Source organism: Eubacterium sp. OM08-24, from assembly GCF_003438075.1.
GTDB lineage: Bacteria > Bacillota > Clostridia > Oscillospirales > Acutalibacteraceae > Ruminococcoides.
In genome coordinates, this window is the sequence record NZ_QSTA01000001.1 from 922,043 (window position 1) to 979,713 (window position 57,671).

A 57,671-nucleotide genomic window follows, 5' to 3' on the forward strand; every position below is an offset into this window, starting at 1 on the left:
AGTTCCTTGTTGGCAGGAGGAGAGAAATTTTACAAAATGGCTTGCTGATAATATAGATTGCGTAGGAAATATTATTGGAAGAAACATTGTAAGTGCGTGTACTGAAGTGAAAGAATCTAGTGAATATGGCAAAGGAAAATACCCAGTTGATATTCTTGCAATTGACGAAAATGATGAAAAAATTGTTGTTGAGAATCAATATTTTTTAAGTAATCATATTCATTTAGGTGAAATACTTACCTATTCAGCTTGGAATTCAGTTTCAACAATTGTATGGATTACAGAAGATATAGACGAGGAACACTTTCGTGCGGTAGAATACATAAAAGAATTAGCTCAATCTTCAGATAGAAAGCTTGAATTTTGGATACTGTTAATGTCTCCAGATGAAAATTCAGATTTACTTAATGACCCAAATGTGATTTTAAAAGTGGCGACAAAGGATGATTGTATAAAAAGAGATTCAAATGTTAAGCCACCAATAAATGCAGAATTAAATATTGAATTTTGGAACAGGTTTGAAAGTGTAGTTTTGAAATATGGATTTTCCCTTTCACGACAAGGACGTACAGATTGTATTAATTTACGATGGGGAAAATCCTATGAAATGAATGTTCCATTTAGAAAAAATAACATAAATATTGAAGTGAATTTTAAGAAGTTTGGAACTATTTTCTATGATGCAATTGATGCAGATTTTGATTCTATTGTTGAGGAACTTTGTTTAGGAAAATATGATGAGATTAGTTTGAATCAATATAGTAAATATTCCCAGATTAGAGTTAAAATACCAGCACAGGTTGAAAATATAGATAAATGGGATGAATATATCGAAAGAATGATAGGCATTATTCTAAAATTAAGAGAAATCGCAGATAGGTATGAGTTTTGCTACTGATAGTAAATTACAGATTTTTCAGAATGAGTAATATTCATAGATATGATATGTCAAATTTCAATTTATCTATACAATAATTTCAAGGAGTAACCAAAAGGTTGCTCCTTTTTTAATACACTTTTGAGCCAATAGGCTCTTTTTTTATGCCCTAAAATGAGGAGGTGAACTTAAATGTCAGATAGTTTTGGACTTAAGCTTGGCATTGAGGGCGAAAAGGAATTTAAAAAGTCGCTTGCAGAAATCAATCAGAGCTTTAAGGTGCTCGGCTCTGAGATGAAACTTGTGTCCTCGCAGTTTGATAAGAATGACAATTCCGTTCAGGCTTTGTCTGCAAGAAATACGGTTCTTAATAAGGAGATTGACGCACAAAAGCAGAAGATTGAAGCCCTCAGGCAGGCACTTGCAAATGCATCGGAGTCCTTTGGTGAAACCGACAGAAGAACACAAAGCTGGCAGATTCAGCTCAACAACGCACAGGCATCACTCAACAGTATGGAGCGTGAGCTTGGAAGCAATAATTCTGCACTTGAACAGGCAAAGACGGATATTGAGGGGACAGAAAAATCTCTTGAAAAGGTTGACGGTCGGCTTGATGATACTGCCGAAAGTGCCGATGATATGGGCGATGAAATCAAGGACGCAGGCGACAAGGCGGATAAGTCAAAGGAGAGATTTTCAAAGCTTGGTTCGGTACTCAAGGGTGTGGGCGTTGCGATGGGTGCGGTTGTTACTGTGGCGGCCGCAACAGCCGTAAAGCTAGGCAAGGAGGTAGTTAATGCCTATGCCGACTATGAACAGCTTGTCGGCGGTGTTGATACGCTTTTCAAGGGTTCATCACAGAAGCTGCAAAGCTACGCATCTAATGCCTATAAAACGGCAGGCCTTTCTGCAAATGACTATATGGAAACTGTTACAGGCTTTTCCGCAAGCCTCATTCAGTCGCTTGGCGGTGATACGGACAAGTCGGTAAAGTATGCCGATATGGCAATCACGGATATGGCAGATAACGCAAACAAGATGGGTACAGATATGTCACTCATTCAGAATGCGTATCAGGGCTTTGCCAAGCAAAATTACACAATGCTCGATAACCTTAAACTCGGCTACGGCGGTACTAAAGAGGAAATGCAAAGACTTCTCTCTGACGCAGAGAAAATATCGGGCATTAAGTACGATATTTCGTCATATGCCGATGTGGTCGATGCAATCCACGTTATGCAGGAGAGTATGGATATTGCCGGCACTACCGCAAAAGAGGCGGAGGGTACAATTTCGGGTTCGGTTAATGCGTTGAAATCCTCAGTTACGAATCTTGTGGTAGGATTTGGTGACGCAAACGCTGAACTTGATGTGTTGTGTGAAAATGTTGTAACGGCATTTCAGACCGTGCTTGAAAATATCTCACCTATTGTGGAAAATCTCATCTCCGCCTTGCCGACAGTAATTACTACACTGCTTGAATCGGCAGGTGAAATGCTCCCTACGGTTCTGGAAACTCTTGCAGAATTGTTTGCACAGGTGCTTGAGGGATTGCTTCAGCTTTTGCCACAGCTGATTCCCGTTGCGGTATCGGCTTTATTAACAATTACGAATGCAATTGTTGAAAATCTGCCCTTGTTGATTGAGTCGGCAACCTTGCTCGTAGCAACTCTCGTACAGGGCCTTGCAGATGCACTGCCGACTCTAATTCCTACTGCGGTCAATGCGGTTATGACGATTGTACAGGGACTTCTGGACAGCTTGCCGTCAATTCTTGACGCAGGACTTGAACTTGTGTCAGCACTTGCACAGGGTATTCTTGATGCACTTCCCGACCTCATATCTAAACTGCCTCAGATTATTATGGGCATAGTTACATTTCTTTTAAATTCAATACCGCAAATCATACAGACGGGCATTAAGCTGCTGACCTCTCTTGTCGGTGCTTTGCCCGATATTATCACAGCAATAGTCAAGGCAATTCCGCAGATTATCAACGGGATTATAAATGCGGTAATAAATTCAATTCCGCAGATTATTCAGGCAGGCATTGACTTGCTCATTTCACTTGTCAAGGCTCTGCCCACCATTATCGTCACAATCGTGAATGCAATACCCGACATCATTTCAGGCATTGTTAATGCTCTTATTGACAATATTCCGGCAATAATTCAGGCAGGTATTGATTTGTTGATTTCGCTTGTTAAGAATCTGCCGACTATCATTAAGGAAATTGTAAAGGCAGTACCTAAGATTATTGAAGGCATTGTAAAGGCCTTTGGTTCACTTATGTACAAGATTGTTGAAATTGGCGGTAACATTGTAAAAGGCTTGTGGGACGGTATCTGCGGTCTTGCATCGTGGCTCTGGGATTCAGTCAGCGGTTGGATTTCGGGTATCTGGGACGGCATCTGCGACTTTTTTGGCATTCACTCACCGTCAAAGGAAATGGCATGGGTTGGCGAAATGCTCGTCAAGGGTCTTGCCGGCTCTATTGACAAGAACGGTGATATGGCTGTTCGTGCCGCCGAGGGTATGAGCAGTGATGTTTCAAGTGTTATGAACTCACTTGCTGATGATATGAAAACTGCTTTGCCGACTGATTTCAGCATTGACAGAAATGTTAAAGGATTGGTTGATAATTCAAATTCTGCTGCTTTTGGTAAGAGCGGTCTTTCGCTTGTGCTGAATATTGCAAATTTTAACAACTACTCAAATGACGATATTTCTCAGCTTACAAATGAAATTATGGAAACTGCAGGTCAGTTTGCCAAAAGGAAAGGACTGGTGTTTGCTTGAACTATTTTGAATACAAAGGCATCAGGTCATCTGATATGGGACTTCATATACAGAGAAAGAATGTGTACTCCTCGCCAAAGTATGACTCTTCCTTTGTATCAATCCCCGGTCGCAATGGTGATTTGATTGTACCGAATCGCAGATATGAAAACACACAGGTGAGCTATTCTGTATATCTGTCTGCAAAGAACAGTCAACAGCTTGCTGACAGCATTACAAAAATCAAGGCATGGCTGTACACACAGCCCGACAGGTATCACATACTAAAGGACAGCTATGACAAAAGATTTTTCAGATATGCTCTCTTTAACTCCTCGCTTGATATTGAAGATGAGCTTAACAAAATCGGTGTGTTTACCGTAAGCTTTAACTGCAAGCCGTTTAAATATGACATTGATGGTGAGTTACCGCACAGTATTGATGTGGTGCTGAATTTTCCGTATATGATTTTTTGCAGAATGGACGGTTCAAAGCCGGAAAATGACTGGAGCAACCGTTGGAATCAGACGGCAGACCTTGTTGTGCCGAGTGGTAAGAATATGTTTGTACTGAATACAAATTCGTGGACAGACGGCTACTGGGACTACTATTCAGATGCCGACAAGAGCAGAATATATCTTAAGGTGAACGAAAACTGGAAGAAGGAGAATGCAAGGTTTGCCCTCTACACATTTCTCGGTGACGAAACCGCATGGCATTCTCTTGAGAAGGTCAGCGAGGATATTTACAGAGTGACCTTGCCGTCAAAGGGTGAAACCGTACTTGTGAATCCGTACAGCTTTGAGAGCAGACCGCTTATTCATCTTAACGGCAACGGTGCGGGTACGCTTACCATTGATAACGAAAACGGCAGACACGAATGGACATTCAACGATATTGACGAGTTCATTGAGATTGACAGCGAAAAGATGTGCTTTTACAAGGACAACACGCTGAAAAATGATACGGTTACAGGCACGGGATTTCCTTTGCTTGTAAAGGGCGAAAACAGGTTTATTCTCGGCGGTGGCATAACAGACGGTTCAGTATTTCCAAGGTGGTGTTCGTTATGATGCCGATTTTATACAGAGCAGATGAAACTGAGTTTGACACCTACGGAATCGGTGTGCTGTCGGACTGCACCTTTTGCGAAGTTACAGAGGAGAGAAACGGTGCGTTTGAATGTGTGATGAAATATCCTCTGCACGGTGCATTGTTTGATGAGATTAAAAACGACAGGGTTATACTCGTTAAGCCGAATGACACATCAAGGTCACAGCCGTTTCGCATATACAGAATTACAACACCGATGAACGGCATCATCACAGTGTATGCACAGCATATGTCATATGATTTGTCGGGCATTGGTGTGCTATGCTTTGAGAGCAAATCGGTTTCGCCACAGCTTGCACTTGAAAGAATTTTTGCGAATACTTCATCAAAGCACGGCTTTAAATGCAGGACAGACCTTTCTGCACCTATGGCATTTTCAGTCGACAGGCCGATGAGCGTTCGTGCTGTTCTGGGCGGTACGGAAGGTTCAGTCCTTGATGTGTGGGGCGGTGAATACGAATGGGATATGTTCGATGTCATTCTTCACTCAAAGCGTGGCAAAGACAACGGTGTTGTGATTGAATACGGCAAGAACCTCACCTCACTTGAGCAGGACAATGATTTTTCATCGGTATATACACACCTTTTGCCCTATGCGGTTGTAAAGAACGGTGATACCGAAAATGTGGTTACTCTTTCGGAAGCCGTACTTCCTGTTGTCGAAAAATATGCGAGAGAGAAAACCTTAATCAAGGACTTTTCGTCATTTTTTAAGGACGGAGAAACCGTTACCGAGGACACACTTCGAGCAAAGGCTAAGTCATACATCAAACAGAATCCGTTCGGTGACGAAACTCCCACGGTGAAGGTGTCGTTTGAACCGCTATGGCAACAGCCCGAATATTCGCAGTTCCTCGAAAAGGTGAACCTCTGCGACACAGTGACCGTCAGGCACCCAGATATGAATATTGAGGTAAAGACGAAGGTTATTGAAACCGTATATGACGCACTGGCCGAGAAATATTCATCAATCACACTCGGAACGGCAAAATCAAACTTTGTGAATACGGTTGCAGAAATCAAAAGTACAACCGATAAAATCAAAAAGGAAACCGACAGCTTTCCGTTACTTATGAATACTGCTATTAAAAATGCCACTTCGCTGATTTCAGGTCAGCAAGGTGGCTTTGTTGTTATGCACACGGATTCTGTTACAGGCAAGCCGTATGAACTTTTGATTCTTGACAACGAAAATCTGTACGATGCAAGGAATGTGTGGCGGTGGAATGTCGGTGGCTTAGGTTTTTCAAAGAGTGGATACAACGGCCCGTATGAAACTGCGATTACGGCTGACGGAAAAATCGTGGCTGACTTTATCACAAGCGGAACGCTTATGGCAAATATCATCAAGGCGGGAGTAATCAGTTCGGCTGATAATTCTTCATGGTGGGATTTAGAAAGCGGAGAGGTACACCTAAGTGCATATACAAAAACAGAGGATACCGACAAACTCAGCGACAGTATTGCTGAAATTACAGAAAGGACATCAACACTTGAACAGACCGCAGAGGACATTTCCTTTAAAATCAACGAGCAGTCCACGGGCGGAAAGAACTATCTTTTAAACTCATCGGCTCTCAACGGACTTTCGGATGATTGGGAGTATTCGGGATTGGTCACTGTACTTTCCGATACAGATGTAATCAGTCATACCTCTTCGGGTTCTGCTTTTGTACTCGGTGAGGAAAGCACCTTGTCGCAAAGTGTGTATAACTCGGTTGCCGACAGATCCTTTGTGCTGTCACTCAGAGCAAAGAAAAGCTATTCACAGCTTAGTGCATATATGTATGTTCAGTACAACGGAGTTAAAAGAGAATATCTTTTTAATACAAAGGACAGCTTTGATTGGACAGATTTTTCCGTTGTACTCCCCGATGTTTCGGACGGTGAAAACACGGTATTCATTTACAGCCGTGGTTCTTCCCTTAAGGTAAGCGACCTTATGCTTACTGACGGAAGTATTATCCAACACTGGTCGCCTGCACCGAACGAGATATACACAAACGAGGTAAAGATTGACCGCAAAGGCATTGAGGTTTCAAACAGCAAGTCCTCGCAGAAAACAGTAATTACAAACACTGAATTTTCCGGCTACTACAACGGTGAAAAGATATTCACCCTAAACAAGGACGAAACTCAGACGAAGAAAACTACAGTTGACGGTGAGCTTACAATCGGCAGAACAAAGCTGATTCCGATGTCAAACAGTTCACAGGGACTCAACATTGTAATTCTTGATTAGGAGGCAATATGGCAAAGACAACGGTTGTCAATAGAATTGACACGATTTACATAGATACGGAAAATCCGACCGTATCAGTAAACACAACGGTAAATGACACAGGTCTTAAACACAGCATTACGATTACCATACGAGGTATTCCGATAACTGGCATATCGGGACTTGCGTGGAACAAGGGGACGGCAAACAGGATTATTACCATTCCTACGGACAGCAGAACGGGTATTTTAAAGGCTATGTATGAAGACAAGAGCGTTACGGCAAAGCTAACGGTCACCACATACAAGGGTTCAACCTATGTAGGCATTTCTGAAAGGAATTGTCAGATTGCAACCACCTCGCACAATTCAAGACCTGTTATTGAAGGCTTTATCTATCTTGACACCAATTTAAAGACCACTGCCGTTACGGGCAACTCAAAGCTGTTTATTCAGAACTATTCAAATCTCAAGGTTACTCCGCTTACGGCAAAGCCGAGAAATGAATCGAAGATTACAGGCTACACGGTAAGCTGTAACGGTGTGAGCAAATCAAGTACAACTGCAAAGGAATTGAATCTTGGTACAATCAACAAAAGCGGTGATGTGGTGGTTATGGTCACGGTCACGGACTCAAGAGGTTACACAACGAGCATTAAAAAGACGATTACCGTTATTCCGTACAGCAGTCCGAATCTCAGTACGATTACACTAAGACGAACAAATGAGATTGAGTCGGAAATTCAGCTTATTTTCAACGGCTCATACTCACCAATTACAATTGACGGGGTAAATCACAATCAGCTTTTATCCTTTCGCTACCAATACAAGAGGACAAGTGATGCAAACTACGGAAATTTTGTTGACATTTTAAGCAACCTTAAAATGAACGGCACAAGCTATTCGTACTCAAATCTTCAGCTTATGAATCTTGATGTGAATATGTCATATGACTTTCATATTGAAATCCGTGATGCTATGGAAAAGTCGGTTATTACAGACCTGTACTATTTAATTCCGCAGGGCACACCGCTTGTTTCTTTACGCAAACAAAAGGTAGGCATTAACAATCCAAACCCACAATCCGCACTTGATGTGACGGGTGAAATACATATGAACGGCTTTCCTGTTATGGGCATTATACAGACCTCTGTTGAGGACGATGTCAGCCTTAACAGTCTTACAACGCAGGGTATTTATTTCAGACGAAGAGTACCGCAGGAGAATATGAACTATCCGGCACTTGTATTCGGTATGCTTGAAGTATTTTCTTGCAGTACAAATCTTGTGATACAGAGATATACGGCAAGGGACAGTCCGTTTGATGTGTATATCCGTTCAAAGGTGAATTCGAGCTGGAACAAGTGGGTTAAAAAATAGACACAGGAGGTATTTATGAAACAGATTTGGAACAGCATTCAGACTGCATTCATCGCACTTGGAGGAACACTCGGGTGGTTTCTCGGAGGTGCAGACGGCTTTCTGTATGCACTCATTGCATTTGTAGTTATCGACTACATTACAGGAATGATGTGTGCCGTTGCCGACAAAAAGCTTTCGAGCAAGGTCGGTTTCAAGGGCATTTGCAGAAAGGTGATTATCTTTCTGCTTGTGGGAGTGGCGAATCTCCTTGATGTGTACATTATCGGCACGGGCAGTGTGCTGAGAACGGCAGTGATTTTCTTCTATCTCTCAAATGAGGGCTTGTCACTGCTTGAAAACGGAGCACATCTGGGACTTCCCATTCCTGAAAAGATTAAAAATGTGCTTGCACAATTACACCACAGAAGTGAAAAGGAGGACGACTGAATGTCATACACAAACAGCAAATTAGTTAGCTACACAAAAATTTCACCAAACAGAAACATCAATCGAAATCACAAGATTGATACAGTTTCAATCCACTGCGTAGTCGGGCAGTGCTCTGTTGAAACTCTCGGCTCAATCTTTGCATCAAGGGACAAGGAGGCAAGCTCAAACTACGGTATCGGCTATGACGGCAGAATCGGAATGTATGTTGAGGAAAAAGACCGTAGCTGGTGCACCTCATCTGCGTCAAATGACAACAGGGCGATTACCATTGAGGTTGCGTCCGATACCTACCACCCATACAGAGTAAATGATGTTGCGTACAAGTCTTTGATTAAACTGCTTGTTGATATCTGCAAAAGAAACGGCATCAAAAGGCTTGTGTGGTCAACAAACAAGTCAGAGAGAATGAATCACCTTAACGGCTGCAATATGACGGTTCACAGAGATTATGCGAACAAGTCCTGCCCCGGTGATTATCTCTACAATCTTCACGGACAGATTGCAAAGGAGGTGAACGCTCAGCTTGGCTTAGGCAGTTCAAAACCTGCGACTTCAAAGAAAACTCTCTATCGTGTACGCAAAAGTTGGAAGGACGCAAAGTCGCAAAAGGGTGCTTTCTATGACCTTTCAAATGCCAAGAAATGTGCCGACAAAAACAGCGGTTACTCTGTTTTTAATGAAAGCGGAAAAGTTGTGTACACACTAAAGTCATCGGGCAAAAAGTCAGTTGATGCCATTGCAAGAGAAGTAATTCAGGGCAAATGGGGCAACGGTGCCGACCGCAAAAACCGCCTCACCAAAGCCGGCTATGACTACAACGCCATTCAGAAAAGAGTAAACGAGATTTTATCTTAACAGACAATAGAACAGTATTCTAACAAAGCCAAATCCCCATCGAGGAAGTTTTATTCCTTGATGGGGATTTTTTGCTTACGAATAAATAATAAAAATAAAAATTTTTCAAAAAGCGTCCTTTTAAGCACTCTCCCGTGGCTAACAGACAGAGGGCAACAATGCTCTCGGAAACGGAGGTACAATATATGAAACACAATCTTCAAATCAGTGTTTCGGACAAACCACAAAGAAACAGTATGGTATCCTGCAAAAACATCACCTTGCGAGAACGATTTTTGCGAATGCTGTTCGGCAGAAAACAGAAAATCACAATCCTTGTTCCAAGTGATTCTATTGAGGAACTCGCCATTACCAAGGTTAAAAAAGGAGGCAGTTATGAACAAAATAACAGCATTACTTGATGCGATTACCGAGGTAATCAAAAACATTGGCACACTTACAGAAAGTCTGCAGACTGTTTCAAATCTCTTGAATGAGATAAAGATTACTGAAATTTCGAAGAAGTCAACCGTACATACTTCTGAAAGCACAGGAAATTCAAAGGTGTATTCACTTGAAGATGTAAGGGGTGTTCTTGCTAAAAAAAGTCAAAGCGGACTCACTTCTGAGGTTAGAGAAATCATTGTAAAGTATGGTGGAAACAAACTGTCAGAAATTGACCCCTGTCATTACGAAGAAATCATCAAAGATGCGGAGGCACTTAAGAATGAGTAATCACGCTTTCCTCTCCCCTTCAAGTTCTCACAGATGGCTCAATTGTACACCAAGTGCCGTGCTTGAATCAAAGTTTGAGAACAAATCAACCAAAGCATCTGAAGAAGGCACAGTCGCCCATGCGTGGTGTGAGCATAAACTGAAAAACATATTATGCAGAAAAAGTGACGAGCCTGTCTCCCCTTACACAAACGATGAAATGCAGGAATACACCGACTTATATGTTGATTTTGTACTTGAACAATTCAATCTTGCAAAACAGAAATGTAAAGATCCTTTGATTCTTATTGAACAAAAGGTTGATTTTTCAGAATATGTACCAAATGGTTTTGGAACAGCCGACTGCATTATTGTTTCTGAAAGCAAAATACATATCATTGATTTCAAATATGGAATGGGAGTATTGGTTGATGCCTTTGATAACCCGCAGATGAAATGTTATGCTCTCGGTGCTTTAAAAATCTTTGACCGCCTATATGACATTAAAGATGTGTCAATGTCAATTTTTCAGCCACGCAGAGATAATGTCAGCACTTGGACTGTTTCTGCTGATGAGCTCAAAGGCTGGGCAGAAAATGTACTAAAGCCAAAAGCAGAATTAGCTGTTAAAGGTGAAGGTGATTACTGTGTCGGTGATTGGTGTACATTCTGCAAAGCATCAGTAAGATGCAGAGCAAGAGCCGAAAACAATCTGAAACTTGCACAGGAAGAATTCAGACTTCCCCCACTTCTTACTGATTCTGAAATTGAAAAGATTTTATCTGTTATCCCCAATCTCACGAAGTGGGCAAATGAAATAATGGCATATGCTACCGAATCAGCTGTCAATCACGGCAAGCATTGGAACGGTTTTAAAATTGTTGAAGGACGGTCTGTACGAAAGTATAAAGATGAAACCGCAGTGGCTAAAGCATTGGAAGATGCCGGCTACAAAGACATTTATCGCAAGAGTCTTATCACACTTACAGAAATGCAAAAGCTTTTAGGTAAGCAAAATTTCAACGAGATACTTGGAAATCTCATCATTAAACCAAAAGGCAAGCCTGCTCTTGTTCCCGAAACGGACAAAAGAGATGCTATGACAATCACAGATGTTAAAAACGAATTTAAAACGGAGGACTAATTATTATGGCTAATTCAAACAAAACAAAAGTTATCACAGGCAAAAACACAAGACTTTCATATTTTCACGGTTGGGAACCTGTTTCAATCAACGGCAGTCCTGAAAGATACAGCGTATCCGTACTTATTCCAAAAGATGATACTGAAACCGTTAATGCGATTAACAACGCTGTAAATACTGCAATTGAAGAAGGTATCGGTAAATTTGGTGGTAAAAAGCCAAACAAAGCATCACTTAAACTTCCTCTTCGTGACGGTGATACCGAGCGTAATGATGAGGCTTATGCAGGTCACTGGTTTATCAATGCAAACAGCAGAACCGCTCCACAGATTGTTGATAAGGCTGTAAAACCTATTCTTGACAGAGATGAGGTGTACAGCGGTTGTTATGCAAGAGTGTCTCTGAATTTTTACGCATTCAATTCAAATGGCAACAAAGGTATTGCCTGTGGTCTTGGCAACATTCAGAAAATAAAGGACGGCGAACCGCTTGGTGGCAGAAGTTCGGCTGCTGATGATTTCAGAACAGAAACAGATGATGATTTCTTATCCTAACATAATATGAGGTAAACGATATGAACGAATTTTATGAACTTGCAAAATTGTTTGATGTAGTTGTTATCTTCTGTTTCTTCTTAGGAATAGGTATGTACGGCATCATAAGCACCGTAACGGATTTAATTTTCCTTATTCACAAGACTTTTAGAAAGCACAGAATAGCGAGAAGGGCTAAGAAAAACAACTTAGATAATTAACAATTTTGGACGGTGGAGAGATACTCTCTGCCGTCCGTTTTTTATATATAAGGAAGTGAAAACATGAAATCAATCAGTATTGACATAGAAACATATTCAAGTGCTAATCTTCAGAAATCCGGTGTTTACCGTTATGCGGAAAGTGATGATTTTGAAATTCTGCTGTTTGGCTATTCTGTTGACGGCAGTGATGTCAAAGTCATTGACTTGTGTATGGGAGAAAAGATACCCGAGGATATTCTTGATGCACTGACCGATACTTCGGTTATCAAATGGGCATTCAACGCACAATTTGAGAGGGTATGCTTATCAAGGTATCTTAAAGATTTAGGTATAGATTTTGACGGCAAATATCTTAACCCGTCATCTTGGCATTGTACTCTTGTCTGGTCGGCAACACTTGGTCTTCCCCTTTCTCTTGAGGGTGTGGGTGCTGTATTAGGCCTTGAAAATCAAAAGCTGTCAGAGGGTAAAAATCTCATACGATATTTTTGTATTCCCTGTTCCCCTACAAAAATCAATAATGGCAGAACAAGAAATATGCCATATCACAATATAGAAAAGTGGAATAATTTCAAAGCATACAATATTCGTGATGTTGAAACTGAGATGAGTATTCAAAAGAAATTATCAAGATTTCCTGTAAGTGATTCAATATGGAACGAATACCACCTTGACCAAAATATAAATGACCGTGGCATTGGTGTAGATATGTTTTTAGTTGAAAACGCAATAGTTATTGATGAAATGGTTAAAAAGTCGCTTGTCAATGATATACAATCCCTTACCAATCTTGATAATCCAAATTCCGTTCAGCAAATGAAAAACTGGCTCTCCGAAAGCGGATTTGAAACCGAAAGTCTTAACAAAACATCAGTTTCAGAAATGCTGAAAACTGCACCGTATCATGTACACAAAGTGTTATCCCTCAGACAGCAACTAACAAAAAGCAGTGTTAAGAAATACACAGCAATGAAAAATGCCGTTTGTAAAGACAGCCGTGCAAGGGGAATGTTTCAGTTTTACGGTGCAAACAGAACAGGTCGATTTTCAGGCAGACTTGTGCAATTACAGAATTTACCGCAAAACCATATGAGTGATTTGGCAGATGCACGAAGTCTTGTAAAATGCGGAAATTATGATGCACTCAGTATTCTTTATGATGATATTCCGGACACACTTTCACAACTTATCCGCACCGCTTTTATTCCACAGCACAGTTGCAAATTCATAGTAGCCGATTTTTCTGCTATTGAGGCAAGGGTTCTTGCGTGGCTTGCAGGTGAGAAATGGAGAAACAAAGTTTTTAGTGAGGGCAAAGATATTTATTGCAGTAGTGCATCACAGATGTTTGGTGTTCCTGTTGAAAAGCATGGAATAAACGGGCATCTGCGACAAAAAGGCAAAATCGCCGAGCTTGCACTCGGATACGGCGGTTCTGTCGGGGCATTGAAAGCTATGGGTGCTATTCAGATGGGACTTTCAGAGGATGAACTTCAACCTCTAGTGTGTGCGTGGAGAAACTCTAATCCGTCAATTACTAAACTCTGGTGGGACATTGATAAATGTGTTAAAGAAACTGTTACCAAAAGGATACCGACTGAAACCAACGGCATATCTTTTACCTACGAAAGCGGATTTCTGTTCATCACTCTCCCCTCCGGCAGAAGACTTGCATATGTTAAGCCGAGAATCGGAATAAATAAATTTGGCGGTGAATCAGTTACCTATGAGGGCATTGGCAGTACGAAGAAATGGGAACGGCTTGAAAGCTACGGCCCTAAGTTCTGTGAAAATATCATTCAAGCCATTGCAAGAGATATATTATTATACGCAATGCAAACACTAAAAAATTACCGCATAATCGCTCATGTTCATGACGAGGTTATTATTGAATGCCAAAAAGATGTTTCCGTAAACACTATCTGCGAACAAATGAGCAGAACTCCGCCTTGGGCAAAAGGTCTTTTACTCCGTGCGGACGGTTATGAATGTCAATTTTATATGAAAGATTAAAAAGCGTCCTTTTTCACCTTCTGCTATGGCTATATGGTAGGAGGTGCTTTTTATGACAGACAATGAGAAAAAGCAAATTGAAAGCTACCGAAAGAACGGTTACGGATACAAACAGATTTCAAATCTCACAAACCTATCCGTTAATACAATAAAATCATACTGTAAAAGGAACAAGCTAATGAGTGCTGATTTGCAAAGCAATGATAATCACACTCTTTATTGCGAACAATGCGGAAAACCGGTTGAGCAAAACGAACACCGCAAACGCAAGAGATTTTGTTCAGACGCTTGCAGAAACAAGTGGTGGAACAATCATCTTGATTTAGTTAACAGAAAAGCAATTTATGAACTAACATGTCCTTATTGTAAAAAATCATTTACAGTTTACGGCAATGCAAAAAGAAAATTTTGCAGTCATAGTTGTTATGTCAAATACAGATACGGAGGAAAACAAAATGGATAAGCCTACATACGCAGAGCGTTACACCCTAACTGTCAAAGAAGCCGGATTATATTTTAACATTGGCATTAAAAAAATGAGAAAACTTGCCGAGGATAATCTCGGAATTTTTTCAGTTTTGAGCGGTAATCGCTATTTGATTATACGAACAAAATTTGAGGAATATCTGTGCAATAATTCTACGATATAGTTTCCTTTTATCTGCTGAAAGTAGTTGCTATTCTGAGAGTTTTACGGCAATATATGAGTACCAAACGAGGAGGTAAAAAATATGGATAAGCCATCATTGCAGGACAAAGATTTTTTGACGGTAATTGAAACAGCCGAATTATTTGGACTCAGCAGAAGAAAAATGTTCCGTCTTACAAGCCAAAGCGGTCTTCCCTTTATGGCTAAATACGGAACACGAAAGTTAATCATCAAAGATGAATTTATAAAATATCTTAATAAATCAGGAATGAAGGGAGAACTCAAAAATGGCGAGCCGAGGACAAAGACGAGATTCAAAGCATAGACTTTTGCACAACGGAGAATCAATAAGGGCAAACGGAAAATATCAATTCAAGTATTTAGTTGACGGCAAGCCAAAATTTGTATACAGCTGGCGACTTGTTCCGACAGATCCACAACCAATAGGCAAACAGCCTTGCCTGTCACTAAGAGAATTAGAAAAGCTGGTCGGTAAAGACGTTGACTCAAGACTTGACATAACCGGCAGAAATATCACCGTCAACGAGTTAATCTCCCGTTATCTCAAAACAAGGACAGGTGTAAGACACAACACACTTTCAAATTACAACTTTGTGCAAAACATTATGAGCAAAGAGGAATTTGGAAGTCGCAAAATCGGTGAAATCAAAACTTCCGATGCAAAGCTGTTTCTCATTAAATTACAGGAAGACGGAAGAAGCTCGAGTACAATAAAAACGGTGCGAGGTGTTTTAAGACCGGCATTTCAAATGGCAGTTGATGATGATATTCTAATGAAGAACCCTTTCGGTTTCCAATTACTCGGCATTATCATAAACACTGAACACACTCGACAGGCTCTGACAAAAGAGCAAATGAACAAGTTTTTGAAATTTGTTCGTTACGATAATGTTTACTACAAATACTATGATGTCTTCTACATTCTCTTTCACACTGGTTTGAGAATTTCAGAATTTTGTGGGTTGACGATAAATGACCTCGATATGAACAACAGAATCATCAATATTGACCACCAGTTGCAGAGAACCTCAAAAATGGAGTATGTAATTGAATCAACAAAAACAAATGCCGGCACAAGAAAACTACCTATGACGGAAGATGTTTACCAGGCCTTCAAAAGAATACTTGAGAACAGACCTACAAATCTTCCTGAAATTATGGTTGCAGGTCATTGCGGTTTTCTGTTCAGAGATTCAAAGGGAATGCCTGAAGTTGCAATGCATTGGGAGCATAGGTTTAATCACTCGGTCAAGAGATACAATGATATTTTCAGAGAGCAACTACCTAATATCACCCCTCACATTTGCAGACATACCTATTGTTCAAATATGGCAAAGGCAAGAATGAATCCGAAAACATTGCAGTACCTTATGGGGCATTCCGATATCGGTGTCACGATGAACACATATACCCATCTTGGACTTGATGATGCCAAGGACGAAATGATAAGGCTCGAAGAACTGGAACAAGCAAGAAAAGAAGTTGAAAAAACTCTCGGCACACAACCACTAAAACAGAATATGTTTAAGACGGTGTAAATTGTGCTGATTCATTGATATGATAATTATTTTGTACTATCATATTGTTGTATAAAGCTATATTTTCCGACATAGCAAAGCCTCCTATGAAAGTTTTTAACAACTACCATAGGAGGCTTATTTGTGGAGTAATTTTAAAGACTATTAGGTGTAGTTTTACTTCTTATTGTTTTTTCTACGCTTAAATACAAGGAATGTAAAAATTACAATTGCTGTAATTACCGCAACGCCTGCCACTATTCCAATTATAATCCATAATCTATAATTGCCTATAGCAAGGTGATGCACTTCTTTGATCACAGTATTATTACCTGCTCTGTCAAACAATGAAAGACCTACCGTATGACTGCCTTCATTTAAAATCAACTTGATCTGATTTTTCGATTTTGAATAGTGCAGACCCGGAACATCATTATTTTTGACATCACTTACTTTGTATGTTTTGCCATCTACATACGCTACTGTCTTTTCTTCATCAAGCACTTCACTTATATCATTAAATGAAATAGTTTGATTTCCTGAACCACTAAACCATCCCCAATCTGAGAAGTTTTCCGGAACAGTACAGGTTGGTTTAGTATTATCAATATACATCTCACCAAGATCTAAAATATTCTCGCCATTAACAACTCTCAAGTATAAACTTGTATCCGCATCAGCGGTATAGTTGTTGGCAAAATAACTACCTGGTAATGTATATCGGTAAACACTCGTGCCATACATTTCTTTATCAAAAAGACTCTTTGAATCAGATGTTATATTTGTATCCGTTGATTCATTAGTGTCCTTATCGACCAAACACACGCTGTTTTTTTGAGAATTGCTTGAAAAAACAACTATGCTCAAATCAGAAAAACTACTTGGTTGTTTACTTATAGGACCGTTTTCATCTTCAAAAGAATACCAACCCGTTTTATTTTTGCTATCGCTGTTTTCAATATAAGCAAGAACATCTGTATTTACCATTCGTGTATATGTATTTTCATTAAGTACACTTGGGTTTCCTGCTTTATCATAAGCAATCATTTTTACTGAATAGACTCCGTCTTTGTCAAAGTCCTGCAACTTGTAAATCATATGCGTAGCATCGGAATTATCGACAAATTCTCGAATAGTGTCTTTTGATTCCTCATATTTTATAGTGCCGATTTCTTTTTTATTAGTATAGCTAGGTACATATTTTTTCAAACTATACTCAATTCTGTCGATATTGGTATCCATAAATACAATATTTGGATTTTCATCTTTTCTGCGATTAAAATCATAAATATCACTAAACTTAGTACTACCAGATTCTACCATATCATTATTTCTTTCATACACAATAGGTGCAGTAAAATCAACTTCAAATATCGCCGTATGTGATGAAGAATTCGCATCAAAAACGCCCTTATTATTAGCGCGATCGACAGGATTCATATCAATTTTATATACACCATCTTCTGTAAAAGGAATAGTTATGGAATGATTATCACCTAATTTATTCCAAGAGGCCATTAACGGATATTCAGACCAACCACTATCTTCATGACTGCTTCCAGGTTCCTTATAGTAAACTTTAAGCTGCATATCTTCTTCAACAAAATTAGTTTCTACTACATTGATTGTTGCTGTTGCCTTATCTTTTTCCTTTATGTTAAAAAATACATTTTTATCATCAAAGGATCCGAAATCAGCAAAGTTGTCACTAATTGAAGGGTTTGTTCTGTCAATTACAAATTCAGGTTCACTAAAGGAATCACCCCTATTACCTGCCATATCAGCATATCTAATTGAAAATTCATACCTATTATCTTCAGAAAGTGTAAATGTACCAATGTGTGTTTGATTATCTGAAGTTACTGAGGGCAAATTATCTTGTCCCCAATCTATAGTTTGAACATTGCCGTTTACATTAACTTCCACATCTTTAGGATTAAAATTTCGTTCAGTAATTGTAACAGTTACAGTCTGTGCTGTATTATAGTAATTTCCATTAGAAGAATTCACATTACTTTTCACTGCAGTAATTTTGGGAACGGTAGTGTCTATACTGTATTTAACCCTTTTTACCTCTGAATTACCAGCATTGTCAGTTAATTTAACTGTTACTTCATTACCGTTTGTATTACTCTCAACTACTAAATTAAAATCAATAGATGTCAAAAGATTATGATCTGTCTTGATTGATTTATTGTTAATTACAATATCAGAAGAATTGCTAATATATTTACCGTCAGAATCAACTGAAATAATGCCGTTCTTATTATCATTAGAAACAGACCATTCAATTTTTGAAATACCTGAGTGAGTATCACTAACACTAACAACCAATGGAATACTGGTTTTATAAAGAGGCACACCATTTGCATCTTCTTTATCAGTATCATTAGTTGCCTTAATATCAATAGAAGATACTGATTTATGTAATGAATCGTCCTCAATCACGCTACCATCTGCACTAATCAGACCTGTTGTATGTTCAACATTATCTGTAACTTTGGCAGCTACAGTACCTTTAAAATTATTTGGAATAAGGATTTCAGCATATGTTCCTGTTGAATCGGTTTTTAGTGATGTTCCATCTGTAATTTCTGTTTTACTTGTGCCGTTTTTATCATTACTATTAAGATAAATTTCAACATTTTTAATTCCGGATGAAACTCCAGGGTCATTAACATATACTTTCAATGGTGTGGCTTTTTTAAAGAAATATCCATAATAATGTTTATAAAAGGGTTTATTATCATCCTGATTTCCAAATTTAAACATAGTAATCTCAGGATTATTTTTATCAATGTTGAATTCTAATACATCCAAATTTGAATTTTGAGCATTGTCGGTAGTATCAGCTGTAATTTTGTACAATCCCTCTTTATTTATATCATAGATATATTTTGCTTCTTGTTTATTAAATGACTCCTTGCCGAAATCAATATTATTAAATTGTGTTTCCGTATGATTAGAAAACGTTTCTGAATTGTTGAGGACATCTGTTTTGACACTCTCAAGACCTGAATTGTACTTATTCTCAGAAGCTATATCACTTGCTGTCACCTGATATTTTATATCGTTACCATACCATACTTTGCCGTTAATTATGTATTTCTCATAGTCTGTTAAAACATCAACCTTAATTTCAGGCGGGTTATTTTCAAGCATTAAATTAATTCCGCTTTCGTTGTTAAGTTCGCCCTCCTGTTTTAACGTTTTTATACTTTCAGTAGAAAAATAATAAATATTCGTATTACCAATTTGGTCAGTTACTGTAAAATATGGGGTGTCTGAATAATTAGGGGTTATAACAAATGTATATGTATTGCCAACTACTGATTTAGGTTTATAGATATCGCCCCAATTAAGAGTAACATCCTTAACTTTTGAAGAAAAAGAATTTTCGCTTTTACCATCATCATTAACTTTTATTGATATATTAATCTCTTTATTGCCAAATATACCAAATGACAAATAATTAAGAACAGACGGTTCCACTGTATATTTCGATTCACTTATTGATGGTGCTTCATTATCAACATAGAATACACCGTTATTAGAATTAAAATTAGTATTATCTTCGTCTAAGATTGCATCGTTACCTGCAATATCCTTTGCTTCAACACATATACGATAAGTACCGCTTTCTAAATCGCCAACATATAGGTCTTCTTCCGCCGATAATATCGGTTCATTTTGATGCGTAAGATTCTTAGGTGGTATATTTTTCACTTCGCTTTCCGTACCATCTTCACTAATCTTTTTGATACAAATATAGTAAGAAGCTAAACCGAACTTATTATCATTTTCTTGGTCTGAAATGGTAAAATGAAGGTTATTTTTGCCTATTCTGTCATCTTGCAAGCCAAAATAAAGACCTTTTTCACTCTGATTATTTTCGTCATTTTGACTAAGGTCAGTTTTATAATTTCCTGTAGCTGTTATTGAATACGAAGGAGCATCATTTTCTAATACAAGTGTAGCACCACTACTATCATCTGCATTAATTTCATCTAAAAATTCATCTGGTAGATTTTCACTATAATCATTTATAGTTTTAAAGTTATATTTTCTTTCATTTCCCAAGAAATCTTTTATTGTAATGTATGGTGTTCCCTTTCCGGAACTATCGAGACAAAATGTGTATGTATTTTCATCTACTGTTGCATCATAAGATTTATTATTCCAATAGAGCTTAACTTCATTTGGGTCAACACCGCAACCTTTATCATTAACATTAATTGAAATTTCCACACGAGGTACACCAAAGATTCCAAAAGTAACATAGTTAAGTAAGCCATTCTTAACTTCGTACTTCATTTCAACAATATTAGGTGCAGTAGTATCAACATAGTAGACTTTAATAAAAGTTTTTTTATTTCCGCTAAGGTCAGTAACAGTTACATTAATCTCATACTTACCATCTTTAGTAAACACCAATTCTTCGGTTGTTTCCTCCGTTGACGGAAGAATATGACTACCATCTTTTTTAACAATATTTTCTTTCTCTGCTTTGGTATCAATTTTGGCATCATCATTTTCTTTTACAGTAATAATATAGCTTGCAATGCCTATATCATCACTTAATTTAAATTTGATGTGTAACTTAGAAAAATAATATTCATCCTTTTCAGTTATAACCGGCGTTTCAGTTATAACCGGTGTGATATTAAAATCCCCGCTGTCAAAAGAATCATAGAAAAAGGTTTTGATTTTTCCATTCTCCTCAAGAATAAGGGTATCACTTTGATGGTTTACTTTATCAGAAGCTGTTACTGATATTGATTGTATAGCAAAATCGGTTAATTCAGTTAATTGTTTTTCATTTTTTAACCGGCTATATAATTCATCAAATGAAATATAATACCAATATTCTTCTTTTTTTATACCAGCCGGTGGAGTAAGTTTATTGTTTTCAACATTTAATTCATATTGATTATTATTTATCTTAATACTAAGTTTTACATTTTTAAGATTCTTTTCAATAATATTGAGTTTTAAATACGATTTATTACCAATATAAGTATATTCACTCTTTTCTTCTTCACCGTCATCATTAGTTTTTACATAAAACTCCCTGCTTTCAAGCTTTGTTTCTGTTTCATCAGAAATATTTACAACCTGAAAACCATTTATTTTGGGAATATCAGCATCGTCAATCTTTCCAGATGATACAGTTGTTTTATTTCCTAAATTGTCGCTTAACTCAATTTTAATACTGTGACTCTGCATTTCTGAATTTAAAGGAATTTTAAAATTAACTTTTTTATCCCCATCAAGCTCCATCTTCTCTACATAGACACCCTCGCTGTTATTATCTATAAAATAATGAATATCTTGAACACCTGAAAGATCAGTTATATCTTCGTCGGCAACAAGACAATAATCATTACCTATTTTTGTTTCTTTAATTTTAAAAGCTGAAGGGCCCTCAGTATCATACATAAAATGCACAGCTTCAACACTGTCATTGACAGGATTTGATTCACCAGGATATTTTGCCCAAAACTTTATATAATAAGAGCCTTGAGGCAAATTTTCCGATTCATCCCCATCCCACACACACGCATCAGAATCTGTATAATTACCCCAATCGTCAAGCTTATCCGTACTTGTCTTATAATATATTTCAGTACTGACAGGAGCAGTAATCTTAAGTTTATTTATATCATTAGTCCATTTATTTTCGTCATCCACCGTAACATTAAGTTCAGGTACAGAGAAATCATTAATTTCATCATCATCTAAAACTGATGATGATTCATTTCTTTCTGCTGCCAAAACCGTGCCTATGTTCATCAACATTGAACATATAACAATTACAATTGACAAAAATAATGCCGTAGATTTCTTTAATACACTCATTTTCTTTTACCTCTCTTTACTATAAAAGCATAATTATTGCCGTTGAAAACTGAATGAAGATAACTCAATAGTAATGCTAACGCAAGCATCATTATCGAAAATACATTATGCTGTCCTAATATTGCACTAAACAATAAGAATAAAACTATACTTAGTAGCCATACAATGTCACAAATAGTTGCATTCTTATTTTTCATAAAGCAAAAGATTCCGGGATATTTATGTATTTTATATTTTTCATTTTTTCTATATTTCCCTATTAAAAAAGTAAAAATTAATCCTATAATTAAACCACCCCAAAAAATTGTACTTATAATCAGTGGCTTTAAAGATTCTTTAATATTGTCTGCTAAAATAAGCATAACAGATACTGAAGACAACGCAAAACAAGCAATACTTATTGCTAAAAATATTTTATATACTTTTGTAGTCAATAAAAATCTCCTCCAAACCAATATGTATTCCTATTTATTATCCAAAGTTTTAGATAGAGCATTAAACGAAGTTCCCTTATTATATGAAACATTTACTATTCCTTTGCCTCCGGGGCGTCTGTATTTTCTAAGACTTAAAAAAACTCCGTAAAAAGCCGCACCTACCTGAACTGACAAAACTATCACAGCAAGAGTAATAAAGATGGGAGAATTATATCTAATATCCATTGAAACAATGATATCTTCTAATTTACCAATTGCAAACAAAAATATAATAGCAAGAGTCATTATCGAACCTGCAATCACAAAAGTAATATAAGCAGGTTTTCTTATGTATTTTCTAATCTTACTAAATTCTTCGTTTTTCCATCCCACTTTGATTCTATTAATTAGATTCATTACTCAACACTCCATTCACATTTCCAAAAGCACTTATATTATTAAGTGTTTGTTTAATTGTATTTTTTAATTCAGATAGTTTCATATCAGTTTCATATTCTGTCAATAATGTGTAATTTGAATCCGATTTAAGTTCTTGCTCGGCAATACTGTTTATTTGTTCATCATGATTTAAATCCTGTGCTAATCTACTGACCAGTCTGTTTAAGTTTTTATTATCAGTATTATCGACAAGCATATTATAACATTCCAACAAGTTTTGCCTTTTCTGTGCATTATAAATTTGAACAGCTATTTTATATCCGTCGCTACTACAATTTGGAAGCCCTGTAACTGTATTTTCAATACAAGAGCTCAACTCCTTTTGGTCAACTGACAATAACATCTGATCTACAGAATCATTTATAAATTTGGGATTATTCATTTGTGTAAGTAAATTAACCAAAACAACAGTTTCCGAATAATTTAGCGTATCGCCTTCCTTACTCAAAAATTCAAATACTTTGTTATAAATATTTTGTTTTTCCGATTCAATTGAAGATTTCATCTGTTCAGCAGCAGCATTCTCAAGCCACTCAATCTTGGTTGGGTTGTAATTTTCAATAATATTATCCATTTTACGCTCTGCAAAATAACTGCCTGTCATCTTTAAAAATCCACAAACAAGCAGAATAACGCAAAGCAAACCTGCCATAACACCAACTACACCAAATGAATTTCTAACCTTTATATTTTCTGATTTCATTATAGATGGAGCAGATTCTTTTGCGTTTATAATATCATCATGCAGAGTTTTATAATCATGGTAATACAATGGGCTCTCAAAAAAACCTTTTTCTCTTCTGCGGGTACATTTCTTAATTATATTTTCTAATTTTTCGTGATAATGAGCAGATGTTAATGATAAATCTCTATCACAATAAGCATCATCATTCATAATATTATGTCGGTAATAATCGTAAGAACCTCCTAAACTTTTATCTTTAGCAAATTCCGTATTACCTGTATATAACTCAAACACATTCAAGCATTCCCAAAAAGTAGCTCCAAAAGAAAAAATATCACTTTCTATACTCATTCTGCCCTTTTCAAAATTATCATCATTAAAAGGAAACACAGAACCGTTTGATGCGTTCACATAACATTCAGGAGCAGCATATCCCAATGTACCATACTGATACATACGGGTTATACTTTGCTCTTTATTATAATCAGCTTCGCCAAGATTGCTTTTGACCGACTTTGTTTCTATATCAATATGTTCAGAACGACCAAAATCAATTAAAACAAGTTCCTTGCCATAACGCGTAACCATAATATTATCCGGTTTAATATCAAGGTGTAAAATATGCTTTTGATCCGTAATATATTCCAAGATATCACAAAGATTTAACATAAAGTCAAACATATCACTTTGATAACGAATCAATTCTTCGTAATCGTTGCTGTAACTTTTGAGCATTCTAAGCTTCTTGTCATTTGAAAACTGATGAAAAGAAATTTTCTTTTTTAAATTATTACCAACATCAACTGTTTCAGTAAGTTTCCAATAATAATCTCGACAGTATTCTTCAAGCGACCAACCGTCAACATACTCTTCAACAACGCAAAAAAACTTTTCACGGTTAATAGAAATAGACTTCCTGCCTTCTTCAACATGTGTATCCGTTAGTGAAAAATCGCCTAAGTCTTCTATGACATCGAAAATTCTAACAACCGAACGGCAATCCTGGAGTTCATCAAAAATTTTTAAATCATGTGTTCTAAATCGGTCATACACATTAACAACCCTACTTACACCACCCTCAGCTCCAATCAGGAGGGATTTATACTTAAATTTAAGCACACAAGACAACACTATATCTCCGGAATGTGAAATTTTAAGTCCTTTGTAAACAATACTTTCAGTACCTGTAGCAATATAACCATCAGATGACAGCCCGTATGATGTATCTATTATGTAATTAAATTCAGAACCTTTAATAATACCTTTAGTCATCATTTTCTTCCTCATTAAATTCCATTATTACTTTGTTAAATATGGTATCAGGGTCATTTGAATCTAATTTTTTAAGAAAGACATTATTTGATGTTGAATTCGTTTGGCTACAGGCAAACTGAGCATCTGTAAGATCAACCATTTTACTCCTCCGTTCCGGAATTAGGATTTCTATTAAATTCTCCCAATTCATCATCAACCTGACTATATGAATCTCTAATATCTTTTACGGCACTTTCATTTATTGCTTTAAGAACATCTTCAACACTGCCGATTTTTTCTAAAATATGAGCTGTTTCAGTACTATAAGCATCTGCTCCTACACCTTTCCAAGAAGCAAGTAATTCCTTATTTATCCTGTTAAACTCGTTTTTTATAGTGGCAAATTCTGTAATAACCTCAGCACTTTGCTTTTCAAAGTTTGCAATTTTCGTAGTATCTGCTGAAACAAATTTACCGCTTGAATTATTGTCAGACATAATAATCTCCTTACTCAGTTTTTATAAACTTTGCTTTTTTTAATAAATCAGCTTCGACATTATAGAAATAGCCGTCACCAATTTCACATTTTGCATATTCTTCTTTTAGATTCTTTTGATCCATATCACCAAATACAGTTTTAGACCCACGCTCGCTTGCAAATTCTGCGATATTGTCAAGCAGGAAAACTGTTTTTAAGGTACTGTTAAACAATGCATTTACCTCTGCATCTGTTATTTTCTTTACATCTGTAAAAATAAAAATATAATCATTCTCATCTGCAACGTCTATTAATTCCTGCAAAAAATAATGTATAAAATCAGAATTCATCTTTGTATTAAGATAAATTGATTTACTTTGTATTACAAACACAGTTGGTGTTCCGTCTGCTTTATCTGCACCTCTAGGTAAATCCTCTACCGTAAAATCAATATCATCAATTCCATAAATCTGATAAAGTAAATCATTATCATAATCGTTGTACAGACTCATATATTTTTCATGCAATATTTTATAAAACTGTTGCATAGGCGAAAGCTTTCTCTTTTTCATTCTGCCATTAACAAAGTTTATAGAAATTTGCTCATACTCAGAAATATAATCACAGTCAAATGTTTCAGAAAACTCATCATAAAAAACTTTTAATTGCTTTCTGCCGTCATCAAAAAAGACAAACCTTGAATTTTTCTTATTGTTTTTCAGATTTTGCAACAACAATCTAAGAAGATTTGTTTTACCAAATTCTTTTTTACCATAAATTGCAACCACTCTTGAATCTAAAAAATCAACATTTATTGGTTTAAACTCTACATAGTCCAACCCAACTTCAACATTATTAGATGACAAAACCCTATCTGTAGCATCCGGAGGTTGTCTTAAATTAACAAAATCCTCAAAAAGAAGTTCCTGTGGAAATGTTTTGTATTTTTGAACCTGTTTTCTATATTCAAATGAAGATTCATCATAAGCAAATTTTTCTTTTAACTTTCTCATAAAAACCGAATCTTCATCATTTATGTCAGAACACTTTAATATCTGAACTTCATAAGGTGCATTTAGATTAAAAGTACCTATAATATCATCAGGTCTTTCAGTTACATTCGCATATCCTCTTCCTTGTATGTTACCAAGGCTTTCAACTTTAGAACCAAATATTTCTGAACATTTATCAGGAGCAAAATTTAATGCTATTTTCTGTTCAAATGAAAGCAGATAGTTTGAAATTCCTTTCGTGTCTGAAGCAGTAAAAACTACCGAAATACCACGAGATCTACCATCACGACAAATTCTGCCAAATTTCTCGTGATATGCAGAATATCTGTTTTCACCGATAAAAGCATTTAAATTATCAATAATAAATGTTGTATGTGGTAAATTATCTTTTCTTCCGACACTAAAATTATAGCTTCCAAGATTTTTAATGTTTTTCTTTAAAATTGATTCTAGAATAACAAAAACACGCTTTACATATTCTTCACTGGTATTATCAAAATAAGCTGAAACCAGTGGCATATCTTTGTAATCTCTTAATGCTCCTCCGAAATCAAGAATAAATATCTGCTCATTATATATATTGCTTCTTTTATGAAGACAGTTGATTAACAACTTTAAAAAATTGGTTTTGCCTGACATAGCTGAACCAAAAACTGCAATATTTGAATTAACGAGATCAACTTTAAAATTCGATTGTTTTTGCTTATTTGGTATATCATATCTGCCCAAAGAGCACATTTCAAATCCATTATTCAAAGTCTATCACACCTCATTCCATTCATTAAATTCATCGTTGTCATCCGAAAGTAAAACAGGTAAAGGTTCAAGAAATATCTTTTCCGGTACATCGTATTTATTCGTACCATTCGATGTCTTTTGACTTGTTATTTCAATGATTTTCTCAACAACATACTCTAATTGCGTAATACCAAAGCTAAGTTTTTTATTTTTTGCTTTAAGCACTTCATTATGTTTTGTTGAATCATAAAAGTCACTAATAAATTCACCTGTATTTGTTACATAAGTCATCTTTGTAGCCGGTTTTATGTCTGTATTTTTATTTGCGCCCGTATAAGCAGACTGGAAATACTCATATCTGCTGCCTGTTCCAACTAAAATATATGCCCTACCATGTCCGGGCATAGTTGCAGCCGCTGCATCTGTAGTACCCAACATTTCTTTTGATGCCTGCTTAGTTGCTACTTTTAGACATATCTTTGATTTTGTATTTACACGAATATCATCATTTATAGCACCCTCAATGTTCTGTGACACCAATATAATATGTAATCCAAGTGTTCTGCCAATTCGTGCAATAGTAGTAATTTCGGCAATAAAATCTATATCATTAGATTCACTTGAAAATCTTTTCAATTCGGTAAATTCATCGACAACCAGTATAAGATGTGAAAGTGGTTTTAGTTTGCTTATGTCACCGTCAATATATCTGATTTGCTTTTCTTTTTTACCATCACGAATTTCTTGTATCAATTCTTCATACTTTGATCTTTCGTTTGGATTGGATTTCAATTCATGAATTTTCTTTATTTTTCTATAAGTACGGATATATGCGTCCGCATTATCAACATCAAGATCTGAAAGTATTATTTGACGATTTTTCACTTCGGCATTAAGCGATTCCAAAAATCGTTTAAGCATATACACTGCAGAAATTCCTTGGCTTTCGCCTGCAGTATTCGTAACCGTGCCCACACAATGAGGTAATTTACCCAAGCGTTCAGAAAATCCTCCACCCTTCATATCAACAAGCATTAGATTGAGATCGGATGGAGAATACTTTACACAAAGTCCGATAAGATATGTAATTATTGTTTCAGATTTACCGGAACCTGTCGTACCGGCGACAAGCATATGTGGACCATCAGCATTTTCATGAAGATCCAGATAAGTTATCCCATGTTCATTTTTACCGACAGCAACCTTCATATTACGAGTAACATCATTATTTTGAACATCAGACCAGTTTTTACATATTATATTTGTTAATTCATCTGTCAGTATTTGCTCATTATTTAATTTATAAATATCTTCAAATAATTCAAAAAGAGTTACTAATGAAGGAACTTTACCGTTTTCAGCTATTCTAGTATAGTAAATAGAACTTAATCGTCTGAAAGCAATGTCAAATTCTGAATTTGGATGTTCCTTTGTTCCGTTATTAAATATGTAATCATTTGTAAAATTTGTATATTCAATTATGTCATCAGTTGTGGTTGATGAATCTTTACCACGAGCTAATTTACTAAGAGTTTCGTGGCTTAAAAGATTATACCTGTTGCTTATACGATGAATAGTTTCATCAAGTTCAACAATACTGCCACAATATTTTGGCAGCATACCTTTTTCTTTTTGAATAAACACAAATGTTAAGCCTAAAGAATTTTCATAGTTTTCTCCTTCTTTAGGTGCTTCAGGAATATATTTTGAAAAAGCTTTTTCCTTAATATCATAATCATCTAACACAAAACAAATAATCTGTGTTACTTTTTCAGACAAAGAATTACTGTCCGGCTCATCTGAACTATTGGATTTTACTCGTTCCGAAATTATACTTTGTAACTGGCTATACACTTCGCCTGCACTTTTTTCATCGAACACAAATTGAGATAAACCATCAAATAATTCATTAGCGTGCGGAAGAAACATATAGTCGTTTATTATGTCACTCTGTTTCTCGATATCTTTTTCTTTATTAAAAAAGAATACCAACTGAACATCCTCGGGAGAATGGTAAAAAGAAAGTTCAAAAGCTAAATGTCTGATGAAATTCAACGACACATCATCATTTTTAGAAATTACGCCCAATGTACCGATATTTTTGAGATCGACAAGTAAAGGTGGTTTTTCTGCTTTTGCCGATGAATCTCTTAAAAATTTAAATCCTGTAATTTCTTTTTCTCCATTTTCTCCTATAGTTTCCTGTGTGGTTGAAAATATATAAGGTAACTCTGTAAGGAGAAATTGATTTTTCATTTCTTCTGTTGTTTGTTGATATCCTTTTTTATTTTTATGTTTCGGTGGTATTTCGATTGTAATATAGGGACACTCATCTTTACCTTTCTTGGGCGGATGGAGCTTATAACGCACATCATAAAATATGTCATCTTTTTGCTCTGCTTTAATTTGAAATGATGGCTTTATTTCATCCGATTCACCAAGCGTTACTCTCATAAAGTCATTGTCATTTTGTGAACGTGCAAAAATTGCAGTAGAAATCTCACCTGTTTGATTAAATAATGTACACATTCTGGGATAAGCTTTATTCAGATAAACAATTTCATCCTTTTGCCATTTTACAATTTTCTTTTTAATTATAGTTTCATTAATATAATTTTCATATTTTTCTTTCCATTCACTAACAGACTGTTTATAATCTTTTGATTGTTTTCTTCGATTATAAAGAGAAGTCACCGCTGACATAAACGGCATTGCAATAGTCATTGCCAACATAGAATCATTAAGCCCTGAATTGCTTGAAAACTGACTGATAAAAAAGCGTATGCCAACCATTCCTAAACCGGTAATTAATGGCGGAGCAATAGTATCTAATAAACTACCCTTAGCCTTTGTAGGCATGTCACCTGCCGGAAGAATATCTATTACTGTAGGTTCAATTACATTAAGCCTTCTGGTACTTATGTTATATTCCAAAGTATTATTATCACGGAGTATATATGTTTTCTCTCTGTCGCCCTTATCAAACAGCTGTGGTACATTTGTAACCATATCATTATCAGTAATAAAAAACTCACTTGATGTAACAATTCCAAGGCTACTCAATGACAAATCGTAATTGTTTTTGACCTTCTTTTGTTGATCAAGTACATCCATTGATTGTTCTGTAATATCGACTTTAGAGTATTCCCCCATGATAGTGTAAAGAATCAACAACTCACAATGAGTTTTGATATATTGTTCAAATGCCTGAAAACAATCCTGTATGCTAAGAGTTGTATCGGCGTCTATACTTTCATCCGGATTAAAATTTTTAAGACCGTAATATACGCCTTGAATAAATTCTTTTAAAGTAATATCTTTTACTACAAGAAAAGACAATGTTCGCACTCTATTTTTTATATTAAATTTTACAGAAACTAAAATTTCATTGTTTTTCATATCATTTACCCTATGCCCTGTGAATAGAATTTTTATATTCAAAATTTATTTTAGGCGGATTAACTACTACACCATGCGAAAGTTCTATTTTTGGCTCACTAATACTAAAACTTATTGTAGGTGAGTCAATACTTTTAACCTTAACTTGATTTAATTTTTCAGAAGTGGTACATTTTCCAACAATTTTCGCTGTTTTTGGTATAACTACACTACTTAATATAACTTTTGACATTTCAGGCTTTTCAAATTCATTAACATTATTCTCAATATAAGTAGTTTTTGGCTTAGTTATATTAACCGGTTTTAATTTATAATTTTCAACTTTAGATGTAGGTATAATTACCTCCGACGAATTTATCTCAATATTAATAGGTTTTCTATTTAAAGATACTTTGGGAAAGTTTATCCCACTTTTTGGTAAATCAGTCATCTTATAAGTTTTAATACTTTTTTTAGTAAGATAAGATTTACTAACATGGATATATGGTAATACTTGTAATTTCATTGGAACAAAATCAGTGTTAATTTCATCCGGTACATTTGTAACAACCAAAGGTAATTTCTTAGTTATATTATTTTGAATTTTTACTGATGGTATCTGTGCCGTTGCTACGGAAACACCATTTGTTTTAATTAACTCTAATTTACCAATCTGAACATTTTTCAAAGATGGAGTAGCTACATAAGATTTTTTTAAATTCAACTGTACATCTGAAAATTCACAGTTTATGTTCTTTGGATTAATGCTAACTACTTTATTGGGCATTGAAACATAAAATCTATTGATTTTTTTATTAGTAAATTTTAATCCGACATTTGGTATATCAGGTAATGTAACACTATGCTTGTTTACAAAATCAACTTTTTTATATTTGGAAAGTGTTTTATTCACACAATTAGTTGCATTTAAAATATTACTGCTAAACTCAGAAATATCAGTTTCAAATACTCCAAACCTCTTGTTATAATTTTGAGGAATCAAAAAATTTTTCATATATCTTTTTTTGATTTTGAAACGTGGTACTTTCACTTTTCTCTGTCTTTCAAGACGGTTGACAAAAGCTTCACGTTCTTGATATTCAGCATACAACTGTTCGTAATTTTTTCTTTCTGCTGAAGTTAATTTCTGAATTTCGTCCTGCGATAGAATTTTAAATGCCACCAAAATCACATCCCTTACATAACAAATGCGGCTCTATTTGTAATTTAACAAACAGAGCCACATATAAGCCGAATACTCAGCCCTGTCCGCCGCCTCTAATACTTTCAGCAATCTGTGCGTCAACTTTTTCAAAATTGTCACGATTTCCTTCGAGAAGACTTGACATTCCTTTAATCATTGCCGGAAGACCTGCTTCCAAACTTGTTACAAATTCTTTATAACTTTTATCAAAAAGCTCAATCAAAGCATCTTTGGAATCGCCTTCCATTTCGGCGATAGCTGCCTTAAAAGCTGTTTCAAATTCAGTTCCTGCGTTAGCATATTTAGTAGCCAAATTATCAATATTTGTTACCGATGAGGCTACATTCTGATTAACAATTCTACAATCTGCCATAATATAATACCTCCGTTAAATATAATTACTTAACCCTGTGCACTGCCAGAGTTCTGGTTACCCTGACCAAGCTGATCATCAACACCCTGATCATCACCGGGAATTTGCATTTTTATTGTGTTACAAATTTCTTTGAGTGAGTCAAGCATTTTTGTAAGATTATCAGTAACATTTGGAAGAATACTTGTATCGTAAAAAGCCTTAAAACCATTAGCTGCTGCACCCGAAAAACTGCTTGGAATAAGTCCGTCAATTTCAGATTGAAGCTCACTGTTAATTCCTGTTACCTGACTCTGATAATCGTCCACTGCTTTAATAGCAGCATCCATCATTGCCTTTGTGATGTTAACCGTACCGGTTGAACCCATATTTGCCATAAATATTTACCTCCTAAAATAAATGACTTAAATTTTCAAAACCTGTAAATACATCCTTGTAATAACCATTACCAATAACTGTATCGAGTGTATCGGATATATGGTTAACTACAAGTGACATATTTTCTATTGGTTTTAATAAAACATTTTTAGCCTCAAGCTGAGCCTCATGCCCTGCTTCGGTATCCATTGCTCCTGCAAGTTCCTCATACATAGTACTGAGTTTTTCTTTTAATTTATTGGTGCGTTCTTTTAATGCACGCATATCTTGTGCAGCAGTATTGAATTTTTCTTCATCAACCACAAGGTCTTTGGATAAATATGTAGCCACTATGCTTCACCTCCACTTTGCGCAGTTTTTATCTGCTCTAAGATTGGTTTACGCATTTCATCGGACAATAAGTCTGCAAGCTTTTCAGCTTCTTCAAATTCTCCGAGATCTATATGACATTGTATGCGGAATGTAAGTACTAAGAGGTCCGTAGGATCTTTAATCATTTCGTTTCTTAAGTATGTAAGAAAATCTCTGTATTCTTCATCAGCCTTAGGATAGCCTTCATCCTTTAACGCTTTAATAAGGCTGTATTTACCGATATATTTACTCTGAGGATCAGAACTGTTAGCGAGTTTTGATGCATACACTTTAATGTGTTCATTATCTTTAACAATTGTATAAGCTGCCACATATAAACGATAAATATGTTCTGTTTTTTCCTGAGAATAAACAGGATTCACATCGACATCTAACTTGCTATAATCAGATTCATGATTTTGAGCTATCGGTGTCATATTTTTTTCAAGATCCGGTGAGTTACGCCTTGCCTTTGCCGCCATTTCTCTGCCATATCTTTCAATTTTCTGTTCACCATACTTGCGTCTTACAGTTTCAACAGCAATATCAATTTCTCGTTGACCCGGTTTTACTACAGGTTTTGTTTCTAACTCAGTCAACTGTTTTACTGAAAACCCTTCATTAAATGAATTGATTGGATTTTCAGCCGCATTGATACACTTCAATGCCATATTTGAATTTTCGAGTTGAATATATATTTCAGCTGCATTGATATAACTGTCAACAATACTATTGACTTCCGGCTCAACCACACATAATCCTTCAAAAATTTTATCTATTGCCAAATAAAGATGTTCCTTATCACCGTCAAGTTCATAACGAGCGTTTTCATAAGCAACCCAATCAAAAAACAGTTCTTTTACAGGTTTTGCAAAACGTTCGGCACGGTCAAGTTCTTTTTCTGCTTCCTCAAGCCTTTCCTCTTGCAAAAGAATATTAAAAGCAATTCTGTATCCCAAATACTCTGTCGGAGCAAGCAACTTCATTTGATTAGCTACTTCTATACCGTTTGATGTTTGACCGCTCATACTGTAACTTAAAGCCTTACGTTGAAGTACATCCATATCTATGCCGACAACTTTTTCAGATTTTATTAAGTTTATTATTGCATCATTGTACCTGTGAAGATCGAAACAAAGCATACCCATTATTTTGTATAGCTGTCCCACCACATTAGGTGAACAACCAATTTCATCAGCTTTTGCGAACATTTCTAATGCTTTAACCGGTTGATTAGATGTGGCATATGCATAACCAAGGTTAAAATACCGATCACCATTATCAGCATCATTTTCAACTGCAATTTTGTAATGCTCTATTGCGTTATCATAATCCTGTTTAGACATATACGCATTACCTGCACATTGATGAGCATCAGAATTATTTTCATCAACTTTGAGTGCCTCATCTGCAAGTTTTAATGACTCATTATATCTGCCTTGTACAAAGGCAAGACGAGAATCTGCTATCAATACTTCAATAGAAATTTCCATCTTATCACTCCTTCACTAAAATTAAAATGATATAAATAATTTAAAACGCAATATTTTGAAATCAATAATTTTAAATGTCGGCATACCACCTGTAAATACGGCGATTGCTGTTACACCTGTTGGAAAATGTTATACGCTTTGCTTTCGTGTAATTTGGCATTCAATGTGGCAATATCACCGTTTCCAAAAGCTTTATCAACAAGTGCTATTGTATCAAATCCGCCCATGGCGGTACTCATTACCTTTGTTACCGATGCTGTTCCTTTGATAAATTTACCAAAGCCGGACATACATTTAATTCCCTTGCCGGCAACTGCACCTAATTGTCCAAGTCCGGCAAAAGCCGCTCCGCCGATTGCACCGCTTATTGCGCCTGAGAGTGCTCCATCTTCGAAACCTTCTAGGAACGAACCTCCGTTGGCAATAATTTCCAAAATTTCATTTTTAAAAATTCAAACGCAAATTTATAATAAGTTTTGGACATATAAACTAATAAGAACCAAAACTCTTAGAATACAAGTAAATTGCTTGTTTAACAAATTTAAAAGACTTCATCACATTTTTGGGGCGAGAAATACTAACGACAAATCAAAGATAACGATATAATAACTTAAACTATTAGCCTTAAGTATTCATCTTAAAAAGATAGTTTATAAAGTGCACTCAAAAATCCAGTAAAACTGTCTGCAATTTTGCTGGATGCAAGGAATCCAGTATCTTTATTTTCAAGTTCGTGGTCGCAAAACCATACTGAGCCATATTCATTCTCGGATAAGTTCATACAGATTGGATTACCGCCTGAGTCGTCGCCGATTGGGAGAAAAAAGGGTGGAATCAAATTTTCATTCACCATACTATTGTAGATGCGAACAATATCATCAAAATTGTCATTATCTTCATCTTCATAGAAAACGAACAGCTCTCGTATGTCAGAATTGTTTGTACTATTAGTTGTAACATCAATAAAACTAAAAGCTAGGTCTTCTTCCGGAGTTCCGCCATTATCTTTCATCATAAAATCTTTGTAATCAGATGGAAGGAATTTTCCCAACATTTTTTCAAAACGCTCCAAACTATCTTTTGTAAGTTTTTTCCCAGAATCATAAAGTTTCATAATATTCCTCAATAATTTATTTTTTACAATTGATGCACCACCGGTATGGGCAAAGCCACCTAGCATACAATCATGAACATCTCTCCGTACTAACAACATACTTTTACCATCCTCCATACGATGCCAAGTATAACCTTTTGGAGGTTTAGAACCACTAAGCCCAATAGCATTATTAGCCTGTGAAAAGTCCGAGGCATTGTTACCTGTCATATTAATCTTAACCGGATTTGGATAATCAGGGTGTGCATAAGGCTTAAAATCAGGATACCCTTCTTTGCTGTATGTCGTCGAGCCGTCTTTGTTTTTTATCTCTTTAATTACGCCTTGTTTAGGTTTTCGATTAGCATAATTTGCATTATGAACCAAGACACTATTATTTCCAACAAAATAAGTATGTAATCCATCTACCTTGAAATTATAAACCGTTTTGAACTGATCATCAAGTTTTTCACGATAAATTTGCTCAACATAAAGAGTATTTCCATTTTTATCAATAAGTTCTGCACCTATCCACAATGACTCAGCACTGACAAAACCTTTATCTTTCACATAATATGGATGGTCATATGTTGAAATAATATTTTCACCGTTTATTGTGAGATGAACAATTAGTTGCAATTACTTTATTATAACATCAAGCAATAAAATCATAAAACAGATTTTCTGTATATATCAAAAACCTCAGTATTATTCGTTTCCAACAATTCTTCAAAAGACTCAATTCCGTATTTTTCAAGATACTCAAGTTCATTATCAGAAATTGGTACAGTAAATAACCAATTTACAATGTGATCATCTATAACCTGTCCTTGCAAGTTTTCCCAGTATGTTGGATAGGTATAGTAAATATGTTTCATTTCTAATTTATCGTCATAATCTCTTATAATATTAGGAACTACCATTCCAGGTCTACATGAATAACTATCTTTTATTATATTAAAAGCACAAGATGCTATGATATTAGGAAATTCAACAAAATCATTTACACACATTCCAATAAATTCCACTCGTATTTCATGTTCATGCTCATCTACGAGTCCTATGGTATAATTTGAAAGTCCAATAGTTGAATATGTTGAAAAGCCAATATCTGGTCGATTTTCTCCAATATATATATCCACCTTAAATTTGTTTGTTTCATCTGCAAACGATATTACTTTTGGGTCTAATTTTAAAGAATTATGTATCAACTTAAATATTTCCTTTTTATTTTTCATATTATTCATATTTTACCTCAATCTTAATTATATTTCATTTATCTTATCATAAGTCAATATACTACGATTTATGCTAGAACTCACATTAATCACCCAAATAAAAATCAGTTAAATCCTCACAAGTATGACTTCTATTCGATGAGGGAAGTTCAGGACGATAATGTGTATAATCATTATGCTCATCTAAAAATTGCTTTCTACTAATTCCACGTTGTTTAGCACTTATTTTATGTTTTCTAAATTCATATCCTGGTTTATGCCCCATATCCCACGGTTCATTAAAGTCTATTGGTCTTCCAGTTTTCGGATCGCGTACTACACCATCAGGTGAACTTGCCTTTGCCTCATTCCAAGTTTTATCTCTCACACCTTTTCTATACCCTGAGGGTCTGCTATACAAGTCGCCTGCATTATGAACCAAAATGCAATACTCACTGACAAAATATGTATGATAATCTTCAACTTGAAAGTTATAGACCTTAACCGATTCATCACCTAAGTTTTCTCGGTAAAGCTGTTTAACAAGGACAACATTTCCATTTTTATCAATAAGTTCTGCACCTATCCACAAGGCTTCGGCGCTGACAAAACCTTTATCTTTCACATAATATGGATGGTCATATGTTGAAATAATATTTTCACCGTTTATTGTGAGATGAACAAGACTTGATGTTTCCCTGATATATGTTTCAAGAACCTGCTTAGTAGATACTTCTAATGTTTCTGCATCTGCAGCATAGACCATGTCTCCTGGCTTAATATTTTCAATTGCAACCAAGCCACTTGCGGTAAGAACAAGTGTACCTGCAACAAAGCATTTCATTGTTGTAGTCATACCACCTGTAAATACGGCGGTTGCTGTTACACCTGTTTGGAAAATGTTATACGCTTTGCTTTCGTGTAATTTGGCATTCAATGTGGCAATATCACCGTTTCCAAAAGCTTTATCAACAAGTGCTATTGTATCAAATCCGCCCATGGCGGTACTCATTACCTTTGTTACCGATGCTGTTCCTTTGATAAATTTACCAAAGCCGGACATACATTTAATTCCCTTGCCGGCAACTGCACCTAATTGTCCAAGTCCGGCAAAAGCCGCTCCGCCGATTGCACCGCTTATTGCGCCTGAGAGTGCTCCATCTTCGAAACCTTCTAGGAACGAACCTCCGTTTGCAATACTTTCCACCCCTCCGGATACGCCTCCTATACAAGCACCTAAAATAGCACCCCAACAGGCTCCGGCAATAATTGGTCCTACACCTGGAATCAAAAGTACAGCAACAGATACAATTACTATTGCTATTGTAACTATCAATTTCCAATGCTCTTTACACCAATCTGCTGCCGATTGTACACCATCACAAATGTGTTCAATAACACTTTTTTCGCATTCAGGTTTCAGATAAGAATACTTTGTGTAAAAATCTTCTTTTGATTTCTTTATTTCCTCTTCTGCCGCTGAATCTTTTCTTGATGCTGTTTCGATGAATTCACTAAGCTTATTATTTAACTTTTTTAAATCTTCGATTTTGGATTTTTCACTTTTTGACGAGGAACTGATACTATCAACAGTATCCTGCAAATTGCAAGTACTGCTGTCAACACCTTGTAATGTACTGAGTTGTACACTAAAATTATTTTAGGACTTGATAATATCATCACTTAGACCACCTATACCATTAATTTTATCTTTGTATAAGTTATCGTTGTCATAAAGGCTACATTTAATTGTTTTTTATTTTTCTACTGCAGATTTTTGTTCATGCCATTCATCAATTATTGAAAGAAGTTCGTGAGTTGGAATAGAACACCAATTTCCCATTCCATCTTCAGCCAACATATCATAAATGGTTGTATTTTCTTTTTGAATGACTAGTTCACAAATATTCCCTGATATATCTTTTTCCTCCGCTTTTCCATGTAAAACATCATTAATATTTTCCTTTATCCATTCCTCAAAAGTTCCAACCTCAACGAAAAAAAATGTACTTAGCAGGGCATATTTTTTATCAAAAAAATCAATTGTCAATTTTTTCTTGCCATTATCAAGTGTTATAGTCTTAAACTCTTTGTCAATCATCTAATTACCTCCAGGAAAAGCACTTACTATTTTTCCATCATCATTAATGTACATGGTTACATCAATGCCTCCAGCTGTTGTACCTTGATAGGTACTATTCATTCCAGATTTTGGAGCAGAAAAAACTAAAGTTTTATTGTCATAAGCTTCATTTATACAATCAACAACTTGTTGAGGTGTCATGTTCTCAGGAAAGAAAGTGGACTTGCCACCATTGGCAGTTTTAGGAATACCGTTAACTGAAACTTGTCCTTCATATATGCCATTAGCACTTGGTGTAGTTCGTGTTCCATTAACTATACTACCCGCAGAATTCTCTATTCCTTCATAATGATATCCAACTGCTTTACCCCTAGAATTAACTTCCCCTTCAAAAATATGTTCCAAAGACCGTTCAGTGAAGTTCTCAGTATTTTTTAAAGAATCAAGTGAAGTTTTAGGATATGTCGCATTGTGTACTAATATTTTTTGATGGCTAACAAAATATGTATGATAGTCCTCGACCTGAAAGTTATAAACCTTAACCGATTCATCACCTAAGTTTTCTCGGTAAAGCTGTTCAACAAGGACGACATTTCCATTTTTATCAATAAGTTCTGCACCTATCCACAAGGCTTCGGCGCTGACAAAACCTTTATCTTTCACATAATATGGATGGTCATATGTTGAAATAATATTTTCACCGTTTATTGTGAGATGAACAAGGTGCGATGTTTCTCTAATATAGGTTTCAAGAACAGGTTTAAGAGATACTTCTAATGTTTCTGCATCTGCAGCATAAACCATATCTCCTGCCTTAATCATCTCAATCGCAACAATTCCGTTAGCTGTCAGTACAAGTGTTCCTGCGATGAAACATTTTGCACTACTCTTATAACCTCCAGTAAAAGCTGCAGTCATTCCTGTTCCCATCTGAACAGCATTATAAAACGGATTAGAGTGTGCTTTAGCATTAGCTGCGGCAATTTGACCACCATTATAATTGAACCCAAGGTCTTTACTTAAGCGCATCATCGTCATATCGCCTAATGCTAACATATCAAAACTTTGCATTCCAACCGAAATAACGCCTGATACATTAAACAAGGTATTAATTGCAGTAGAGCACTGACCGATTGTACCTAAGCCTGCACCGAAACCGCTAAGCCCGCCGAAGGCGGCACCCATTAAGGCTCCATCTTTTGCACCGCTAAGCACCCCTTTTAATATACCACCCACGCCTTCTTGGGCGTATCCGGATATTCCTCCGACTATGGCTCCGACCGCAAGTCCTATTAGAAATCCCTTCAGCATATTAGTAAGAATTGCTGTACCAATACCCTGTAAGCCTGGAACAAACAAGCACACAACAGCTACAACCAATTCGATAGCTATAAGTATCTCTTTCCAATGCTCTTTACACCACTCTGCTACCGATTGTACACCACCACAAATGTGTTCAATAACACTTTTTTCGCATTCAGGTTTCAGATAAGAATACTTTGTGTAAAAATCTTCTTTTGATTTCTTTATTTCCTCTTCTGCCGCTGAATCTTTTCTTGATGCAGTCTCAATGAATTCACTAAGCTTATTATTTAACTTTTTTAAATCTTCAATTTTTGATTTTTCACTTTTTGACGAGGAACTGATACTATCAACGGTATCCTGCAAATTGCAAGTACTGCTGTCAACACCTTGAAGAGTGTTTTTCAGCGTTCCAAGCTGAACCTCAAGATTATTTGATGATTTTATCAAATTATCTATCAGCCCACCAACACCATTGACTTTTTCTTTGTATAGTGTTATTGTTGCCATAGGACACCTCCTCTCACATAATAGCTGTCATTTTGCTTTAAATGTATTGCCTCATAATATTCCACAAATCATTTCTTATTCTTTCAAAAGGCTTCATTCAACTTCATTCTCGTGTTATAATCATTATCTCAAATGTAATACTCCGTTAAGTCAGCTCTTCCGGTATACAGCGATTTATATAATTCCAAAACATACTCAGATTTGAAAACTTCCGATTCACCCAATTCTAGCACATTCACGGTATTTTTTACTAACTTGAGCATATTAATAATAGAATTGTCATGATGCAATTCTAAGTAATCTCTCAATTGTTTAAATAGTTTTTTAAAGCATCTAAATTCATATCTATAAAAAACCTCAAAAATTAATAATCTTCCATTAACCAACTATACGATTTTAAAAACTTATCTGGATGTCAGAAAAAGCCACCTGCACCACTAACTTTTTCTTTATGTAATATTATTCATAGAAACACATACTTTTAATTTTATATTACTTACCAGCGTTATATATTATATTAATGCTACTAACGTTTCCTTTTGGATCGTACACAGATTTAATGTTACCCCAATCAAAAAAAGTTTCTGGGCTTAATCCGTTCTTAGCAAGAATCGCATCATGGAACTGCTTGCGTTTAATTTCTTCCGAAAAAGAAGGATTAATATCAACACAAATCATTGATAACATATACAAAATTTTATTACGAAAGAATAGACTAGTGATAAAATTGTTCCCACCAATTTTTACGGTATCATTTAATCTTATGATTCTAACCGCATCTTGTCCTTCAAAAAAAGTAGATCTTTGAAAGTCTTCAAATGTATATCCAGGAGCAAAAATCTCACCGTTAATTTCTATTAATCCAGATTTTAAGTCCATTTTATCCTCACTTCGTCAAATTTATTGTTTCAACAAGCACTAATATACCCTTATCAATTAACTTTTGAACATTTGGCACATAAAATTGCTCTAACCCACCTGTGCCAAATTGCGGATTAGCTAGTGCTTGACCATATCCTACGGTTACTGTTTTTGTAAATTTATACCCACTAACTTGTCCTCTAAACCCATAAATTGGATGGGGCTTAACTTGTAAGCCTTCAAATAAGGTAGTAGCATTTCGTCCAGAGTCTTCAATCGCATCTAATGTGGTAAAATATTCTGTGCCATTCGGTTCTCCACGATAAAGTATATCACCTTTATGCATATTAACATCTACATAATCATCTATACCTGGATAATCATCCTTGCCTTGCCAACTTTTAGCGGTTTTGGATGGGCTATTAAATCGAATCCCCCCACTTATACCACCTAAAATGCCACCGCTAACTATCCCCGAAAAACCTGACATAGCAATATCATCTAAGGCACCATTGAGATTTCCGTGTTCTGCGAGATAGTCTATGGTTGTAACACACATATTTGAAACACCGTTTGACAAAGCACCTATTCCGGCTCCTCTGCCAATACTTCCAACCATAGACAATGCCGATCCTGCTACAAATGTAAGTCCGCCTGTAATTGCTCCGCCAATTGCACCACCTACAGCACCATCAAAAGTTCCACTTTCAAACCCATCAAAAAATGATCCAAATGGTCCATATTATTTTTTGAACTACATTCTATAAAGCTTAAGACTTAATCTTTCAGCAAATACATATTTCACTAATGGTTAAAAGACATTGTATAGAAAAGTCAATAAGCAAAAGATTCTTTATGCCAAGTATTATTTAAAAAATCATATTTAAATTTCCAATCATTTCTTCCATACTTATCAGCGGTGTTATTATTTCCTTGACATATAACAGATAATTTTTCTCCATCAATAAAGCGATAAAAAATATATCCAAATGGCGGAGATATCTTCGATATTTCGTCTCCTTTTCTGGACAAAACGCTTATTCTATTTTTATACATCAGATAAATATTATCTTTAGAAACTTTCACAGTTTTCAGTTCGTTATACCTATGTTCATTTATACAATGACCATCACTATCAAATAATTTTAAATTTCCATTTTCGTCATACCAAAGAATATCCTTACCATTTAAGTTAATAAATCTGTAACTAAAAGTTTTATTTTCATATATTTCTAAAAAAATCATGTCATTGCTTTCTGTAGCAAATATAATTCCTTCAACTACATAACTATATGATTTATTTTCATATTTCCAATTTACTATCCTATTATCACTACTAAAATTAATTTCCATATTAACTTTATCCACCTATCATTTAATTCTTTTCAGACTGACAAATTCAATATAATCCATTCGATTTCCTGTTAATCCCTTAAATAATTCATACTGAGTTAAATTAGAATTTCCCGGAAGATATTTATTTGCCTCGAGATCAATCTGTGGACCTATAGGACCTTGTCTTACATTCAACTCGACACCAGGTCTTATTCGATATGTAGCAACCTTTCCGCAATCCGTTTTCCAACTACCCTTTATAGCCATATCATTTCTTGCAAAATCGACATTTGGAATATCTTCTTTTAAAGCAAATCCACCAGGTTCTCTAACACTTTGTTGCTCATCCAATACCATATTAAAAGTATCACCTTCCTTTAATATGAGTATATTTTCTTCCGAATTATATCCATCCGGCCAAGGGGATTGTTCTTTAACTAATTTTAAATAATCATCAATACTATTTTCTGGATTAGCATTTTTATATTCATTCCAAGTTTTCTCAGAACCTATTCCATTATTTTTCCAAAAGTCATCGTATCTGCTTGCATCTTCAGGGCTCATAGAATCGACAAAATTTTTATTATTTGTATTTTCTAAACCCGAATGAAAATCGTTTATTTTAAATTGAAGTCCCCCGCTTATACCACCTATAATTCCACCACTCAATACTCCGGAGAAACCTGATATAGCGATGTCATCTAAGGCACCATTGAGATTTCCGTGTTCTGCGAGATAGTCTATGGTTGTAACACACATATTTGAAACACCGTTTGACAAAGCACCTATTCCGGCTCCTCTGCCAATACTTCCAACCATAGACAATGCCGGTCCTGCTACAAATGTAAGTCCGCCTGTAATTGCTCCGCCAATTGCACCACCTACAGCACCATCAAAAGCTCCACTTTCAAACCCATCAAAAAATGATCCGCCTTGAATGGCACTGTTTATCCCTCCTGAGACACCTCCAATCACTGCTCCTAAAATAGCACCCCAGCAGGCTCCGGCGATAATTGCAGCACCTAAACCTGAACCGACACCTGTACAAAGCAAAACAACTGCAACTGCCACAAGAACTACTGTAGCAATAAATTTCCAATGCTCTTTGCACCACTCAACTGCCGATTGTACACCATCACAAATGTGTTCAATAACACTTTTTTCGCATTCAGGTTTCAGATAAGAATACTTTGTGTAAAAATCTTCTTTTGATTTCTTTATTTCCTCTTCTGCCGCTGAATCTTTTCTTGATGCTGTTTCGATGAATTCACTAAGCTTATTATTTAACTTTTTTAAATCTTCGATTTTGGATTTTTCACTTTTTGACGAGGAGCTGATACTATCAACAGTATCCTGCAAATTGCAAGTACTGCTATCAACACCTTGAAGAGTATTTTTCAGTGTTCCAAGCTGAACATCCAAATTGCTTGATGATTTTATCAAATTATCTATCAGTCCGCCAACACCATTGACTTTTTCTTTGTATAGTGCTATTGTCGCCACTTGAAACCTCCTACAAAAATAATCTTAACAAGATAACGTCTAATTTTTATTCTTTTATGAAATTATTTGCTATTTTTATAAGTTATTTTGCTTTCTCCTATCAAATGTTTATCTTGTTTAATGAATTTTTACAATATTTCGACATAACTTTATTATCTATTTTCCCATCAGCATATTTTTTCAAAAGGTATTCTACCATAATATCAAAACCTTCCATTTGCTTGTTCAGTTCCAGTTCTCTATTTCCAGCGGTTATAACCAAAGCGTACTGCGGACCACGCTTTATATTATTATGTTTGATATATTTTATTTTTTGAATCTCAGAAATATTAAATTCATATTTTTGTCCAAATTTCGTTCTGACTTTAAAGTTATCTCCTATAACTCTAATCCTAAACAAACAAGTGGATAGGATTACCATTATGCTCGTAATAAATAAAAAGATGGCAAAAATCAAGCTTAATGCAAAATTATAACCAATTACAAACATTACAACACATAGTATTGTAAATACAAAATATATCAACCCAAATCCTACTAAATCTTTTTTTAAAAATCTTACTTCTAAATTTTCCATAACACTCACCTATGCGAAAATTATTCTACAAGACTATCTTTTAAATTTCCTAAAATACCTTTAGGAACTTCAAAACCATAATCCCATATACCATTGATAAAATCAGCTCCTATACCTTTCATAATTGTCTTTATATTGACTCGACTCCTGTGTCTAAGAGATCTAATTGATTGCGTTTTCCAAACATGTTCCCAACTTCCTCTACCTTTGTTTATTCCTCTTATTCGTAATGGGAATCTATTACCCAAATAATTTGTTGCACCTGTAGACAAAGCACCTACACCAAAAGAAAAGCCAGCATTAATCAAGATATCTGTAAAAGACATATTTTTCCCTTTTATAATAATATCACCAAAATCATTAATAAGGGAGGCACCAACATCGCCAAATCCACCCACCAACATTTGTTTTGGAATTGATAATGCAATTTCACCAGCACCAGATAGCCAAGAACATAAACCACCAGCTATAGCACCAGATATGGCTCCACTAAATGCACCTTCTTCAAATCCGTCAAAAAAAGATTTCCCTGCAATGGTATTAAAAATTCCACCGCTTAATCCTCCTACTGCTGTTCCTATCAATACTCCTTTTGAGGCAGCTACAGCTACGGCAGCAATTGGACCTATTGCTGTCCCTGCCGTAAATACGATAACAGCAATTGCAGCTACCACTAAAACTATTGTAACTAATAATTTCCAATGCTCTTTACACCACTCTGCTGCCGATTGTACACCATCACAAATGTGTTCAATAACACTTTTTTCGCATTCAGGTTTCAGATAAGAATACTTTGTGTAAAAATCTTCTTTTGATTTCTTTATTTCCTCTTCTGCCGCTGAATCTTTTCTTGATGCAGTCTCAATGAATTCGCTAAGCTTATTATTTAACTTTTTTAAATCTTCGATTTTGGATTTTTCACTTTTTGACGAGGAACTGATACTATCAACAGTATCCTGCAAATTGCAAGTACTGCTGTCAACACCTTGAAGAGTATTTTTCAGTGTTCCAAGCTGAACATCCAAATTACTTGATGATTTTATCAAATTATCTATCAGTCCGCCAACACCGTTTACCTTTTCTTTGTATAGTGTTATTGTCGCCATAATTTATTCACTCAAATCAATACATATGCTTTTTATGATATGCCATTTCAACAGCGGCATTATTCATAGTTCTTTGTTTCTCACTAACAATACACTGCAAGGAACGTTCTCTGTTTTTTTTATTTTCAAGTTCCGTTTGCAAATTTTTTATTTGTGAATTTATATCATTAATTTTACCATTAACTAACGCTTGTGTTTTTTTCAAAGTTACAAAAGCGTTAGTTATATTGTTTTTAGACGAACGATTAACACCATCAAAAACAGTTGTCAAATTTTGAGGTTTTCCTAAGGATGACTCTCCAATAGCAAGAAATCCATTTGATGCAGTTTCAAGTTTGGTTTCAGTATCCCTAATACTTTGATCAAATGAACCATTAGTTTTTACCGATTTAGATATTTCTTCTAAAGATGACAAATTACATTTTTTCTCAGCATTCAACTGATTTATTTTGTTAATCAGTTGAGGCTTACGATTTCTTATGTCAATTATTTCATTTTCCGCACGTCGTTTCTCGTACGCAGCATTTTCATATCTGTTTTTAGCTTTATAATATTCTTCTTGATGTTTTTTCTGTTCCAAAGTCATATCAAGCAAAACTTCCTCTCACAAATCAACAATAAAAAAACAAGCATTGATAATAATACAAATAAATTTTAACATCATATAGATTGTATGTCAATAATAGTTGAATAGTTTTTACGACAAATCGCAAAACATTAGTGCTTTTTTCGTAATTATTATATCAGTTTTTAGATATATTGTACTATTTTTTATATCAATTAATTTCAAAATACAAGCATAAAATTTAAAGGTTCTCTAACTTCAATTATGTTAATACTTGCTAAATTCAACCGTTATCGTTATTAAAAATATATTTTAATTTAAACATACACCATTGTAGCAAATTGATCATTATGCTATAATAAAATCATCTTTTAACCCCATTAACGATAGCTTGAATCGGTAGCAATAGTTCCAATAAAGAATTATAACAAGCAAAAATCCATTTTGCACCCCCCTACTAAAAAGTTATCGTTATAAGGTTGATTTTGGAAGTAGTCTGCACCCCCCTAACTGACTACTATTTGACTACTTTTGAAAAATCTAATATGCCACATTTTGCCTTGATTTGCGTGTTTTGAGAAAATTTTAAAAGTGATACTCATTCCTGTTATACTCAAATTGCCCTTGCAAACCTCGGCATATTACGGCAAATCGGGAGGATTTTGATATGATAAGGATAATGTTTGTGTGCCATGGGAATATTTGCCGTTCACCTATGGCGGAATTTGTAATGAAGAAAATTGTTGCCGAAAACGGTCTTGCCGATGAATTTCGGATTAACTCCTCTGCGACAAGCACAGAGGAAATCGGCAACGGCATACATCGTGGAACGAAAGCAAAATTAACCGAGATGAACATACCTTTCACCTCGCACCATGCAGTGCAAATCACTAAGTCAGAGTACGAAGAATACGATTACATAGTTGCAATGGATTCTATGAATTTGCGAAATTTGCAGAGAATAGTCGGATTTGACAGTGAAAAGAAAATTCACCGCCTGCTTGATTTTACAAACTATCCGAGAGATGTTGCAGACCCATGGTATACGGGCAATTTTGATGTTACATACACTGACATTGAAAACGGCTGTAACGCACTTTTCAAATATATTTTATCGCACGATTTTAAACAAAACTGATATTTTGAAAATTTTTGCACAAAATAAACATCGGAGCATACAGCGTTTTGCCATATGCTCCGATATATTTTTATGATTTATTCTTTAAATCAAATTATTTCATACTGTTTTCGTATGACTCAATCATCTTTTTAACCATCTGTCCGCCTACTGAACCGGCTTCTCTTGAGGTTAAATCGCCGTTATAACCCTGCTTGAGGTTTACGCCTACTTCGTTAGCACATTCCATCTTAAAGCGTTCCATTGCTTCCTTTGCCTGCGGTACATTAAGCTGATTGTTATTGCTTGACATATTGATTTTCTCCTTTTGTTAAATATTTTTTAATTAATTTTATATTTTAAGCGTCAGGTTCAACCTCTTGATTTCCTTCCGCAATAGTATTGTTTGCGGAAGATTTCTTTTTATAATATGTAATTTTTTCATATAAAAATCAATTCACAAAACAAAAAAGACGGCAATTTCAATAAACTACCGTCTTTTATCAATGTATTACGCCATACCAAAATAACTTAACAAATTAAAGCCTGTCGGGAGCGGAATTGTAATCATATATATGGTTGCAAACAAGAAACCTGCTATTGCTACGCACAATACAATAGTTCTGTTTGGCAAGCGTTTGAATGTTCCCACAATACCAAGCATAAACAAAACAACCGAATAAATTACAGTCACGAGTCCGTAAGCGTCACCGTTTGCGTTATCTTTTTTTCCCTGCTCAAGCAAAGTGTTTGACTCCTCGAGCACAGAATTTGCATCTGCAAAATAGCTGTCAACATAACCGTCCTTTGTAAACGGCGATACATTTTCTTTCTGATCTAATGCCCAATTAATAGCGTCAAGGAATTCATCGGAACAGTTATCATTCATAAGCTGCTCAAGCTGATACTGATACTTTTCCATTTCATCCTTGTCGTTCTTTTGCTCTGCATAAACATAATTAAGATTTGCCTGGTTAATTTCATTCCAAGTCATCATATCCTGCATAAGGCTTTGTGAAGCCTCGTTCCATCTTGAGTTGCCGTCAGCAGCCATATTATTACTTTGTGTGTAATTTGTTGCCTGATTTCCGCCATGCAGTGAGCCTATCCATGACGCCCACGCTGTTGCAAGTGCCGTTACGCCTAAAAAAATCGCCACTATAATTTCAAGTATATCTTCCCTGCTTTTTTTAGACTTAATCCTCTCTTTGCTGATTGCCTTGTCCGCATTTGAATTTTCTGCCATATTGTTTTCCTCCAAATTAATTATTTATTAACACAATATTACATAATTTGATAAGCAATTTCAACAATTTGACATTAAAATCAATTAATTGGCAAAATAATCAATAATATTGCAAAAAACCGGCAGTAAAACTTAATTCACTGCCGGTTTGGGGTCAATTTAAAATTATCTCAAATTTACGCCGATTTTTGCGAGGTTTGCTATGATTTCGTCCATTACTGTCTGAACCTCAGCCGATGCAAGAGTTCTTTCGGCTGATGAAAATTCAAAGCGGATTGTGATACTGTGAACTGTATCAGTATCGTAAGTATCTACAATTTTTGTACCCTTTAAAATGCCCTCGCCCTTGCCGATCCAGCACTTGCTGAGATCCTCAAAGAAGAGCTTTTCAGGTACAACAACGCTGATATCATAGTCGATTGTTGGGAATTTTGACGGCTCATCGTAAACGATTGGTGCGGTTTGAGCGTCTGTAAATGCGTTCATATCAATCTCGGCAAATACTACGCTTGCTTTTTTATCAAGCTTTTTGCCAACAGTCGGGTGCACAATGCCGATTGTACCGATCTCCTCGTTGTCAATCATAATTGTGTAGAGGTTTACAGGGTGCTCATAGCTGTGTGTCGGCTCTGCTTTCTTAAAGCCGAGTGACTTGTGCTTAATATCCTCTGCAAGCACAACGAGCATATCTCTTAACTCAAAGTAAAGAGTTTTAATATCCTTTGTTTTGCTGAAAAGTGTAACTGCAAGTTTCTTCTGCTCAATGCAAAGGTTGTTTTCGTCAAGTCCCTTTACAACTCTGCCGATTTCAAAAATGCCGAAATCGCTTGAATATGAAGTATTCGACTTAACCTGACAAAGCTGTGTAGGAATAATTGAATTTCTGATTGTTTCAATGTTAGGGTTAGTTGCGTTTGCAAGTTTAACATTGTTTTCAACCTCAATTCCGAGTGCTTTAAGCTCATCATTATATGCCCATACATATGAATGAACCTCGTGGAGGTTGTATCTCTGAACAAGAATATCCTTAATTTTATCTTCGTTGCTCTTTAATTCGCCTGTTCTTACAGGATAAAGAGGTGAACGGGTTGTATGGACGGCAAAGTTATCATAACCGTAAATTCTTGTGATTTCCTCAATAATATCTGCCTTGATAGTAACATCTTTTGTAGCTCTCCAAGACGGAACCGTTACTGTGAAATCATCACCTGCAAGCTGAACGCCAAAACCGAGGCTCTCAAGAGTTTGTACGATTCTGTCATTGCTGATTTCAATACCTGTATAGCGGTCAACAAAAGCCTTGTCAAATTCAAGAGTAACCTTTTCATAATGGAAAGCGTACTCGTCGGTAAGGCTTGAAACCACCTTAATATCGCTGTCATATGTCTTTAAAAGTTTAACAAATCTTGCGATTGCAACAGTTGTCATTTCAGGGTCAAGACACTTTTCGTAGCGAATAGATGCGTCTGTTCTGTGAGCAAGTCTTACTGTTGACTTACGAACTGAAACCGCATTGAATGTTGCCGACTCAAGTGTAAGAGTTGTTGTATCGTCAACAATTTCCGAATCAATACCGCCCATAATACCTGCAATGGCAACAGGAGTGTTATCGTTGCAGATCATAAGTGTATTTTCGTCAATGTTTCTGTCAACACCGTCAAGTGTACGGAATACAAACGGCTTGTCAAAACGCTTAATGCGGATTTTCTCTACCTTTCTTGAATCGAAAGCGTGCATTGGCTGACCCATTTCAAGCATAAGGTAGTTTGTAAGGTCTGCAAGGAAATTAATACCACGAAGTCCGCAGTAGTAAAGTCTGATTCTCATATTTACAGGGCTGACATTTCTCTTAATGTTCTCCACCTGCAAACAGCTGTAACGCTGACAAAGCGGATCTTCAATCTTCATATCAACCTTTTTAAGCTCGTTGTAAGCTGTAAGATCTTCAACCTCAAGCGGCTTTAATTCTCTGCCTGCAAGAGCCGCAAACTCTCTTGCTATGCCGTAGTGTCCCCAAAGGTCAGGACGGTTTGTAAGTGACTTGTTGTCTACCTCAAAAACAATATCATCAATCTGATAAAGCTCCTTAATATCTGTACCGTTGGCAACATCATCTGTAATATCCATAATGCCTGAGTTGTCGTCGCTTATGCCGATTTCAGCCTCACTACAACACATACCGTATGAAGTATAACCTGCGAGCGGACGAGGTGCTATTGTAATTTCACCGAGCTTTGCACCAACCTTTGCAAAAGCGGTTTTCATACCAACTCTTACATTTGGCGCACCGCATACAACATCAACAAGTTCGCTTTCACCTGCGTCAACCTTGAGCAAGTGAAGTTTCTTTGACTCGGGATGATTTTCGATAGACTTAATCTCAGCTACAACAACACCGCTTAATTCTGAACCCTTGAAGAAAATTTCGTTTTCAACCTCAGCAGTCGAGAGAGAAAACTGATGAATAAGCTCAACCTTGTCAAGTCCTGATAAATCAACAAAGTCAGAAATCCAGTTCATTGATAAAAACATTACTATTCTCCCCCTTATTTATCATCTGTAAACTGTGACAATGCCTTTAAACTGCCACTGTTCAAATCTCTTATATCTTTAATGCCGTACTTCATCATAGCAAGTCTTGTAAGTCCAAGACCGAAAGCAAAGCCTGTGTATTCGTCAGGGTCAATGCCGCCCTCACGAAGTACATTCGGGTGAATCATACCGCATGGGCAAAGCTCAAGCCAGCCGCTGTGCTTACAAGACGGACAACCTGTACCGCCACAAATAAGACAGCTTATGTCAAGCTCAAAGCCCGGTTCTACGAATGGGAAAAATCCCGGTCTGAGTCTTACATTAATATCTTTTTGGAAAACCTCGGAAAGCATAGTTTTCATAAAGAAAATGAGGTTTGAAATTGAAATATTCTTGTCAACCATAACACCCTCCATCTGGAAGAATGTGTTTTCGTGACAAGCGTCTGTTGCCTCGTTTCTGAAACATCTGCCCGGGAAAATTGCCTTAATCGGCACACCGTTTTCAACAAGGTTTTTGCCGTACTTTTTCAGAATAGCGTTCTGAGCGGCAGAAGTTTGTGACTTCAAAAGCTGACCGTTGTCAAGATAGTAGGTATCCTGCATATCTCTTGCAGGGTGATGCTTTGGAATGTTGAGCGACTCAAAGCACTCATAGTCGGTTACAATTTCGGAATAATCCTCAACAGTAAAGCCCATTGACTTAAAAATAGCCTCGCACTGTCTTTGCACAAGTGTGATTGGATGATATGAGCCTTTTACTATATTTGAAGGAGCGGTAATATCGAAAGGACGCATAGATGCGATTTCTCTCTCAACCTCTTTCTTTTTAAGTTCCTCAATTTTCTGTTCAATCTTTTCGCTTGCCATAGCCTTGAGCTGGTTTACCTCAGAGCCAAAGGTCTTTTTCTCCTCGGGAGAAAGGTCTTTCATACCCTTTAAAAGTGCAGTAATACTGCCCTTTTTGCCAAGATAAGCAACTCTGATTTTGTCAAGCTCTACAAGATCAGAGATTTCTGAAACCTTGGCGTTGATTTCGCCCATAAGGCTTGTAATTTTCTCGTTCATACATACCTCCGTAGTAATAAAAAATCCCTGCGTAATCACTTACGCAGGGACGAATAATATCCGTGGTACCACCCTGATTTTTGCTTAAAGAAGCAAACACTTCCCGACCTGTAACGGAGTCAGCCGTTGAAACCTACTGCTACTTCAGTCCCACCACTCGGAAGTGAACTTCACGCAATCTCTGCCGTACAATGCTTTCAGCCATGACATTGCTCTCTTTTCGGCATACAAAACGCTACTCTCTTCGTCAGCGTGTTATCATTAGTATAATATCATTTTATTTTTGATTTTGCAAGAGTTTTGTTGAAAAAAAACGACAGCTATGTTATTATATAATTAATCTACTTAAAAAGGAGTAAAAAAATTGGAAGTATTTAACGAACAGCTTGTTAAAAGAGCCAAAAATCCCAAACAGCTCATTATTAAAATTTTATCGGTAGTACTGCTCATTACAGTACCGCTTGTATGCTTTATTCTCGCATTTCCGCTTAAAATCGCATATCTTATATATGTTGCGTTCTTTATTTTTCTTATAGGTATTTATATTGTATGGTATGTGTTCAGTATTCAAAAAATCGAATATGAATATGCCGTATCGGGCGGAATGATTGAGATTGCTAAAATTATAGCGCTCAGAAAAAGAAAAACTATGTGCAAACTTCAGATAAGCGACATTGAAATTCTTGATAAAGACGAAAAGGTTATTGACACCATGAGATTTGCAAAGCGTATTGAGGCCTGCGCCGATATTAACGATGAAAACAACTATTACGCTGTTTTCAACTCGGCGGCTTATGGCAGAACTTTGCTTATATTTGCACCGAACGAGAAAATTCTCAACGCTATGAAAGGTCATCTTAAAAAAGATATTGTTTTAAAGATTTTTTATAAAAGAGGCTGATTATGAAAGAAACCGATAAATTGCTTTTTAAAAATTCTGTATTTAATCGACCCGATGACGCCAACAAAGGCACACTCGGCAGTTTGCTGTGTATTTGTGGGTCATACGGAATGGCAGGCGCTGCGATTATGGCAGGCAAAGCGGCGCTCAGGTGCGGAATCGGACTTTTAAAAATTGCCGTTCCCAAAAGCATTTATCCAATATGTGCGTCAAATATGCTCGAAAGCGTTTACTATCCTCTAAAAGAAACCGACATCGGCGCTGTTTCGGCAGACAATATAAATTTTCTGCTTTCCGCTTGCGAGAAATCCTCTGCCGTATTGATCGGCTGCGGACTTTCGGTGTGTGATGATACAAAGGAGCTTGTGAAAGCTGTAATTACAAACTGCACCAAGCCAATTGTAATTGACGCCGACGCACTTAATTGCATTTGTGACGAACCGCAAATTCTTAATCATCTTAAAGCTCCTGCAATAATAACTCCTCACCCCGGAGAAATGGCAAGGCTATTGCACACCACACCAAAAGCTGTTAATTCTGACAGAGAAAATACAACAATTAATTTTGCTAAAAAGTACGGCGTGGTAACGGTTTTAAAGGGCGCAGGAACAATCATAGCCGCTCCAAACGGAACCGCTTACATTAATCATACGGGAAATTCGGGAATGGCAACAGGCGGCAGCGGTGATGTTCTTGCCGGAATAATCGGCTCGTTGCTATCTCAGAGTGCAAATCCCTTAAATGCCGCAGCAGCAGGAGTTTTTCTGCACGGAACAGTCGGAGATCTTGCCGCTGAAAAGCTCGGTAAAATTTCAATGCTGCCAACCGATATGATAGAGCTTTTGCCGATTGCATATCAAAAACTTTTATAACATAAAATAAGCACGATGCAATAAAAACGCATCGTGCTTTTGTTTACCAATCAGTAACTTCTTTAATGAATATTTTTTCTTTATATCTTCCGTTTTTGTTAGCCTTGGCAAGTCTGAGCCTGTCAAGCTCGCCGTCAGTCATACCCTTTGCGTTGGCAATGGCATAAACAACCTCCAAAATATCGGCAAGCACCTCGGTATCTTTATCAATCTGATACTCAGTGCACTCCTCAGAGAGCTTTAACTCAAGCATTTCAAGGTATCTCTCATCAGAAAGGATTTCAGTTTCACACATTTGACCGTTTTCTTCAATAATTTTAGGAATCTTATCTCTGACTAACTTATTATACTTCTTTATCATATACCACACCTCTTATCCGTTAAAAAACATATCAATATGTAATTATTATACACAATAAGAATTAAAAAGTCAATAAAAGGAGTATTTTGCAATACCCCAACTATTTAATTATAACACAATCAAAAATCCACTTCAATAGTTTTTACAAAAATAAAGTTATAAATATTTTTAATATTTCTATTGACAATCGTTGATTTATTCTGTATAATATAGACAAAGAAAAGGAACAAAAGGAGGTTTCTAATATGAAAGTAAAAGTCCATTACATAAGACATATCAGAGATTTCATGCGGAGCCTTCCCCCAAACAAACAATAACCTGATACATTAGAAAAGGTTATAATATCTCGTTTGTTTGTCGGGCAGCTGATAAATTCAATGTTATTAAACATATTTTTATTTTAGTTCAGCCAAGGTTTCCGATTACTACCAATCAAACAATTACATTCAAAGCGTACGAATACAAAAAAGAACTTCATATTTTTTATATAGATTGTCTGCGAAAGTAGTTGTTAGGTTATTATTCGTAAAAATGAGTTTTTGAGTAATCACAATTCTAAGGTAATCAGGTTTATCCGAGATTATGATTACAACTTAATATAATTTAAAATCTTGTTAATATGGTGGTCGTACCAATGTACAGATAAAGTTTATTTAATAAAAATCTAAAGATTGGAGATAAGACCGATGTACGAGGAAGTTTATATTTAGATACACTATTGTATAGGAGATAATTCCGATGTAAACTTTAAGGATTTGATTTATAATTATACTTAAAAAATGGAGATGAGTCCGAAATTTAGTTTATAAAAGCAGATATCATAAGTATTGGTATCAGGCAAATTGATAATAAATTAAAATTTCATTAAAAGCTAACTACCGACAGAGAATACTCTGTCGGTAGATTTTTGTTTTGTGGCTTTATTAAGCTGCGTAAACTATTTACAGAACTGATAATATTTACTAAAAAAACACCGACCGATACTTGCTTGTATCAGTCGGTGTTTTATTATAAAGTATTCAACTCAACTTATGCAGTTTTACCTGTATAGAGCTGATAATACTTACCCTTTTGCTCAATGAGCTGTTCGTGTGTACCCTTTTCAATGATTCTGCCATGCTCAAGAACAATAATGCAATCTGAATTTCTTACAGTAGAAAGTCTATGGGCGATTACAAATGTAGTTCTGCCCTTCATCAGCTTATCCATACCGTCCTGAACAATTTTTTCTGTACGGGTATCAATAGAGCTTGTAGCCTCATCAAGAATAAGTGCCGGTGGGTTAGCAACTGCGGCTCTTGCAATAGCAAGCATCTGGCGCTGTCCTTGACTAAGGTTTCCGCCGTCACCTGTAAGCACTGTATCATAACCATGTGGAAGTTTACGGATAAAGCTGTCGGCATTTGCAAGTTTTGCCGCTGCAATAACCTCTTCATCAGTGGCGTCAAGTCTGCCATAACGGATATTTTCCATTACTGTATCAGTAAACAAATGTGTTTCCTGCAATACAATACCAAGTGAGCGTCTTAAATCTGCTTTCTTAATTTTATTGATATTTATGCCGTCATAGCGGATTTTACCGTCCTGAATATCGTAAAATCTATTGATAAGGTTAGTAATTGTAGTTTTGCCTGCGCCTGTTGAGCCGACAAATGCTATCTTCTGACCCGGCTTTGCACAAAGGTCAATATTATGGAGAACCATTTTATCATCTGTATAGCCAAAGTCAACATCGTCCATTACAAGGTCGCCCTTGAGCTGACGGTACTCTGTTGTGCCGTCCTCGCTATGAGTATGTTTCCATGCCCACATGCCTGTTCTCTCTTCAGATGGCTCAATCTTGCCGTCAACAATTTTTGCATTTACAAGATTTACATAACCGTCATCCTCTTCAGGCTTTTCGTCAAGAAGTTTGAATATTCTGTCTGCGCCTGCAAGAGCCATAATGATACTGTTGAGCTGCATACTGATTTGGTTAATCGGCTGGCTGAAATTCTTATTGAATGTCATAAATGCTACAAGTCCGCCGAGTGTGAGTCCTGCAAAATGATTAAATGCAAGCACACCGCCGACTATTGCGCAAAGCACATAGCTTATGTTGCCGAGCTGAGCATTGATTGGCATAAGAATATTTGCAAATTTATTTGCATTGTAAGCGCTGTCAAAAAGTTTGTCGTTGAGTTCGTTAAATTCTTCAACAGCCTTACCCTCGTGATTAAATACTTTTACAACTTTCTGACCGTTCATCATTTCTTCAATGTAGCCGTTTACCTTGCCGAGGTCATCCTGTTGAGCCGTAAAATATTTACTGCTCTTGCCGCCGATTTTGCCCGATACAATAAACATTACCGCAACCATAACAAGTGTAAGAAGTGTAAGCGGAATACTGATTGAAATCATACTTACAATTACAGATACGATTGTAATTGTACTTGAGAAAAGCTGAACCATACTCTGGCTAATCATCTGACGGAGAGTATCAATATCATTTGTATAAACCGACATAATATCGCCGTGAGAATGAGTATCGAAGAATTTAATCGGTAAACTCTCCATATGTGAGAAAATATCAATTCTCAAATTACGCATTGTACCCTGTGTTACATAAACCATAAGTTTTGAATACGCAAAAGTTGAAGCAGCACCGAGCAAGTAAAAACCTGCTACTCTTGCTATTGCGAAAAGCAAGGGAGTAAAATCAGGCGAACTTGTATTCATAAGCGGAGTGATGTAATCATCAATAAGCGACTGAATAAACAAAGTACCCTGAACATTAGCAAGAACACTTACGATAATACAGATAAACACGATTATCATATGAATTTTATAATTCTTAAAGGTATATCCTAAAATTCTTCCGAGAATTTTACCCGGATTTTTAACCTTGGGTTTTGC

General features: G+C 36.0%; 52 protein-coding genes and 1 other annotated feature (2 of these 53 running past the window's edge). Of the genes, 20 read left to right on the plus strand and 32 right to left on the minus strand.

Annotation, left to right across the window (positions count from 1 at the left end):
* From DXC23_RS04640 to DXC23_RS04720, 17 genes are all read left to right on the plus strand, one after another.
* Positions 1 to 898, plus strand: partial view of a hypothetical protein gene (locus tag DXC23_RS04640; protein WP_022234060.1) — the 3' portion only. It extends 26 nt beyond the left edge of the window; only the last 898 of its 924 coding nucleotides appear in the window; its start codon lies off the left edge, out of view; the stop codon is at positions 896 to 898.
* 171 nt (positions 899 to 1,069) lie between these two features.
* A complete protein-coding gene (locus DXC23_RS04645; protein WP_117704978.1) occupies positions 1,070 to 3,676 on the plus strand; it encodes a phage tail protein in 2,607 nt (868 codons plus the stop codon).
* On the plus strand, positions 3,673 to 4,728 hold the full coding sequence (locus DXC23_RS04650; RefSeq protein WP_117704979.1) for a distal tail protein Dit: 1,056 nt from the start codon (positions 3,673 to 3,675) through the stop codon (positions 4,726 to 4,728). The genes DXC23_RS04645 and DXC23_RS04650 overlap by 4 nt, the downstream gene beginning before the upstream one ends.
* Positions 4,725 to 7,010: a phage tail spike protein gene (locus DXC23_RS04655; protein WP_117704980.1), complete on the plus strand. Its 2,286-nt coding sequence runs from the start codon at positions 4,725 to 4,727 to the stop codon at positions 7,008 to 7,010. Before DXC23_RS04650 ends, DXC23_RS04655 begins: the two co-directional genes overlap by 4 nt.
* A gap of 8 nt (positions 7,011 to 7,018) precedes the next feature.
* The gene (locus DXC23_RS04660) at positions 7,019 to 8,368 is read left to right on the plus strand and encodes a DUF859 family phage minor structural protein (protein WP_117704981.1); all 1,350 of its coding nucleotides are present in this window, start codon (positions 7,019 to 7,021) and stop codon (positions 8,366 to 8,368) included.
* A gap of 15 nt (positions 8,369 to 8,383) precedes the next feature.
* Entirely contained in the window at positions 8,384 to 8,797 is a 414-nt protein-coding gene (locus tag DXC23_RS04665; RefSeq protein WP_117704982.1) for a phage holin family protein, read from the plus strand.
* Positions 8,798 to 9,655 (plus strand): N-acetylmuramoyl-L-alanine amidase, encoded by an 858-nt coding sequence (locus tag DXC23_RS04670; protein WP_117704983.1) that lies wholly within the window; start codon positions 8,798 to 8,800, stop codon positions 9,653 to 9,655.
* A gap of 185 nt (positions 9,656 to 9,840) precedes the next feature.
* On the plus strand, positions 9,841 to 10,056 hold the full coding sequence (locus DXC23_RS04675; protein ID WP_117704984.1) for a hypothetical protein: 216 nt from the start codon (positions 9,841 to 9,843) through the stop codon (positions 10,054 to 10,056).
* Entirely contained in the window at positions 10,031 to 10,369 is a 339-nt protein-coding gene (locus DXC23_RS04680) for an rRNA biogenesis protein rrp5 (protein ID WP_117704985.1), read from the plus strand. Before DXC23_RS04675 ends, DXC23_RS04680 begins: the two co-directional genes overlap by 26 nt.
* Positions 10,362 to 11,492 (plus strand): DUF2800 domain-containing protein, encoded by a 1,131-nt coding sequence (locus tag DXC23_RS04685; protein ID WP_117704986.1) that lies wholly within the window; start codon positions 10,362 to 10,364, stop codon positions 11,490 to 11,492. Before DXC23_RS04680 ends, DXC23_RS04685 begins: the two co-directional genes overlap by 8 nt.
* A gap of 5 nt (positions 11,493 to 11,497) precedes the next feature.
* A complete protein-coding gene (locus tag DXC23_RS04690) occupies positions 11,498 to 12,046 on the plus strand; it encodes a DUF2815 family protein (protein WP_117704987.1) in 549 nt (182 codons plus the stop codon).
* 20 nt (positions 12,047 to 12,066) lie between these two features.
* A complete protein-coding gene (locus DXC23_RS04695; RefSeq protein ID WP_022233895.1) occupies positions 12,067 to 12,246 on the plus strand; it encodes a hypothetical protein in 180 nt (59 codons plus the stop codon).
* Positions 12,247 to 12,309: 63 nt separating this feature from the next.
* Positions 12,310 to 14,262, plus strand: a complete 1,953-nt coding sequence (locus DXC23_RS04700; protein ID WP_117704988.1) for a DNA polymerase — start codon at positions 12,310 to 12,312, stop codon at positions 14,260 to 14,262.
* A gap of 52 nt (positions 14,263 to 14,314) precedes the next feature.
* The gene (locus tag DXC23_RS04705) at positions 14,315 to 14,725 is read left to right on the plus strand and encodes a hypothetical protein (protein ID WP_022233897.1); all 411 of its coding nucleotides are present in this window, start codon (positions 14,315 to 14,317) and stop codon (positions 14,723 to 14,725) included.
* Positions 14,718 to 14,912 (plus strand): excisionase, encoded by a 195-nt coding sequence (locus tag DXC23_RS04710; RefSeq protein WP_022233898.1) that lies wholly within the window; start codon positions 14,718 to 14,720, stop codon positions 14,910 to 14,912. The genes DXC23_RS04705 and DXC23_RS04710 overlap by 8 nt, the downstream gene beginning before the upstream one ends.
* 81 nt (positions 14,913 to 14,993) lie before the next feature.
* On the plus strand, positions 14,994 to 15,236 hold the full coding sequence (locus DXC23_RS04715) for a helix-turn-helix domain-containing protein (protein WP_022233899.1): 243 nt from the start codon (positions 14,994 to 14,996) through the stop codon (positions 15,234 to 15,236).
* Complete coding sequence (locus DXC23_RS04720; RefSeq protein WP_117704990.1) at positions 15,199 to 16,470, plus strand: site-specific integrase; 1,272 nt, start codon at positions 15,199 to 15,201, stop codon at positions 16,468 to 16,470. The genes DXC23_RS04715 and DXC23_RS04720 overlap by 38 nt, the downstream gene beginning before the upstream one ends.
* A 156-nt stretch (positions 16,471 to 16,626) precedes the next feature.
* Here DXC23_RS04720 and DXC23_RS04725 read toward each other — a convergent pair whose 3' ends face one another.
* The 26 genes from DXC23_RS04725 to DXC23_RS04855 all read right to left on the minus strand — a co-directional run bounded on the left by DXC23_RS04725 (position 16,627) and on the right by DXC23_RS04855 (position 46,701).
* Entirely contained in the window at positions 16,627 to 22,308 is a 5,682-nt protein-coding gene (locus tag DXC23_RS04725; RefSeq protein ID WP_117704991.1) for a hypothetical protein, read from the minus strand.
* Positions 22,305 to 22,742: a hypothetical protein gene (locus DXC23_RS04730; protein ID WP_117704992.1), complete on the minus strand. Its 438-nt coding sequence runs from the start codon at positions 22,740 to 22,742 to the stop codon at positions 22,305 to 22,307. Before DXC23_RS04730 ends, DXC23_RS04725 begins: the two co-directional genes overlap by 4 nt.
* Positions 22,743 to 22,772: 30 nt before the next feature.
* Positions 22,773 to 23,141 carry a hypothetical protein gene (locus DXC23_RS04735; protein WP_117704993.1) on the minus strand — a complete coding sequence of 123 codons (369 nt, stop codon included), beginning with the start codon at positions 23,139 to 23,141 and terminating at the stop codon, positions 22,773 to 22,775.
* On the minus strand, positions 23,128 to 25,143 hold the full coding sequence (locus tag DXC23_RS04740) for a protein kinase (protein ID WP_158552435.1): 2,016 nt from the start codon (positions 25,141 to 25,143) through the stop codon (positions 23,128 to 23,130). Before DXC23_RS04740 ends, DXC23_RS04735 begins: the two co-directional genes overlap by 14 nt.
* A complete protein-coding gene (locus DXC23_RS12405; protein WP_158552436.1) occupies positions 25,133 to 25,282 on the minus strand; it encodes a hypothetical protein in 150 nt (49 codons plus the stop codon). The genes DXC23_RS04740 and DXC23_RS12405 overlap by 11 nt, the downstream gene beginning before the upstream one ends.
* 1 nt (position 25,283) lies before the next feature.
* Positions 25,284 to 25,619, minus strand: a complete 336-nt coding sequence (locus tag DXC23_RS04745) for a hypothetical protein (protein WP_117704995.1) — start codon at positions 25,617 to 25,619, stop codon at positions 25,284 to 25,286.
* 10 nt (positions 25,620 to 25,629) lie between these two features.
* Entirely contained in the window at positions 25,630 to 27,369 is a 1,740-nt protein-coding gene (locus DXC23_RS04750) for an FtsK/SpoIIIE domain-containing protein (protein ID WP_242997402.1), read from the minus strand.
* A 6-nt stretch (positions 27,370 to 27,375) separates the two neighbouring features.
* Positions 27,376 to 30,750 (minus strand): FtsK/SpoIIIE domain-containing protein, encoded by a 3,375-nt coding sequence (locus DXC23_RS04755; RefSeq protein WP_117704996.1) that lies wholly within the window; start codon positions 30,748 to 30,750, stop codon positions 27,376 to 27,378.
* Positions 30,751 to 30,760: 10 nt separating this feature from the next.
* Complete coding sequence (locus tag DXC23_RS04760; RefSeq protein WP_117704997.1) at positions 30,761 to 31,912, minus strand: hypothetical protein; 1,152 nt, start codon at positions 31,910 to 31,912, stop codon at positions 30,761 to 30,763.
* A 76-nt stretch (positions 31,913 to 31,988) separates the two neighbouring features.
* Entirely contained in the window at positions 31,989 to 32,306 is a 318-nt protein-coding gene (locus DXC23_RS04765) for a hypothetical protein (RefSeq protein WP_117704998.1), read from the minus strand.
* A 29-nt stretch (positions 32,307 to 32,335) separates the two neighbouring features.
* Positions 32,336 to 32,683 carry a WXG100 family type VII secretion target gene (locus tag DXC23_RS04770; RefSeq protein WP_117704999.1) on the minus strand — a complete coding sequence of 116 codons (348 nt, stop codon included), beginning with the start codon at positions 32,681 to 32,683 and terminating at the stop codon, positions 32,336 to 32,338.
* A 13-nt stretch (positions 32,684 to 32,696) separates the two neighbouring features.
* Complete coding sequence (locus DXC23_RS04775; protein ID WP_242990377.1) at positions 32,697 to 33,014, minus strand: hypothetical protein; 318 nt, start codon at positions 33,012 to 33,014, stop codon at positions 32,697 to 32,699.
* Positions 33,014 to 34,528 (minus strand): tetratricopeptide repeat protein, encoded by a 1,515-nt coding sequence (locus tag DXC23_RS04780; RefSeq protein WP_117705000.1) that lies wholly within the window; start codon positions 34,526 to 34,528, stop codon positions 33,014 to 33,016. The genes DXC23_RS04775 and DXC23_RS04780 overlap by 1 nt, the downstream gene beginning before the upstream one ends.
* A gap of 110 nt (positions 34,529 to 34,638) precedes the next feature.
* A complete protein-coding gene (locus tag DXC23_RS04785; RefSeq protein WP_117705001.1) occupies positions 34,639 to 34,962 on the minus strand; it encodes a hypothetical protein in 324 nt (107 codons plus the stop codon).
* Positions 34,963 to 35,165: 203 nt separating this feature from the next.
* On the minus strand, positions 35,166 to 36,260 hold the full coding sequence (locus tag DXC23_RS04790; RefSeq protein ID WP_117705002.1) for an SMI1/KNR4 family protein: 1,095 nt from the start codon (positions 36,258 to 36,260) through the stop codon (positions 35,166 to 35,168).
* A gap of 29 nt (positions 36,261 to 36,289) precedes the next feature.
* Entirely contained in the window at positions 36,290 to 36,868 is a 579-nt protein-coding gene (locus tag DXC23_RS04795; protein ID WP_242988459.1) for a suppressor of fused domain protein, read from the minus strand.
* A gap of 76 nt (positions 36,869 to 36,944) precedes the next feature.
* Positions 36,945 to 38,441: a polymorphic toxin-type HINT domain-containing protein gene (locus DXC23_RS12755; protein ID WP_278286539.1), complete on the minus strand. Its 1,497-nt coding sequence runs from the start codon at positions 38,439 to 38,441 to the stop codon at positions 36,945 to 36,947.
* A gap of 153 nt (positions 38,442 to 38,594) precedes the next feature.
* On the minus strand, positions 38,595 to 38,939 hold the full coding sequence (locus DXC23_RS04810) for a hypothetical protein (protein WP_117705003.1): 345 nt from the start codon (positions 38,937 to 38,939) through the stop codon (positions 38,595 to 38,597).
* Positions 38,940 to 40,733: a polymorphic toxin-type HINT domain-containing protein gene (locus DXC23_RS04815; protein ID WP_117705004.1), complete on the minus strand. Its 1,794-nt coding sequence runs from the start codon at positions 40,731 to 40,733 to the stop codon at positions 38,940 to 38,942.
* Between the two features lie 492 nt (positions 40,734 to 41,225).
* The gene (locus DXC23_RS04820; RefSeq protein ID WP_117705005.1) at positions 41,226 to 41,612 is read right to left on the minus strand and encodes a hypothetical protein; all 387 of its coding nucleotides are present in this window, start codon (positions 41,610 to 41,612) and stop codon (positions 41,226 to 41,228) included.
* Positions 41,613 to 41,619: 7 nt separating this feature from the next.
* The gene (locus DXC23_RS04825) at positions 41,620 to 42,219 is read right to left on the minus strand and encodes a hypothetical protein (protein WP_242997403.1); all 600 of its coding nucleotides are present in this window, start codon (positions 42,217 to 42,219) and stop codon (positions 41,620 to 41,622) included.
* Positions 42,220 to 42,428: 209 nt separating this feature from the next.
* A complete protein-coding gene (locus DXC23_RS04835) occupies positions 42,429 to 42,947 on the minus strand; it encodes a hypothetical protein (protein WP_117705007.1) in 519 nt (172 codons plus the stop codon).
* 18 nt (positions 42,948 to 42,965) lie between these two features.
* Positions 42,966 to 44,432: a glycine zipper family protein gene (locus tag DXC23_RS04840; protein WP_117705008.1), complete on the minus strand. Its 1,467-nt coding sequence runs from the start codon at positions 44,430 to 44,432 to the stop codon at positions 42,966 to 42,968.
* A gap of 100 nt (positions 44,433 to 44,532) precedes the next feature.
* Positions 44,533 to 45,009, minus strand: a complete 477-nt coding sequence (locus DXC23_RS04845) for a hypothetical protein (protein ID WP_117705009.1) — start codon at positions 45,007 to 45,009, stop codon at positions 44,533 to 44,535.
* 20 nt (positions 45,010 to 45,029) lie between these two features.
* Positions 45,030 to 46,115: a hypothetical protein gene (locus DXC23_RS04850; protein ID WP_117705010.1), complete on the minus strand. Its 1,086-nt coding sequence runs from the start codon at positions 46,113 to 46,115 to the stop codon at positions 45,030 to 45,032.
* A gap of 16 nt (positions 46,116 to 46,131) precedes the next feature.
* Positions 46,132 to 46,701: a hypothetical protein gene (locus tag DXC23_RS04855; RefSeq protein WP_117705011.1), complete on the minus strand. Its 570-nt coding sequence runs from the start codon at positions 46,699 to 46,701 to the stop codon at positions 46,132 to 46,134.
* Positions 46,702 to 47,347: 646 nt separating this feature from the next.
* Here DXC23_RS04855 and DXC23_RS04860 point away from each other — a divergent pair.
* Positions 47,348 to 47,818 (plus strand): low molecular weight protein-tyrosine-phosphatase, encoded by a 471-nt coding sequence (locus tag DXC23_RS04860; RefSeq protein ID WP_117705012.1) that lies wholly within the window; start codon positions 47,348 to 47,350, stop codon positions 47,816 to 47,818.
* 94 nt (positions 47,819 to 47,912) lie between these two features.
* On the opposite strand, the gene DXC23_RS04865 is transcribed toward DXC23_RS04860, so the two are convergent.
* The 4 genes from DXC23_RS04865 to pheS form a co-directional block, all read right to left on the minus strand.
* Positions 47,913 to 48,110, minus strand: coding sequence for an alpha/beta-type small acid-soluble spore protein (locus DXC23_RS04865; RefSeq protein ID WP_022233969.1), 198 nt, complete (start codon positions 48,108 to 48,110; stop codon positions 47,913 to 47,915).
* A gap of 198 nt (positions 48,111 to 48,308) precedes the next feature.
* Positions 48,309 to 49,043, minus strand: coding sequence for a hypothetical protein (locus DXC23_RS04870; protein ID WP_242997404.1), 735 nt, complete (start codon positions 49,041 to 49,043; stop codon positions 48,309 to 48,311).
* A 165-nt stretch (positions 49,044 to 49,208) separates the two neighbouring features.
* The gene (gene pheT / locus DXC23_RS04875) at positions 49,209 to 51,575 is read right to left on the minus strand and encodes a phenylalanine--tRNA ligase subunit beta (protein WP_117705013.1); all 2,367 of its coding nucleotides are present in this window, start codon (positions 51,573 to 51,575) and stop codon (positions 49,209 to 49,211) included.
* 14 nt (positions 51,576 to 51,589) lie between these two features.
* On the minus strand, positions 51,590 to 52,642 hold the full coding sequence (gene pheS / locus DXC23_RS04880; RefSeq protein WP_117705014.1) for a phenylalanine--tRNA ligase subunit alpha: 1,053 nt from the start codon (positions 52,640 to 52,642) through the stop codon (positions 51,590 to 51,592).
* A 42-nt stretch (positions 52,643 to 52,684) separates the two neighbouring features.
* Positions 52,685 to 52,902 (minus strand) — a binding site (T-box leader).
* A gap of 104 nt (positions 52,903 to 53,006) precedes the next feature.
* Here pheS and DXC23_RS04885 point away from each other — a divergent pair.
* Together DXC23_RS04885 and DXC23_RS04890 are read left to right on the plus strand one after the other, a co-directional pair.
* A complete protein-coding gene (locus DXC23_RS04885; RefSeq protein ID WP_117705015.1) occupies positions 53,007 to 53,543 on the plus strand; it encodes a hypothetical protein in 537 nt (178 codons plus the stop codon).
* Positions 53,544 to 53,545: 2 nt separating this feature from the next.
* Positions 53,546 to 54,415 (plus strand): NAD(P)H-hydrate dehydratase, encoded by an 870-nt coding sequence (locus tag DXC23_RS04890; protein WP_117705016.1) that lies wholly within the window; start codon positions 53,546 to 53,548, stop codon positions 54,413 to 54,415.
* Positions 54,416 to 54,458: 43 nt separating this feature from the next.
* On the opposite strand, the gene DXC23_RS04895 is transcribed toward DXC23_RS04890, so the two are convergent.
* The gene (locus DXC23_RS04895; protein WP_176781604.1) at positions 54,459 to 54,776 is read right to left on the minus strand and encodes a nucleoside triphosphate pyrophosphohydrolase; all 318 of its coding nucleotides are present in this window, start codon (positions 54,774 to 54,776) and stop codon (positions 54,459 to 54,461) included.
* Positions 54,777 to 55,805: 1,029 nt separating this feature from the next.
* On the minus strand, positions 55,806 to 57,671 hold the 3' portion of the coding sequence (locus DXC23_RS04900) for an ABC transporter ATP-binding protein (protein WP_117705017.1). The gene runs 39 nt beyond the window's last position; the window shows 1,866 of its 1,905 coding nt (coding positions 40-1,905); its start codon lies off the right edge, out of view — the gene reads right to left on this strand; its stop codon occupies positions 55,806 to 55,808.

Bases quoted from the DNA above. Each gene is read 5' to 3' on its own strand.
- DXC23_RS04645 (WP_117704978.1), top strand. From the start codon at position 1,070: ATGTCAGATAGTTTTGGACTTAAGCTTGGCATTGAGGGCGAAAAGGAA.
- DXC23_RS04655 (WP_117704980.1), top strand. From the start codon at position 4,725: ATGATGCCGATTTTATACAGAGCAGATGAAACTGAGTTTGACACCTAC.
- DXC23_RS04660 (WP_117704981.1), top strand. From the start codon at position 7,019: ATGGCAAAGACAACGGTTGTCAATAGAATTGACACGATTTACATAGAT.
- DXC23_RS04665 (WP_117704982.1), top strand. From the start codon at position 8,384: ATGAAACAGATTTGGAACAGCATTCAGACTGCATTCATCGCACTTGGA.
- DXC23_RS04670 (WP_117704983.1), top strand. From the start codon at position 8,798: ATGTCATACACAAACAGCAAATTAGTTAGCTACACAAAAATTTCACCA.
- DXC23_RS04675 (WP_117704984.1), top strand. From the start codon at position 9,841: ATGAAACACAATCTTCAAATCAGTGTTTCGGACAAACCACAAAGAAAC.
- DXC23_RS04680 (WP_117704985.1), top strand. From the start codon at position 10,031: ATGAACAAAATAACAGCATTACTTGATGCGATTACCGAGGTAATCAAA.
- DXC23_RS04685 (WP_117704986.1), top strand. From the start codon at position 10,362: ATGAGTAATCACGCTTTCCTCTCCCCTTCAAGTTCTCACAGATGGCTC.
- DXC23_RS04690 (WP_117704987.1), top strand. From the start codon at position 11,498: ATGGCTAATTCAAACAAAACAAAAGTTATCACAGGCAAAAACACAAGA.
- DXC23_RS04695 (WP_022233895.1), top strand. From the start codon at position 12,067: ATGAACGAATTTTATGAACTTGCAAAATTGTTTGATGTAGTTGTTATC.
- DXC23_RS04700 (WP_117704988.1), top strand. From the start codon at position 12,310: ATGAAATCAATCAGTATTGACATAGAAACATATTCAAGTGCTAATCTT.
- DXC23_RS04705 (WP_022233897.1), top strand. From the start codon at position 14,315: ATGACAGACAATGAGAAAAAGCAAATTGAAAGCTACCGAAAGAACGGT.
- DXC23_RS04710 (WP_022233898.1), top strand. From the start codon at position 14,718: ATGGATAAGCCTACATACGCAGAGCGTTACACCCTAACTGTCAAAGAA.
- DXC23_RS04715 (WP_022233899.1), top strand. From the start codon at position 14,994: ATGGATAAGCCATCATTGCAGGACAAAGATTTTTTGACGGTAATTGAA.
- DXC23_RS04720 (WP_117704990.1), top strand. From the start codon at position 15,199: ATGGCGAGCCGAGGACAAAGACGAGATTCAAAGCATAGACTTTTGCAC.
- DXC23_RS04725 (WP_117704991.1), bottom strand. From the start codon at position 22,308: ATGAGTGTATTAAAGAAATCTACGGCATTATTTTTGTCAATTGTAATT.
- DXC23_RS04735 (WP_117704993.1), bottom strand. From the start codon at position 23,141: ATGAATCTAATTAATAGAATCAAAGTGGGATGGAAAAACGAAGAATTT.
- DXC23_RS04740 (WP_158552435.1), bottom strand. From the start codon at position 25,143: ATGATGACTAAAGGTATTATTAAAGGTTCTGAATTTAATTACATAATA.
- DXC23_RS12405 (WP_158552436.1), bottom strand. From the start codon at position 25,282: ATGGTTGATCTTACAGATGCTCAGTTTGCCTGTAGCCAAACGAATTCA.
- DXC23_RS04745 (WP_117704995.1), bottom strand. From the start codon at position 25,619: ATGTCTGACAATAATTCAAGCGGTAAATTTGTTTCAGCAGATACTACG.
- DXC23_RS04755 (WP_117704996.1), bottom strand. From the start codon at position 30,750: ATGAAAAACAATGAAATTTTAGTTTCTGTAAAATTTAATATAAAAAAT.
- DXC23_RS04765 (WP_117704998.1), bottom strand. From the start codon at position 32,306: ATGGCAGATTGTAGAATTGTTAATCAGAATGTAGCCTCATCGGTAACA.
- DXC23_RS04770 (WP_117704999.1), bottom strand. From the start codon at position 32,683: ATGGCAAATATGGGTTCAACCGGTACGGTTAACATCACAAAGGCAATG.
- DXC23_RS04780 (WP_117705000.1), bottom strand. From the start codon at position 34,528: ATGGAAATTTCTATTGAAGTATTGATAGCAGATTCTCGTCTTGCCTTT.
- DXC23_RS04795 (WP_242988459.1), bottom strand. From the start codon at position 36,868: ATGAATAATATGAAAAATAAAAAGGAAATATTTAAGTTGATACATAAT.
- DXC23_RS04810 (WP_117705003.1), bottom strand. From the start codon at position 38,939: ATGATTGACAAAGAGTTTAAGACTATAACACTTGATAATGGCAAGAAA.
- DXC23_RS04815 (WP_117705004.1), bottom strand. From the start codon at position 40,733: ATGGCAACAATAACACTATACAAAGAAAAAGTCAATGGTGTTGGTGGG.
- DXC23_RS04820 (WP_117705005.1), bottom strand. From the start codon at position 41,612: ATGGACTTAAAATCTGGATTAATAGAAATTAACGGTGAGATTTTTGCT.
- DXC23_RS04835 (WP_117705007.1), bottom strand. From the start codon at position 42,947: ATGGAAATTAATTTTAGTAGTGATAATAGGATAGTAAATTGGAAATAT.
- DXC23_RS04845 (WP_117705009.1), bottom strand. From the start codon at position 45,009: ATGGAAAATTTAGAAGTAAGATTTTTAAAAAAAGATTTAGTAGGATTT.
- DXC23_RS04850 (WP_117705010.1), bottom strand. From the start codon at position 46,115: ATGGCGACAATAACACTATACAAAGAAAAGGTAAACGGTGTTGGCGGA.
- DXC23_RS04855 (WP_117705011.1), bottom strand. From the start codon at position 46,701: ATGACTTTGGAACAGAAAAAACATCAAGAAGAATATTATAAAGCTAAA.
- DXC23_RS04860 (WP_117705012.1), top strand. From the start codon at position 47,348: ATGATAAGGATAATGTTTGTGTGCCATGGGAATATTTGCCGTTCACCT.
- DXC23_RS04865 (WP_022233969.1), bottom strand. From the start codon at position 48,110: ATGTCAAGCAATAACAATCAGCTTAATGTACCGCAGGCAAAGGAAGCA.
- DXC23_RS04870 (WP_242997404.1), bottom strand. From the start codon at position 49,043: ATGGCAGAAAATTCAAATGCGGACAAGGCAATCAGCAAAGAGAGGATT.
- pheT (WP_117705013.1), bottom strand. From the start codon at position 51,575: ATGTTTTTATCAATGAACTGGATTTCTGACTTTGTTGATTTATCAGGA.
- pheS (WP_117705014.1), bottom strand. From the start codon at position 52,642: ATGAACGAGAAAATTACAAGCCTTATGGGCGAAATCAACGCCAAGGTT.
- DXC23_RS04890 (WP_117705016.1), top strand. From the start codon at position 53,546: ATGAAAGAAACCGATAAATTGCTTTTTAAAAATTCTGTATTTAATCGA.
- DXC23_RS04895 (WP_176781604.1), bottom strand. From the start codon at position 54,776: ATGATAAAGAAGTATAATAAGTTAGTCAGAGATAAGATTCCTAAAATT.